The following is a 55474-nucleotide window of genomic DNA, read 5'->3' on the forward strand; positions in this document are numbered from 1 at the left end:
TGTGGGAGAGTAGGACGCCGCCGAACAAATTTTAGAGAAAGCCCTGGTGGGAACCTTGAGTTCCCGCCAGGGCTTTTTCGCGTTTCCAGGCTGTTTGGGTGTTTGGCTGTTTTCGCTTATGCCAAGCGGTCCAGGCTCTGCCTCTCCACCGCCCCCAGCAGCCTTTCCCCTCTCACCCACCGCCCTGCCTCCTCCACCGCATACATCCCCAGCCGCTTCCCCTCACTTCCCTGAGCGCCGGCGATATGCGGTGTCACCAGGACATTCGGCAGGGACAACAACGCGTGTTCCTTTCCCAGCGGCTCGGGGTCCGTCACATCGAGCCAGGCGCTCAACCGCCCCGACCTGCACTCCCGTTCCAGCCCCTCGGTGTCGACGATCGAGCCTCGTGCCGTATTGATGACCGTGCCACCGTCCCGGATGAGGGCCAGGTGCTCCGCGTCCAGCAGGCGGCGAGTCTCCGGTGTCTCGGGTGCGTGGATGGTCACGATGTCGGCGGCCCGGCAGAGGTCGGCCAGGCGGTCGACCCGCTCTGTGCCCAGCTGTGCGGCTTCCTCGTCCGTCACGTACGGGTCGTAGAGCAGAACCCGGTAGCCGGCCGCGGAAGCCCGTAGGCCGGCGATCACCCGTCGCCCGATGTGTGAAGCACCGAGGACGCCGACGGTCCGGCCGTCGGCGCCCTGTCGTTCGCGGAAGGCCGGCCAGCGGCCGCCGTCGGCGTATGCGGCAGCCGCCGGCAAGGCTCCCTTCGCCGCGAGCCCGATGGCCGCCAGGGTGAAGTCGGCGACCGGGCCCGCATTGGCCTCTGCCGCCGAGGAGACGACGATCCGCCGTTCCCACACCGCCTCGGTCACCAGCTGCTTCACTGAGCCCGCCGCGTGCATGACGGCCCTCAACTGCGGTGCAGCCTCAAGGACGGTCTTCGTCAGTGGCGGGCACCCCCATCCCGTGACGAGGACGTCCACGTCGCCCAGGCCCGCCGGGCCCGCGAGGAGCCCGAGCCCGTCGCGCACCGGGATCGGTCGGACCTCACGACCAGTCAACTCGCCCAGCCGCTCGCACAGATCAGGCGGCATGACGAGCGGTAGTTCGTCCACTCCCATGACCACCGCGACCCCGGCCGTCCCACACGCCCGTTCATCCGTCATGCGCACCCCTCTGCCCGTCCGGCAGAGAGCGAAAACACATTGCTCGTGCCGTCCGTCCGGGGTGACGATCAAGGGATGGAGCACATCATCAGGCCTGTACAGGCGGGCGATTGGGAGAAGTCCAAGGAGCTGCGGTTGACGGCGCTCTTGGACCCCGTGGCGCCGATCGCTTTTCTCGACACCTACGACAAGGCCGTCGAGCAGCCCGACAGTTATTGGCAGGAGCGGGCGCGGGCGAGCTCCGAGGCGTGTCGCGTCATCACGTTCGTGGCAGAGGCGCCCGACGGCACCTGGGACGGCACGGTCACCGTCCTCGTCGAGGACCCGGAGGCGGAGGAAGGCGCAGTCTTCGGCGGCGCTCCGTCCGTGCCGCAGACGCACATCGTCGGGGTCTTCGTCCGGCCCGAGCGGCGCGGGGCAGGCCTCATCCAGGCGCTCTTCGACGCCGCCGTCGAGTGGTCCTGGGCCCTGTCCCGGCCGCGCGCCGAGCGCATACGTCTCTTCGTCCACGAGGACAACGCCCGTGCCATGGCGGTCTACCGCAAGGCCGGCTTCGAGCTCACCGGCACGACCATCCCCATGCAGGGCGACCCCGAGGCCAAGGAGTACGAGCTCGCGCTCGTTCGTCCCGCCGCTTGATGAAGCCCTGCACCTGATGAAGCCCTGCACCGGCCTCCGATCTCGCCTCCGCACCCGCATCCGGGTCCGTAGCCCCTGGGCCGTCGACGCCCTGGTCGCGGCCGTGGTGCAGGCCGCCGTGACCATCCCGTTCGTCGTACCCCGCTCGGCGGACGTGCCGCCCGCCACCTGGGTGTTCTACGGGATGACCACGCTGTCGGTGCTGCCGCTCCTGTGGCGCAGCCGGGCGCCCCTGACGTGCCTGGTGGCGATCACCGTGGCCGGGTTCGCCTATCTGCCCATGGACGGGCCCGGGCAGCCGATGCCGTACAGCCCGCTGGTGGCCATCTTCACCGTCGCCGCGCAGGCGGGGGTGCGGCAGCGGCGGGTGACGGTGGGGGTCGGGCTGCCGGTCGTGGCGGTCGCGGTCGCCCTGCGGACCAATACGGCCCGCGAGTACCTCTTCGCCTTCTTCCTCTTCTCCATGGTGTACGCGCTCGGTGTGCTGGCGCGCACCCGGCAGGCGTACACCGAGGCCGTCGAGGCGCGGGCCGCGGAGCTGGAGCGGGCGCGGGTCGTGGAGGCCGAGCGGGCGGCCGAGCGGGAACGGGCGCGGATCGCGAGGGAGATGCACGACATCCTGTCGCACGCCGTCAGCCTGATGGTGGTTCAGGCGGAGGCCGGGCCCCTGGTCGTACGGTCCGATCCCGACCGGGCGGAGGCGGCGTTCGATGCGATCGCCGGGGCGGGGCGGGACGCGATGGTGCAGCTGCGGCGCATGCTCGGCGTGCTCAAGGAGGAGCCGGAGGAGCCGGAGGAGTCGGAGGGGCTGACAGGGGCTGGAGTGCAAGGCTCGGAGAGCCCGGGCGATTCCGATACGGCGGCAGCCCGTACGCGTGCCCGTACCCGTACCCCGCAGCCCACGCTCGACGGCCTCGGCGCCCTGGTCGGGGAGGTCCGGCGGACGGGCCTGTCCGTGGTCCTGCTGACGGAGGGCGAGCCGCGGCCGCTCGCCGCCGATGCGCAGGTCACCGTCTACCGCGTGGTGCAGGAGGCGCTGACGAACGTCCTCAAGCACTCCGACGCGCGTTCGGTGTCCGTACGCCTCGCCTGGGGGCAAGGAGAACGGGGGGAGCAGGAGGAACAGGGGGCGGAGGGCAGCCGGTTGTCCGTCACCGTGACGGACGACGGTACGGGCGTCCGCAAGCCCGGTGGCGCAGGCAGCGGAAGAGGCCTGATCGGCATTCGTGAGCGGGCTGCCGCGCACGGCGGGACGGCGTCGGCCGGGCCCGGCCCGGACGGCCGCGGCTACCGCGTTTGCCTGGAGCTGCCCGTCGTGGTCTCCTCGCCTCCGGAGGTGGGGCCGGAGTGACGATCCGCGTGGTGGTGGCCGACGACCAGGAGCTGGTGCGCAGCGGGTTCGCGATGATCCTGTCCGCGCAGCCGGACATCGAGGTCGTGGCGGAGGCCGGGGACGGCGCCGAGGCCGTGGCGGCCGTGCGGCGGCACGCACCCGATGTCGTCCTCCTCGACATCCGCATGCCGCGCATGGACGGCATCGAGGCGGCCCGCACGATCTGTGCGGAGACCGGCTGCCGGGCCGTCATGCTCACCACCTTCGACCAGGACGACTACGTCTACGAGGCGTTGCACGCGGGGGCCAGCGGGTTCCTGCTGAAGGACGTGCGGCGCGACGACCTCGTGCATGCCGTGCGGGTCGTGGTCGCGGGTGACTCCTTGCTCGCGCCGTCGGTGGCGCGCCGCCTGGTCGCGGACTTCACGAGCCGTGGGCAGGCGGACGCGTCGGCGGGGACGGGGACGTCCGGGCCGGAGCTGGGGGCGCTGACCGCGCGCGAGCGCGAGACGCTGGTCCTCCTCGGGCGCGGGCTGTCGAACGCGGAGATCGCGGCCGAGCTGGTGGTCAGCGAGCACACGGTCAAGACCCACGTCAGCAACGTGCTGTCGAAGCTGGGGCTGCGGGACCGGATCCAGGCCGTCATCTGCGCGTACGAGACCGGGCTGATCGCTCCGGGCGGCTGACCTCGTCCGGCCTCGTCCGACGCCATCCCTCTGACGAGGGAGGCGTGCGGCAGCCGATACCCCTCGCGTCGGCGATTCGCCCGTTCGTACGGATCGCAAGGATGGATCCCGTCGCGCACATCCGGCATCTCCAGGGGGAATCACCATGCGCCGTAACAGAATTGCCGTCCTCGCCGCCACCGCGGTGGCGCTGAGTGTGACGGTCGCGCCCGCCGTGGCCTCGGCCTCCGCTTCGGCTTCCGTTTCCGCCTCCGCTTCTTCCCTCCCCTCTGCCCCCGCTTCCGCCGCCTCCGCCAAGGCCGCCGCCCTGCAGCAGGCGATAGCCGGTCTGCCGGCCGCCGACGCCACCGCCGCGCAGGTCCGCTACAAGGGCGACGACCTGCGCTGGAGCGGCGCGACGGGCCAGGTCGACCTGCGTACGCACAAGGCGGTCAAGGGCGACGAGCGCTTCCGCGCGGGCAGCATCACCAAGACGTTCACGGCGGCCGTCGCGCTGCAGCTCGTCCACGAGAAGAAGCTGGATCTCGACGGCACGGTGCAGCAGTACCTGCCCGGCCTGCTGCCCGCCCACTACCCGGACGTCAAGGTCCGGCAGCTGCTGGACTACACGAGCGGCCTGCCGGGCGGGGACACCCGGGAGGCCCCGAAGAGCCCCGGCTGGGACAAGAGCCGCTACACCACCTGGTACCACCGCGCGCTCGTCCAGGCGGGCTTCGGCAAGCCCATGGAGTTCACCCCCGGCACTCGGCAGCACTACTCCAACATCGGTTACAACGTGCTGGGGCTGCTGATCGAGAAGGTCACGGGGCGGACGTACGAGCAGGAGCTGCGGGACCGGGTGATCAACCGCGTGGGCCTCAAGGACACGTACAGCCCCGGGGCGGACACCCGTATCAAGGGCCGCCACACGCACGGCTACGAGGCGCTCAAGGACGCCGGCGGCGGCACCCGGCTCGTCGACACGACCGAGTGGGACCAGTCCGAGACGTGGGCCTCCGGCGACCTCATCACGACGACGGCCGACCTGGAGCGCTTCACCTCCGCCCTCTTCGCCGGGCGCGTCGTGCCGCAGCAGGAGCTGAAGCTCATGTTCACCGTGCCGAAGGTGCCCACGTACGAGAGTGCGAAGCCGGCGGTGTACTCCAGCGGTCTCACGCGCATCCAGCTCGTCAAGGACGGCCCGGTCTACTGGGGCAAGTCCGGGAGCCGGTACGGGTACCTCAGCGGTTTCGGGGCCACGCAGGACGGGGCGCGGTCGCTGGTCTACTCGGTGAACTCCACCGATGCGAAGGGGGACGCCGCGACGGCTCCCGACTCGCGCATCGGCCGGATCATCATGGCGGGCCTCGGCCGATAGCCCGCGGCTTGCCTCACGGTCTGGCCCGCGCCCTGGCCCACTCCGCTCACTCCCACGTCGCGGACGCCGGGTCGACGCCGTGGGCCGCGGCGTTCGCGAAGATCACGTCGCGCAGCCAGACGGTCAGGCCCGGCGCGACCGCGTCGTAGTGCTCGGCGTAGCCGGGCTCGTCGACGTACATCCGCCCGATGCAGGCGTGCATCGCGTGCGTGCAGTCGAAGTACGTCGAGAGCAGCGCGCGGTGCCGTTCCGCGAGGGCGTTCGCCTCGCCGGAGCCGGGTGCGGTGCCGGCGCGCTGCGCGGCGGCGAAGTCGGCGTTCAGGGCGTGGGTCGCGGCGGCGGCGTCCTTCCAGTCCTGCGGGGTCATGTCGGCGGCTCGCTCGGCGTACTGCGCCCACTGCGCGCTGCCGCCCCAGCGGTCCTCGGCCTCCTCGACCCAGGAGGGCTGCCAGTCGTCGCCGAAGATCTCGACCTGCTCCTGCGGCGTCAGCCGCATCCCGGTGTCCGACGCCGCCATCATGCGGTCGACTGCGCCGACCATCTTCTGCAGGCGGGTGATGCGCTCCACGAGTTCCGTGCGCTGCCGGCGGAGGTGGTCGCGCGCACTGGTGCCCGGGTCGTCGAGGATCCGGCCGATCTCGGCGAGCGGGAAGCCGAGTTCCTTGTAGACGAGGACGCGGTGGATCCGGGCGACGTCGTCGCCCGAGTACACCCGGTACCCGGCCCACGTGCGCCCGCTCGGTCGCACGAGGCCGATCGTGTCCCAGTGGTGCAGCGACTTCACGCTGACCCCGACGAGTGCGGCCGTCCGGCCGACGGTGAGGCCGTCGGGGCCGATCGGCTCGGCGCCCTCCGGGGCGAGGGCCGGGCCCGGGTCCTGCGCGCGGGGATCACTCTTCACCGGCTCAGTATCCGTGCACCCCCGGCTCACCGATCAGCCGGCCTTGTACGACCACCGAGGCGATCCGGCGGACGGCCGTGATGTCGCGCAGCGGGTCCGCGTCCAGGACGACGAGGTCTGCCGCCCGGCCCGGCCCGACCGTGCCGATCGCGTCCGCGAGGCCCAGCGCCCGCGCGGGCCCGGCCGTGGCCGCCCGGAGCGCCTCCGCGGCGCCCAGGCCCGCCCCGGCCAGCTGCTCCATCTCCTCGTGCAGGCCGTCCGCGTGCGTACCGGCGGCGAGGACCGGCACGCCGTGGCGGTGCAGCTCCGCGACCAGGTGCAGGCGGTGGGCGCGGATCCCCTGGAGATACGGGGTGTCGGCGTCTGTGGTGTCGGCGTCCGTGGTGTCGGCGTCCGTGCTGTCCGGGGCCTCCAGGAACCGGTGCGCCGCGAGGGACGGGGCGATCCAGGTGCCGTTGGCCGCCAGGCGGTCGAAGAGCCGGTCCGCGCGATCGGGGTAGTAGGACCGGACGGCCGTCCACTCCAGGCGCCGGATCTGCCGGAGCCAGTGGCGGTACCGGTCAGGGCCTGCGTCGGTGCGCGGGTCCTTGATGCGTGCGAGTCCGTGCCGGATTTCCCCGTCCCGCGTGGAAGCGGCGAGCAAGAGCGCGTGCAGGTGCTCGACGATCCGCTGCCCGGCATCGGAGGCCTCGGCGGGTGACACGGCGTCCGGGCAGTGACCCCCGTACGGGATGTGCCGCCTGCGGGCCTCGTCGGCCAGGGCGAGATACGCCGCCCGCGACAACCGTGGGTGAACCCCTACGAACGCCGCGCCCCCGGCCACGGCCCTGCGCACGGCCCGGCGGGCCGCCGTCTCGTCGCGCGCCTCGACCGACGACCCCGGCCACAGGGCGGGCGAGCCGTCGACGGGCGGGCTGCCGGGACCGGCGACGGTCGTCACCCCTTTCAGCACCCCTTTCCGCACTCCTTTCAGCGCGGACAGCCGTGCCGTGGTCCCCCCTGACGGCTCGTCGGCCCCGCTGCCGGACACCTGCAGCGCGATCAGGCCCGGGATGACGTACTTGCCGCGGAGGTCCACCACGCGGGCGTCCGCGGGCGCCGGGACCTCCGCGGTCCGGCCGACCGTCTCGATGCGGCCGTCGCGGACGAGGACCGTCATGCCGGGGCTGGGCGGCTGCGCGCCAGGGGCGGCGATCAGCGTCGCGTGGGTGAGGGCGAGGGGCTGCGCCGGGCCGCCGTGCGGTGTGGCCGCGAATGCCCGCTCCGTACCACCGAGGGCGAGCGCCCCGCCGAGCGCCGCCGCGCCACCGAGCGCAGCCGCGCCGCCCAGGAACCGACGCCTGCCGGGGGCCCACGCTCCTGTGCCCTCCGATGCCTCCGCTTCCCCCGGCTCCTCCGGCATCCGTCCGTCTCCCTGGCTAGCCGACGAGGGTGCGGTGCGGCCACCGCGCGCGGGCCTGTTCCTCGGAGCGCATGAGCGCGAACGTCGGCAGACCCTGGGCCGCGCCCTCCGCGACGAGATCCGGGAGGGCGGGCACGGGCGCGACGGCGGCCACGTCATCCAGCACCAGGGTCAGTGGTGGGTCGAGCCGACCGGCAGATGACCGTCCGGCCATGCCCCGGCCGTGCTCGACCACGCTTGCGACGAGTGCGGTCAGCAGGGGCATCGCACCCGGGCGGGTGCGGGGATCCTCAATCGCCTCACCCACCACGTACAGGGTTCCCCCCTCGGCTACAAATGATTCCCAAGCCAGGGAATCGGCTCGATTTGGATTGCATGCATCGCGGACGTGGACGGACGACAGTGCGCCGAGCGCACGCGCGGTCAGCTCATGTGCGACTTCGCGCCGCTCGGGGTGTCCGGTGAGCGCCGACTCCAGCTCGCCGGCCGCGCCGCCCGCCGCCTTGACGTGCGTGCGCAGGATCCGCACGGGCTCGTGCGCCGCCGTGCCCTGCGCCCAGCGGAGCACCTGGCGGAAGGGCCGGCCGTCCACGGCGGCGGCGTGCAGCCAGCAGCGCAGCAGCGTCTCCGCGGTGTCCGCGGTGGCCGAGTCGAGGGCGCTGAGGGGGCGTACGGGCGCGAGCAGGGCGGCTGCGCGGGCGGCGGCGGTCTCCCGGGCCGTACAGCCCGCTACGGGGGACCAGCGGAGGCGGTCCGGGGTGTCGAGGAGGTGACTCGGGTCGAAGACGTGCACCGGGCCGAGCTTGGCGCGGGCGTCCTTCGTACCGGACCACAGCGCCGGGTCGCTCGTGGTGACCAGGACGGGCCCCGCGGCCTCCAGCACGGCCCGGGCGGCGGTGTCACCGCGGTCGGCGCCGTAGAAGACGCCGGGAGCGGAGGAGGTGAGGGGGCCGGCCGGAGTCGCGCTGACCGGGTCCGCGGGCCGGGGCGAGCGCGGTGCGGGAACGGGCGCGGGAACGGACGCGGGGACGGTGGCGGGAGCCGGGGCCGGGACGGGAGCCGGGGCCGGGACGGGAGCCGGGGTGGCCGCTTCGGCCGATGCCGAACCGGCCGCCGCCTGCCCGGGCGCTGAACCCGGTGCTTGGCCGGGCGCCTGACCAGGCGTCGGGCCCGGCGCCGTACCCGGCTCCGGAGCAGAAGCCGAACGGGGCCTCTCCACCAAGGCCAGCGCCTCCGCCCGCCGCCGCGCCCGTACCGCTCTCCACCGCGCCACCGTCCCCACGACGAAGACGCCGACGACGACAAGGACCAGGAGCTCGCCGACCAGGAGGCCCCAGAAGAGGCCGTAGCCGGACAGGCTGTCCGCCGGGGTGTCCGGCCAGGCGGCCGGGAGGTCGCGCGGCCGGGTCACCAGGTGCCGCAGGGCCAGGGGCGTACGGGTGAGGGTGACCGCCTCCGGCCAGGCGCCGTGGGCGAAGAGCGCGGCCAGGCCCGTCGTCGCCCACACCAGCAGCGTCATGCCCAGCAGCAGCACGATGACCGCCATCAGCAGCCCGTCCGGGATGCCGCGCTCCGGCTGCCGGTTGCTCATCCGCCGTTCCCCCTCCCCGTTTCCGCCCTTGCCTCAGGCCCTCAAGCCCTCAGGCCTTTCAGGCCACCGTCGATTCCGATTCCGATTCCGACTCCGGTGACGAACCCGCTTCCAGGGCCGCGGCCGCCCGCTCCGCCGCCGCGGCCTCCGCCGCGAGCTCGCGCGCGAAGTCGCCGTCCTCGGTCATGGCCCGGTCGGTGTAGACGAGCGGGCGTTCGATGTCGGTGATGAGGTGTTTGACGACCTGGACGTTGCCGTTGACGTCCCAGACGGCGATGCCCGGGGTGAGCGTGGGGATGATCTCCACGGCCCAGCGGGGCAGGCCGAGCACCCGGCCCGTGGCGCGGGCCTCGTCCGCCTTCTGGGCGTAGATGGTGCGTGTGGAGGCCATCTTCAGGATCGCCGCGGCCTCGCGGGCCGCCGCGCCGTCGACGACGTCGGACAAGTGGTGGACCACCGCCACGAACGACAGGCCGAGCCGCCGGCCGAACTTCAGCAGCCGCTGGAAGAGCTGGGCCACGAACGGCGAGTTGATGATGTGCCAGGCCTCCTCGACCAGGAAGATCCGTTTCTTCCGGTCGGGCCTGATCCAGGTGTGCTCCAGCCAGACGCCCACGATCGCCATGAGGATGGGCATGGCGATGGAGTTGCGGTCGATGTGGGAGAGGTCGAAGACGATCAGCGGGGCGTCGAGGTCGATGCCGGCCGTCGTCGGCCCGTCGAACATGCCGCGCAGGTCACCGTCCACCAGCCGGTCCAGCACCAGGGCGACGTCGAGGCCCCAGGCGCGGACGTCGTCTATGTCGACGTTCATCGTCTCCGCGGACTCGGCCTCAGGGTGGCGCAGCTGCTCCACGATGTCGGTCAGCACCGGCTGCCGGTCGAGGATCGTCTCGTTCACGTAGGCGTGGGCGACCTTGAGGGCGAAGCCGGCGCGCTCGTCGAGGCCCCGGCCCATCGCGACCTCGATGATCGTGCGCAGCAGGGCGAGCTGCCCGGTCGTGGTGATCGAAGGGTCGAGCGGGTTGAGCCGGATGCCGCCTTCGCGGGCCGCCATCGGGTCCAGCCGGACGGGCGTTATGCCCAGCTCCTGGGCGATCAGGTTCCACTCGCCGACGCCGTCCTCGCCCTGGGCGTCCAGGACGACGACCTGCCGGTCGCGGAAGCGCAGCTGGCGCAGGACGTAGGTCTTCTCCAGCGCCGACTTGCCGTTGCCGGACTCGCCGAGGACGAGCCAGTGCGGCGCCGGCAGCTGCTGGCCGTAGAGCTGGAAGGGGTCGTAGATATAGCCCTTGCCGGAGTAGACCTCGCGCCCGATGACCACGCCGGAGTCGCCGAGGCCGGGGGCGGCGGTCGGCAGGTAGACGGCCTGCGCCTGGCCGGTGGAGGTCCGTACGGGCAGCCGCGTGGTCTCCACCTTCCCGAAGAGGAAGCTGGTGAACGCGTCGGTCAGGGAGGCGAGCGGGTCGAGCACGGCACTGCCCCTATCGTCGGATGCCGGTCGCGAACGGCAGGGTGTTGACGAAGGCCCGGTGGTGCTCGCGGTCGCACCACTCCAGCTTCAGGTAGCTCTTGCCGGCCGAGGCTCTTATGGTCCGCTTGTCGCGCGCGAGCGCTTCCGGCGAGCGCGAGGACACCGTGATGTACCCGACGAGGTTGACGCCGGCCGCGCCGCTGGCGAGATCCTCGCCGCGCTGGTCGACACGGGAGTGGTGGGCGACGTCGCGCGGGTCGACGACGCGGTTCATCTTGGCGGCGCGGGAGGCGTCCGCGTCGTCGTTGGTCTTCTCCGTCAACATGCGCTCGATGGCGACGTCGGTGGGCTCCAGGTCCATGCAGACGGCGACCGTGCGGATGACGTCCGGGGTGTGGACGAGCAGGGGCGCCAGGAAGTTGACCCCCACGGGCGTCATGGGCCACTCCTTCACCCAAGCGGTGGAGTGACACCAGGGTGCGCGTGTTGACGACTCGCGGGTCTTCGCCTGGAGGTAGGTCGGCTCCATGGCGTCCAGCTCGGCGGGCCAGGCGTTGCGCTGGGTCATGGCCTGGATGTGGTCGATGGGGTGGTCCGGGTCGTACATGGAGTGCACGAGGGACGACAGCCGGCTCTGGCCGAGGGGCTGGCGCACCCGGATGTCGGCCTCGGCGAGCCGGGCGCAGATGTCCGTCAGCTCGCGCGCCATGACCACCGCGAGGCCGCCGTCGCGGTCCAGGCGCCGCTTGCCGCCGTCGTGGCGGGAGGCGCGCGCGATGGCGTTGGCCTCGGCGGCCAGCTCGCGGGTGTAGTGCATGCAGGCGACGAGGTAGGCGCGGTGCTGCTCGGAGGAGGTCGACACCATCGACTGCAGCTGGTCGTAGGAGTCCTTGAGCCACTTCGGGGAGCTCGTGTCGCCGCGCCGCTCGACGTCCTTGGCGTGGGCGTCGGGGTCGGCGGGGAGGGTGCGGGCGAGCATCTGGATACGGGTGACGTAGCCGTCCCCGTTGGCGACGTGCTTCAGCAGCGTGCCGAACCGGTCGACCAGCGCCTCCTGGTCCTCGGAGTCGCGCAGGCCCACGCCGGGGCCCTCGATCTCGATCGCCGCGGTGACCGTGCGCCGGTCGGCGTGCAGCAGCACCGCGATCTCGTCGGGGCCGAAGGGCGCCGCGAGCCAGTTGATCCGCCCGATGCCCGGGGGCGGGCCGACCTCGATCTCACGGCCGTCCAGGCGGGTGCCCGCCTCGGCGGCGACGGACCGGTAGGTGGTGCCGCGGCGCAGGGTGCGCTTGAACGAGCGGTTGATCTCAAACCATTTGTAGAACGTACGGCCCTTGTACGGGACGTACACGGCGGCCAGCGCCAGCATCGGGAACCCGGTGAGCGTGACGATCCGCAGTGGCAGCACGGGCACCAGAAGGCCGCACATCATGCCGAGGAACGCCCCGGCGATGATCAGCGCGATCTCCCCGGTCTCCCGGTTCTTGCCGACGACCGCGTTGGGACGCGCGCGGCCGATCAGATACGTACGGCGGGCCGCGACCGGCTGGGACTGGGCCTGGATCGTCAACTCCGCTCACCTCCTGGCGTATTGCTGCGGTTCTGTGCACGCGGCGCACGGGCGGCGGAATTGCCGCTTCCGTTGCCCCTGTTGTCGCCGGTACGGGCGGGGGGCCGGGTGCTGTGGGCGGCGACACCGCCCGCCACGGAGTCGGCCGGCCGGGCCTGGTGGCCGTTGCCGCCGCCGGGGCCGCCGCCCGAGCCGCGGGTGCTGTGGGTCGTGATGCCCTGCTTGACCAGGGCGGCGGGAGAGGAGATCACGGCGGCGGCCCGCCGGGACGCCGCGTCGTTGCTCGCACTGCGCGTGCTCGCGATCTCATCGCCGAAGCCGGGCACGAAGCGGTAGATCATCGCACTGGCGAAGATGGCGAGGATGATGATCGCGAGCCCGGAGACGACGGCCGAGAAGGAGTTCGGGCCCTTGCCGGACGACAGGGCTCCGGCAAGGCCCAGCACCACGACGATGATCGGCTTGACCAGGATCACCGCGATCATGATGCCCGCCCAGCGGCGGACGTGGCCCCACATGTTCTTGTCGACCAGCCCCGCGTAGACGGCGGTGCCGAGGAGCGCGCCCACGTAGAGCAGGGCGGCGCGGATCACCAGCTCCAGCCAGAGGACGCCTGCGGCGAGCACCGAGACCAGGGACACCACGATCAGCATGATCGGGCCGCCGCCGATGCCCTCGCCCTTCTTCAGGGCGTCGGCGAAGGTGCCGAAGAAAGCGTCGTTGTTCGCGTTCGTGCCGGTGGCGATGACTTCCGTGACGGCATCGGTGGCGGACACGAGCGTGTAGAGGATCAGCGGGGTGAACGCCGAGGCCAGCACGGTGAGCCAGAGGAAGCCGACGGCTTCCGTGAACGCCTCGGTGAAGGGCACGCCGCGCACGGCACGCTTGGCGACGGCCAGCAGCCACAGCACGAGCGTGAGCACGGTGGAGGCGGCGAAGACCACGGCGTACTGGCGCAGGAAGGTGGCGTTGGTGAAGTCCACGTTGCCGGTGGCCTCGACGGCGCCGGACAGCTTCCGGATGATCCAGGAGGCGGCGTCGGCGCAGCCTTTCGCCAGGGAGGCGAGGGGGTCGAGGGCGGTTTGGGGGTCGGGGGCCGAGGGGGACGATCCCTTGCTGTCCTTGCCCTGGCAGATGCTCTTGGCCTGCCCGACGATGAGGTCGCAGGGGTCCTTGCCGCTCTGGCTGGGGCTCGATGAGGGCGCCGGCGAGGTCGACGGCGGGGCTGACGGCGGAGGCGTGGGGTCCGCAGCGGCTCGCGAAGCCAGCGCGGTCATGGTCACCTGGACGGACACCACTGCCGCCGTCAGGGAGAGGCCACGGCGACGGCTACCTGGCATAAGTGAACCCTCCGTACCCCTTGACCGCATTGGTGATCTCGTCGGCGCTCGAAGCGCGGATGTCGCCGCTGACCGGCGCGGGTCCCTGCTTCTGATCGGACGAGACGAGCTTCCAGTCGTCGTTCGTCCAGCGGAGCTTCTGGATGATCGTGAACCAGGTCTGGGCGACCGGCTTGGTCGATCCCTCCCCGGCGAGGCCCACCAGGCCCGTGCACCAGACCTCGACGGTGGCCTCGGATTCGCTGAACGCGGTGGTCTTCGTGCCGACGGGAACGGTGCGGGAGACGAACGTCTGGCCCTTCGGGGCGGATCCGTCCGGGTTGAGGCCGAGGTTCTTGAAGAAGTCGGCGGTGTAGGCCTTGTCCAGCTTGCCCTGGAGATCACGCGCGGCTTCGGGGGTATGGATCGCATCCACGATCGCGTGGCGCGACTCCTCCTTGAACATCCCGTCCCCCCCGAGCGCCACCGCGAAGTTCGCCGCCGCCGACTGCGCCCCCTGCTCCGTGCGGGCAAAACCGGATGCAATGCCTCCGGTCTTGCCCCCCACCGGCTTCACCCCCGAAGGGGCCGTCGCCCCCGAGCTGACCTTGTCCCCGCTCTTCTCCGCGTCGTCCGAGTCGGACCCGCCGCCTCTGTTGGCGAAGGCGATGGCCGCGATGAGCAGGACCACGACGCCCACGACCGTGATCATGTTCCGGCTGGAGAACCCCGCGCGCCCGCCGCGCGCCCCGCGCCCCCGGCGGGCCCCGTACGGATCACCCTCGCCCTCCGGCAGCCGGGTGCGGGTCAGGCCGTGGTCCTCGTCGTCGTAGCCGTCCTCGCCGAGACTCATAGCGCGCACGTCCCCTCATACGTCGTCGCCGCTGTGGCACCCGCATATGACGGTAGCGGCGGGAGGGGAATCCCGGGGGAGGGGGACGAAGGGGTGTGAGGGGGCATCAGGTGGCAGCCTCGGGTGCGGGGGAATCGGGGACGAGAGGGTCTGCGCGGGGGCGATGCGCGAGGGGGCAGGTGGCAGGGGTCGGGCCCCGGCCGGGGCGGGGGTACCGGGGCGCGTGACGCCCGTGCGCCCCCCGTGCTCAGACGGCCATGCCGTAGACGATGGTGAAGAGGGTGCCGAGCGAGCCGATGATGAAGACGCCGGTGAGTCCGGCGACGATCAGACCCTTGCCCTGCTCCGCGCTGAAGGTGTCGCGCAGTGCGGTCGCGCCGATCCGCTGCTTCGCCGCGCCCCAGATCGCGATGGCGAGGCACAACAGGATCGCCACGGCCATGATGACCTCGATCATCACGCGAGCCTCGTTGCCCAGGCTACCGAACGGCCCCCAGTTGGGGGCGATTCCGCCAATAATGGTGTTGATGTCGCCCTTGCCGGCCGCCAAAAACATGTGTAACTCACCGCCCCTTATGGGTTGTTGCCATCACCCTCACCGCTGGGCAAAGGTCAGGACCTATCTTCGCCGAAGATCCCGCCCCAGCATGTCGACTTGGCGGCATTTCTTGGCGGAACTCGTACGCATGCTCCCCGTAGGCCCCTGACCTGCGACGCAAGGCGATGTCAGTGGGTGCTCCTAAGGTGACTCTGTGTATCACGGGTGTCGGCGGCGGGCAATCATCGCCGGATCGGGGGGCCATGGGGATGTTCGGACGACTGTGTGTTCGGTCGGTACGCTGTCCCGAGCGCCGCCCGGGTCCTGCCGACCGCACCCCGGGGCCGTCGGGCCGGCTCGCGCGCTACGGGGGCATCGAGATCAAGGGTGGTACGGGTGCTGGTTGCCGATCGGTACCGGCTGGAGGAGCTGCTCGGCCGCGGTGGCATGGGCGAAGTCTGGCAGGCGCAGGACGAGGTGCTGGGCCGTCAGGTCGCCGTGAAGCTGCTGCTGGGCGACGACGGCGACGAATCCGCCGCCTCCCGCTTCCGGCTGGAGGCGCAGACGGCCGCGCGCCTGAATCACCCTCAGGTGGTGGCGGTCTACGACTTCGGGTCCTGGGACGGGCGCTTCTATCTGGTGATGGAGCTGGTCAGGGGTCCCAGCCTGGCCCAGGAGCTGTCCGCGCACGGCCCGCTCGCCCCGCGCCGCGTGGCCCGTATCGCCGCGCAGTCCGCGGCGGGCCTGGCCGCGGCGCACCGTCAGGGCGTCGTCCACCGGGACATCAAGCCCGGCAATCTGATGCTCGACGCCGACGACACCCTGAAGATCGGCGATTTCGGCATCGCCCGCTTCGTGGACGAGACCTCCGCCGCGTTGACGCGCGTCGGCCAGATCGTCGGCACGAGCACCTATCTCGCCCCGGAGCGGGCCCTGGGCCGCGTCGCCGGTCCCGCCTCCGACGTCTACGCCCTGGGCTGTGTGATCTACCAGCTGCTGGCCGGCCAGCCGCCCTTCTGGGCGGACAGCCCCACCGCCCTGCTCTATCTCCACGTGGACCAGCCGCCCGTGCCGCCCCGTCAGCACCGGGCGGACCTGCCGGCCGCCTTCGAGGCGTATCTGCTGCGGATGCTCGCCAAGAAGCCGGAGGACCGGCCGTCGGCGCAGGAAGTGGCCGACTGGTTCGCCGGGCCCTCCTGGGAGGAGCCGCCCCGGCCCGTACGGACGCCGATGCCGGCCCCTGCGTCGGCCCCCGCGTCGGCTCTTGCGGCGGGCCCTGTGCCCGCCGCCGCACCCGCGGCCGCGCCCGCCCCGGTGAGCGCGCCGCCCCCGCCCTCGGTGCGGCCTGCCGTGCCGCGTGCGGCAGCCGTGCCCGGCGTTCCGCGCCACGGCGTCCCGGCACCGGCCCCTGTCCCGGCCCCTGCCCACGCCCCGGCGCCGGGCCACCGCCGGAGTGCCGGTGGCGGCAGGAGCCCCCAGGGCATGGGCGTACGGGCTTCCCAGGGCGCACAGGCCTCCCGGGGCATACGCAGCCCCAAGGTGCTGCTCAGCGCCGTGGCAGGGGTCGTGGCGTTCCTGGTGGCGGCCGTGATCGGCGCAACGGTGTTCGGAGGCTCGGGCAGCGAGACGGGCTCGCAGCGGCCCGAGGCGCAGCCGTCGGAGTCCGCGGAGCGCGCGCCGGGCGGGGGGCCCGGGGCGCCGAAGGCCGTGCCCGCCGAGGCGGCTCCGCCGTCCCCCTCGGGCTCCCGCAAGCCGAAGAAGGACCGCAAGAAGTCCAAGGACGGTTCCAAGGACGGCTCCAAGGACAGCTCCAAGGACGGCAAGGACTCCGGCGAAGACGACGACTGAGAACAGCCCGGCCCCCCGGCCCCGCCCCCCCGGGCCTCACTCCCCGGCGACGTCCTCCACGAAGTGGTCGAACTCCCCGGCCCTGACCCCCAGGACGAAGGCGTCCCACTTGGCTGCGGTGGTGGTCACCACGTTGTCGGGCTCGGTGTTCGTCCGCAGGTGGACGTTGCCGTCGTCACCGAAGGCGATCTCCAGGTACTCGGTCTCCTCGCCCTCGGTCACCGGAATCCAGTTGAGCTCCGCCATGGACCCTCCTCGTCGCTCCCGTGTCGCCCCCGTGCCACTCCCGTCACGGCCTCACGGTAGCGCGTCCCCCGTGACCGGACCGGAACTGCAAGGTCGTTGACGGATCGATAGAAATTGCGGATACGCGTCGGGCCGTTGGGGGAGGATTGCGGGGTGCGGAAGCTCTGGGTGGGCATGGGTGTGGGCATCGCGATGTGCCTGTGTTTCATCGGGCTGCTCGTGATCGGCGTGTACACCGCGGCGTCCAATCTGCTCGGGGGCGGCGGCGGAGGCTCCGTAGGCCTGGCCAAGGGCGCCGTGCCGGATCAGTACCAGACCCTCGTGCAGAAGTGGGGCAACCTCTGCCCCGCGCTCAACCCGGCGATCCTCGCGGCGCAGATCTATTCGGAGAGCGCCTGGAACCCCAAGGCCGTGAGCCCGGCGGATGCCCGCGGGATAGCGCAGTTCATCCCCGGCACGTGGGACGCCCACGCCATCGACGCCAACGGCGACGGCAAGAAGGACATCTGGGATCCGCAGGACGCCATCCCGTCGGCCGCCGTCTACGACTGCGAGCTCTCGAAGTACGTCAAGGACGTCCCCGGCGACCTCTCGGACAACATGCTCGCGTCGTACAACGCCGGTTCGTACGCGGTGATCCAGCACCGGGGCATCCCGCCCTACCGCGAGACGCAGGGGTACGTCCGTTCCATCCGCACGCTGGAGAAGAGCTTCGCCCGGCCCGTCGGCAGGGTCGCGCCCTCGCAGCAGGCCGCCGGAGCGATCTACTACGCCCAGGAGAAGCTCGGCACGCCGTATCTGTGGGGCGGCGACGGAACCGCCGAGGACAAGGGGCGGTTCGACTGCTCGGGCCTGACCAAGGCCGCGTACGAATCGGTGGGCATCACCCTGCCCCGCGTCGCCAACGACCAGTGGAACGCGGGCCCGCACCCCAAGCGCGACGAGCTGCTCCCGGGCGACCTGGTGTTCTTCGCCAACGATCTGAAGGACCCGCGCTCCATCCACCACGTGGGCCTGTACGTGGGCGGCGGCTACATGATCAACGCCCCTTACACCGGGGCCGTGATCCGCTTTGACAAGATCGACATGCCGGACTACATCGGGGCGACGCGAGTCACCCAGGATGGCGCGAAAGCATTGCCCGCGGCCAACGCCGCATGAACGCTCCAGGACGAACTGCGACGATGGGTCACCCTTCCATAACGTCCTGGTGATCATTGGGAGAAGAGTGGAACGCCCGGCCGGAGTGGGGCGTTCCATTGAAGTGGGAAAGCAGCGCCACTGGGCGGGGGCTACAGCGACGCACGGACCACGGGGGTCGGCAGCTGGACGTAGCGACAGGCGACAGATAAGGGGCCACGGCACATGGCTGGACTCGCGATGGGGCACCCCATGCCGGAGGCCAGGGGCGGGTCGAACCCCGACACCAGCACGCTGTACGACATCAACGGCCTCGCCAAGGGCGCCCCCGGCTGGCTCGACCGCACGATGGAGTTCATCGGCGAGTACGGGATCATCCTCGGCCTCGCCGTCCTCATGCTCTTCGCGTGGTGGAGCCTGCGCCGCCGGCAGGACGCGCCGGCCGCCGTCGCCGCGCTGCTGTGGGCGCCGCTCGCCGCCGGCATCGCCCTCCTGGTCAACATCCCGATCCGCGGCTTCGTCAAGCGGCCCCGGCCCTTCCTGGACCACACGGGCCTGGAAGTGCTGGTCAAGGGCAAGACCGACTACTCCTTCGTCAGCGACCACGCGACGCTGACGATGGCGATCGGCGTGGCCCTCTTCGTCGCCAACCGCAAGTACGGCCTCATCGGAATCGGCCTCGCCTTCCTGGAAGGCTTCTGCCGCGTCTACATGGGCGTGCACTACCCGACGGACGTGATCGGCGGCCTCGCCCTGGGCACGGCCGTCGCGCTGCTCCTGGCCCCGCTCGCGATGATGCTGCTGACCCCGCTGGCCCGGGCGGTCGCGGGCACGCGCGCCGCGTGGCTCGTGCGGTCGGACCGCCCGCTCGCGGCGCCCCTCGCGGCGGCGGAGGCCCCGGCCGCCGGGACGGCCGAGGCGGAGCGCGGCCTGCCCCGGCACCGGGACAACGACCTGGCGGCGTAGCGCCGACGGTGCGGCGGAGCCGGGGGCTCCCCCTCCGCCGCCGCGGGTCTCACAGCGCCTGCGGGCAGTCGAACAGCCGGCCCGGGTCGTACTGGCGCTTGAGCTTGGTCAGGCGGCCCTCCGCGCCGCCGTAGTACGCCTTGCGCCAGTCCTTCAGGCCCGCGTCCGCGTAGTTCTGGTACGCGGCCCCCGAGGCGTGGCGGCGCATCGCCGCGTGCGTGCCGTCCAGCCATGACGTCTGTGCGCTGCCGGAGCCGCCCGCGGCCCAGTGCGCCAGGTACTGGGCGAGGAAGCGCGAGCGGCGGTGGACGAAGGCCGTGGCCAGGGGCTGGACGCGGTTGACCGCGCCGCCCAGCGCCGTCAGCTGGACCGAGACGCCGCCGCTGCCGCCCCCTCGGCCGAAACGTTCCACCTGGCCGGTCAGGGCCTGCAGGCCCGCCGCGTTCAGCGAGCGGTCGTAGAAGTCGGAGCGGGCGGCGTACGTCTCGCGCTGCAGGGTGCCGGCCGTCTCGCGGCCGGGCGTGCTGCCCGGCAGGTGGCACTGCGCCTGGGACTTGTCGGAGCAGCCCGCGTAGGCGCGCACCATGTCGAGGTGGGCGCGGCGCCGCAGCCGTACGCCGTTGGACGTGCCCCCGACCTTGCTCACCAGCAGGTCCAGGGCGTTCTCCAGGTCGCCGTAGGTGCCGAGAGAGTACGCGGAGACGGAGATGCGCGGGGTGCCGCCCGCGGCGGCCGACAGGTCGCAGGAGGACCAGATCTCGTCGGGCCGGCTCGGCCCCCACTCCTGCCAGGCGCGGATCACGTCGGCGGCCCGCGACCAGGGCCAGGAGACGTAGCCGGTGACGCCGTCGGCGGCCTTGCGGGTGCGGAAGCGGAGCTCGGTGACCACGCCGAAGTTGCCGTTGCCGGCGCCGCGCAGGGCCCAGAAGAGGTCGGTGTTGCGCTCGGCGTCGCAATCGAGGATCTCGCCGTCGGCGGTGACGAGGGTGGCCCCGGTGAGGCTGTCGCAGGTCAGGCCGTAGGCGCGGGAGGTGACGCCGTGTCCGCCGCCGAGGGCGAGGCCGGATATGCCGACCGTCGGGCAGGAGCCGGAGGGGAGGGTGACGCCGTTCCCGGCGAGCCCGGTCTGGACGTCGATGAGCTTGGCGCCCGCGCCGATCACGGCGGACCGGGAGTCCGGGGTGCGGACGGTCTTCAGCCGGGAGACGTCCACGACGAGCCGGTCGGTGCCGCTGGACCAGCCGGCGTAGCTGTGACCGCCGTTGCGTATGGATATGAGGGTGCTGTAGCGGCGGGCGAAGGCGAGGCACTCGCGGACGTCCTGGGCGTTCGCCACGTAGGCGATCCCGGCCGGGCGCAGATTGTCGAAGCGGGTGTTGTAGAGCTGCCGGGCCGCGGCGTAGTCGGCGTCCCCGGGGCGGACGAGGCCGCCCGAGAGGCCCTTGCCGAGGGCGGCCCAGTCGGCCGCGGCAGGGTTCGGGCGCGGCGCGGTGGGGACGGCCCGGGCCGAGGTGACCATACGGCCGGGGCGCTCCTGGCCGCTGCTGTCGGTGCAGGAGGCCGCCCAGGTGCCGGCCGCGGCCAGCCCGGCGCCCGCGGCGAGCAACCGCCGCCTCCCCAGGAACCCGCGCGCGCCGCCCTGTACGCCCGTGTTCATCCCGTTTTCGTCAACGGCCATGTCCGCCCCCGTCACCCGATGTGCTGCCGGTTTCCCCCGTCGTCCAGACAGATGTCACGGGGGTGGCGGTGGTTCCGCATACCCGGGCGGGGCGGGGTCAGACGTTGCGGAGGCCGAGGCCTGGTCGGCCTGTCCGGGCTCGGCCCGCCTAGGCTCTGCCGGCCTCGGTCTCGTGGCCCGTGGCGTCGTCGCGGGCCAGGGAGCGCGCGCGGCGGGCGGGGCCGCGCCAGCCGCACGTACAGCGGGCCGAGCAGAAGGATCCCTGCTCGCTGGTGCTCGTGAGGTGGGCCGCGGAGGGCTCCACGGATACGGGGTCGGACACGTGACCACGCTACCGGGCCGTGACGGCGGCGCCCACGCCGTCGTTGGCAGTAACGGGTTCCACAGCGGGTCGGTGGCAGGGGGCTGGCAAGGCATGGTGACGCGAAGAGAGAGACGCGGGAGACAGAGGCGCGGCGAAGACGCACGCGGCGGGCAGGGGCGCAGCCGGGCCGCGGCCGTCGGCCGCGCGGTCGCGAGCGGCCTCGCCTTCGGCCTCCTGATGTCCGGCTGTACGCTCCACGGCCCGGCCGCCCGCGAGGCCCCCGAGCTGCGCGACAGCATGAAGAGCCTGAGCGGCCAGGCCCGGCAGGCGGGCGACGACGCCGACCCCGGGCAGGCGCGCGCCGCGGTGCGCGGCGCCGCGCGGACGCTGGCCCGGGCGGGCAGGGCGCTGGTGCGCACCTCCATGGAGACGGTCAGCGGCGGCACGCGGCTGACGATCCACGGCTCGGGCGGTTACGACTTCGCGCGGCCCGCCGGGCGGCTGACGGTCCTGGTGCCCGAGGACGCGGCGGGCGCGGCCGAGCACCGTCCGATCACGGAGGTCTTCTCCCCGGGGGAGCTCTTCATGAAGAACCGCGGCGCGGGCGTGCCGTCCGACAAGTGGGTGCGGCTCGCCACGGCCTCGCTCGCCGACGGGAATCTGCTCACGAGCGGCGCCACCGATCCGCTCGCCGCGGCCGAACTGCTGGGCGGCGCCCGCGAGGTGACGTACATGCGGGACGAGCGGGTCGGCGGGGTCCGGGTGCGGCACTACTGGGGCACCATCGACCTGGGTCAGGCGGCGCGCTCCGCTCCGGTGCGCGACCGCGGGCCGCTCGCCACGGCGGCCAAAGGTTTCTCCAGCGGCACGGTGGCCTTCGACGCCTATCTGGACGAGCAGGGCAGGCCGCGCCGGCTGCGGCACCGCTTCAGCGTCGAGGGCACGGGCCCGTCGGCGCCGCCGGCCCCGATGACGGTCGTCTCGACGGTCGAGCTGTACGACTTCGGCGCGGATGTGGCCGTCGACCTACCCGAGGCCGCCGATATCTATGCGGGGAAGGTCGGATCGCCGCGGAAATGACGCGGCAGGGCGTAGTTGGCCATGGAAATGGTCCTTCTGTGCCATGCGCGCCATGTGTACCGATCACTACGCTGGTAAGCCGAGGAAACGAAGAGACAACGAAGAGACCCAGACCCGAGCGAAAGACCCGAGGAGGTGAATCACGTGGTTTCGCGACGCGGTTCGTCGGGCGGGCCGGATCCCGTGGCCCTCATCGAGATCGATCTCTACGGTGATCTGATGATCGCCGCGTCCAGTGCGGACGAGGATCGGCTGAGCGCCGATCGTATTGACGAGGTTCTGCGTGTCGTCCCCGCGGGCGGTAAGCGCGAGGACTGACCGGCGGTTCCGGTCCCGCCGGGCTCCGGCGGGGCACCGGATCCGCTCAGGTCCGCAGGCTCTCAGGTCCGCAGGTTCCAGGGTCCGCAGGTTCCAGGGTCCGCAGGTTGTACGGCCCTCAGGTCCTCAGCAGGCGCGCGATCGCCGCGCTGGCCTCCGCCACCTTGGCGTCGATCTCGTCCCCGCCCTTGACCGCGGCCTGGGCGACGCAGTGCCGCAGGTGCTCCTGCAGCAGCTGCAGGGCGAAGGACTGCAGCGCCTTCGTGCCGGCCGACACCTGGGTGAGTATGTCGATGCAGTAGACGTCTTCCTCGACCATGCGCTGGAGGCCGCGGATCTGGCCCTCGATCCGGCGCAGGCGCTTGAGGTGCTGGTCCTTCTGGTGGCTGTAGCCGTGCGGGCCGGGATGCTTGCCTGCCGCGGCGGGTGCCTCGGCGTGGCAGGCGGCGGCTGCCGTGCCGGCTGCCGGGCCGGTCGCGGATGCGTCGTCGCCGCCGGTCGGCGGGGCTTCCGTGGTCGTCATGGCGTCCGTTCCTCCTGCCGTCCGGCGGGCCGAGGCCCGGGGGATTCGCCCCTGCTGCTGCGTATACCCCACTTGTATACCCCCAGCGGGTATATGGTACAGAATTTTGCCCGCTGCGGCGGTACCTGGCTTCGTGAGCACTCTGCCCGATGGGCGACACTGAGGGAATGCCAGTTAGCTGTGGCTGGATGATGCGCCTAGCATCAACGAGACCGAATCCGTTGCACCCCGAGGATCCCACGTGCGCTTTCGTCTGACCCCCAGGGAGACGAGCTTCTACGACATGTTCGCCGCCTCCGCGGACAACATCGTCACGGGCTCCAAGCTCCTGATGGAACTGCTCGGAGCGGACACGTCCGCCCGTGCCGAGATCGCCGAGCGGATGCGCGCAGCGGAGCACGCGGGTGACGATGCGACGCACGCGATCTTCCACCAGCTGAACTCGTCGTTCATCACGCCGTTCGACCGCGAGGACATCTACGCCCTCGCCGGCTCGCTCGACGACATCATGGACTTCATGGAGGAGGCCGTCGACCTGGTCGTTCTGTACCAGGTCGAGGAGCTTCCGAAGGGCGTCGAGCAGCAGATCGAGGTCCTCGCGCGGGCCGCCGAGCTCACCGCCGAGGCCATGCCGAACCTGCGCACCATGACCAATCTCACGGAGTACTGGATCGAGGTGAACCGTCTGGAGAACCAGGCGGACCAGATCCACCGCAAGCTCCTGGCCCAGCTCTTCAACGGCAAGTACGACGCCATCGAGGTGCTGAAGCTGAAGCAGATCGTGGATGTGCTGGAAGAGGCGGCGGACGCGTTCGAGCACGTCGCCAATACGGTCGAGACCATCGCGGTCAAGGAGTCCTGACCCCCGGTGGACACCTTTGCTCTCGTCGTGACCATCGGGGTCGCGCTCGGCTTCACCTATACCAACGGCTTTCACGACTCCGCGAACGCCATCGCGACCTCGGTCTCCACGCGGGCGCTGACCCCGCGCGCGGCCCTCGCGATGGCGGCCGTGATGAACCTCGCCGGTGCCTTCCTCGGCAGCGGGGTGGCCAAGACGGTCAGCGAGGGCCTGATCGAGTCGCCCGTGGGCGACAAGGGGATGGGCATCCTCTTCGCGGCCCTGATCGGCGCCATCGCCTGGAACCTGATCACCTGGTACTTCGGCCTGCCCTCGTCCTCCTCGCACGCCCTCTTCGGCGGCATGGTGGGCGCGGCGCTCGCCGGCGGCACGGGCGTCATCTGGTCGGGCGTCGTCGAGAAGATCGTCATCCCGATGTTCCTCTCGCCGTTCGTCGGCCTGATCCTCGGCTATCTGGTGATGGTCGCGATCATGTGGATGTTCCGTAAGGCCAACCCGCACAAGGCCAAGCGCGGCTTCCGGATCGCGCAGACGGTCTCGGCCGCCGGCATGGCGCTCGGCCACGGTCTGCAGGACGCCCAGAAGACCATGGGCATCGTGATGATGGCGCTGGTCATCGGCGATGTGCAGGCCAAGGGCGACGCCATCCCGGTCTGGGTCAAGCTCTCCTGCGCGATCATGCTCTCGCTCGGCACCTACGCGGGCGGCTGGCGGATCATGCGGACGCTCGGCCGGAAGATCATCGAGCTGGACCCGCCGCAGGGCTTCGCGGCCGAGACCACCGGTGCGTCGGTCATGTTCACGACGGCGTTCATGTTCCACGCGCCGATCTCCACCACGCATGTGATCACCTCGGCGATCATGGGCGTCGGTGCGACCAAGCGGGTGAACGCGGTCCGCTGGGGCGTCGCGAAGAACATCATCCTGGGCTGGTTCATCACGATGCCGGCCGCGGCGCTCGTCGCTGCGCTCAGCTATTGGGTGGTCAACCTGGCGTTCGGCTGATCCCGGACAGCCTGCGAAGTAGGGCCCGCCCCCTGGTACGAACAGGGGGCGGGCCCTTCGCCTTGCGGCGGCACCGCCATGCAGCGCCGTAAGGCGGTCTTGCGGCGGCGCCGACCGGTTACGGGGCGCCGCGCCGTTGTCGGGTGCGGCCGCGGGCCGCTCCGGGCCAGGTCCGGGACTGCTTCGCTTGACGTCCCGGACCGGGCCCTGCGCGTCCCACGGCCTCCCGTGGTTCTTATCCGAACCGGCCCGAGATGTAGTCCTCCGTCGCCTGGACCGACGGGTTGGAGAAGATGCGCGCCGTCTCGTCGATCTCGACCAGCTTGCCCGGCTGGCCCACGCCCGCCAGGTTGAAGAACGCCGTGCGGTCGGAGACGCGGGCCGCCTGCTGCATGTTGTGCGTGACGATCACGATCGTGAAGCGCTCCTTCAGCTCCCCGATCAGATCCTCGATCGCCAGCGTCGAGATCGGGTCGAGCGCCGAGCAGGGCTCGTCCATCAGCAGGACCTGCGGCTCGACCGCGATCGCCCGGGCTATGCACAGCCGCTGCTGCTGGCCGCCGGAGAGGCCCGCTCCCGGCTTGTTCAGCCGGTCCTTGACCTCCTTCCAGAGGTTCGCGCCCTTGAGGGACTTCTCGACCACGCCGTCCAGCTCGGACTTGCGGATGCGCCCGCCGTTGAGCCGGATGCCCGCGGCCACGTTCTCGTAGATGGACATGGTCGGGAAGGGGTTCGGCCGCTGGAAGACCATGCCGACCGTGCGGCGCACGGAGACCGGGTCGACGCCGGCGCCGTAGAGGTTCTCGTCGTCCAGCATCACCTTGCCCTCGACGCGGCCGCCGGGGGTGACCTCGTGCATGCGGTTCAGCGTGCGCAGGAAGGTGGACTTGCCGCAGCCGGAGGGGCCGATGAAGGCCGTCACGGAGCGGGGCTCGACGGTCATCGAGATGTCGTCGATGGCCTTGTGGGCGCCGTAGTACGCGGAGAGGCCGCTGACGTCGATTCGCTTGGCCATGGGGATCACTACTTCTTTCGGGAGAACCGCGTCAGCGGCCGGTCTTGGGGGCCTTCCAGCGGGCGATGCCGCGGGCCACCAGGTTGAGGATCATGACGAAGGCGATGAGGACGAGCGCCGCCGCCCAGGCGCGGTCGTAGCTGGCGTCGTTGCCGGCCGCCCACTGCTCGTAGATGTAGTACGGCAGGGAGGACTGGGCGCCTTCGAAGGGGTTGTTGTTGATCACCTGGGAGCCGAAGACCAGGAGGACGATCGGGGCGGACTCGCCGGCGATACGGGCGATGGCCAGCGTGACGCCGGTGGCGATGCCGCCGATCGCCGTGGGCAGCACGACCTTGAGGATCGTGCGCCACTTGGGCACGCCCAGCGCCAGCGAGGCCTCGCGCAGCTCGTTGGGGACGAGCTTGAGCATCTCCTCGGTCGAGCGGACCACGACCGGCATCATCAGGATCGCCAGGGCCATCGACCCGGCGAAGCCGGAGTAGCCGAAGTCGAGCATGAGGATCCAGAAGCTCAGGATGAACAGGCCCGCGACGATCGACGGGATGCCCGTCATGACGTCCACGAAGAACGTGACGGCCTTGGCCAGCCGGCCCCGGCCGTACTCGACCAGGTAGATCGCCGTCAGCAGGCCGACGGGGGCCGCGATGGCGGTGGCGATGCCGACCTGCTCCAGGGTGCCGATGATCGCGTGGTAGACGCCGCCACCGGGCTGGATGGTGAGGACACCGGCCATGGAGTGGGAGAGGAAGTTGCCGTCGAGGACCTTCGCGCCGCGGGCGACGGTCTCCCAGACCAGGGAGACCAGCGGCACGACGGCGAGCAGGAAGCAGACCCAGACGAGGCTGGTGGCGAGGCGGTCCTTGGCCTGCCGGCGGCCCTCGACGCGGGCCGCGAGCGCGTACATCACGACGACGAAGAGGCCGCCGGCTATCAGGCCCCACTGGATCCGGCTGCTCAGCGCGGCGCCCAGGCCGATGCCGCAGCCCGCGGCGATCGTGCCGGCGGCGACGGCGGCCGGGGTCCAGCGCGGCAGGCGCGGCTGGTGCAGGGAGACGGGGCGCGGCTGCGGCGCGCTGTCGGCGACCAGGGGCTTGTCGATGGTCACGTCGCTCATTCCGAGTACTCCTTGCGACGCGCGATGATCAGCCGGGCCGCGCCGTTGACCAGCAGGGTCAGGACGAAGAGGACGAGGCCGGAGGCGATCAGGGCGTCCTTGCCGATGTCACCGGACTCCTTGAAGCTGCTCGCGATGTTCTGCGCGAACGTTCCGCCGCCCGGGTCCAGCAGGCTCTTGCCGATGAGGAAGCTGGGGGAGAGGACGGTCGCGACGGCCATCGTCTCGCCGAGGGCGCGGCCGAGGCCCAGCATCGAGGCGCTGATGACTCCGGAGCGGCCGAAGGGGAGGACGGACATCCGGATGACTTCCCAGCGGGTGGCGCCGAGCGCGAGCGCGGCCTCCTCGTGCATCTTCGGGGCCTGCAGGAAGACCTCGCGGCTGACGCTGGTGACGATCGGCAGGATCATGATCGCCAGCAGGATGCCGATGGTGAACAGGGAGCGGGCTGCGCCGTCGTGGTACGCGAAGATGCCCGTCCAGCCGAGGTAGTCGTTCATCCAGCTGTAGAGGCCGCCCAGGTGCGGCACCAGGAAGAGGGCGCCCCACAGGCCGTAGACGATGGACGGCACGGCGGCGAGCAGGTCGATGACGTACGCGAGCGGGGCGGCGAGCCGGCGCGGGGCGTAGTGCGAGATGAAGAGCGCGACGCCGATGGCGACCGGCACCGCGATGACCATCGCGATCAGCGAGCTGACGACCGTGCCGAAGGCCAGGACGGCGATGCCGAAGACCGGCGGCGTGCCGTTGGCGCCCCACTCGAAGGTGGTGAAGAAGTTGCCTTCGTTGTGGGAGAGGGCGTTGGTGGCCCGGACGGCGAGGAAGGCCGCGATGGCGGCCATGATCACCAGAAGCAGGAGGCCGGAGCCGCGGGAGAGGGCGAGGAAGATGCGGTCGCCCGGGCGGGAGACCGTCTTCGTGCCCGTCTTCGCCGGTGGGCTGCTGTCGGCGGTGGAGCTGGTTATGTCCATGGGGATTTCTCCGGTCTGCGGAGTCGCCTCCCGGCGGGGGATGCGGCTCCTGGCGGCGGTGCACCGGATGGTGTGACGGGGGTCCGTCGCCGGACCCCCGTCACACACGGGTTCAGGAGAGGCTTGCGACGGTCTCGCGGACCTTCGTGGCGATCTCGGCGGGGAGCGGGGCGTAGCCCATGTCCTTGAGGACCGACTGGCCGTCCGCGCTCGCGACGTAGGTCAGGAAGGACTTGACCGCCGGGAGGGTCTCCGCCTTGTTGCCCTGGTCGCCGACGATCTCGTACGTCACCAGGGTGATCGGGTAGGCGCCCTCGGCCTTGGTGGTGTAGTTGAGCTTGAGGGCGAGGTCCTTGCCGGAGCCTGCGATCTTCGCCTCGGCGATGGCCTTGGAGGCGTTGTCGGAGGTGGCCTCGACCGGGGCGGAGGCGCCGGTGTTGAGCTTCACCGTCTTGATCGAGTTGGCCGTGGCGTAGGACAGCTCGAAGTAGGAGATCGCGCCGTCGGTCTGCTTGACCTGCGAGGAGACACCGGCGGAGCCGTCGGCCGCCTGGCCGCCCTTGGCCTTCCAGGCCTTGGCGGGCTCGTACGGCCAGGACTTGTCGGCGGCGGCCTTGAGGTACTTGGTGAAGTTGTCCGTGGTGCCCGACTCGTCGGAGCGGTGGAACGCCTGGATCTTGAGGTCCGGGAGCTTGGCGTCGGGGTTGAGCTTCTTGATCGCCTCGTCGTTCCACTTCTCGATCTTCGAGTCGAAGATCTTGGCGAGGGTGTCGGCGTCCAGGACGAGGTTGTCCACGCCGGGGACCTTGTAGCCGACCGCGATCGGGCCGCCGAGCATGGGCAGGTTGATGCCCTGACCGCCCTTGACGACCTGCTTGGACTTGGCGACCTCCTCCGGCTTGAGCGCCGAGTCGGAGCCCGCGAAGGCCGTCTTGCCCTGCAGGAACTCCTGGATGCCCGCGCCCGAACCGGTGGGCTTGTAGTTGATCTGGATGTCCTTGCAGGCCGCCGTGAAGTTCTTGACCCACAGGTCCATGGCGTTCTTCTGCGCGGACGAGCCCGAGGCCAGGAGCTGGCCCTTGCCGTCGCACTTGATGTTGCCGGCGGCCTTGGTGGAGCCGCCACCGGTGGAACCACCACCGCTGTTGTCGTCGGAGCCGCACGCCGTGAGGGCCAGGGCGCCGGAGACGGCGATGGCGCCGAGAGCGACGGCGCGGAGCCGGTTCTTGCGCTGAAGCTTCACTTTCGGGTGTTCCTTCCGGGAGCCGCCGCTGGGGCGGCGTGCGAGAGGTGACCGGCGCGGACGTTTCTGCCCGCACCCTCTATCGGTGAAATTAGGCAGATCAGGTGAAGCGGTCGATGGGGCAGAGTGAACGGAGGGTGAACCTCACCCATCAGGGTGGTGGCGCCCGAAGGGATCTTGAAACGGGCCGGAGAGGGGTCCGGCGGTGGGTCGGCGGAGGCCCGGGGGAGACCCGGGCGGAGCGCGGAGCGAGGGATTCCGGCCGCCGCCGCGGACGATGTGGCTGGTCCGGTGCCCGTCTCCCGTCGATCTTCCGTCGATCTTCCGTGAGTGTGACGCAGATCTCTGTCGGTTTGCGGAAGGTCATGGCAGCATCCCTTCCTCGCGTGACGGTATGTCAGACGTGGGGGCGGTAGCCGCGGAGGTGGCCAGTGGGGCAGGACGGCTGGAGTGCGGGCACGGAGAACACTGGGAGCATGGCGGGCGGCAGGGGTGAGGGCTGCGGAGGCAGGCGCATGATCTCGGTGACCGCATTGATATGCGTACTGGCGGTGGCCGGGGTGGTGGCCACCATGCCCGGCACGGCCTATGCGGAACCGAAGCCGCCGCGCACTCTGGAGGACGTCCACAAGGAGGTCGAGGGCCTTTACCGCCAGGCGGAGGCCGCCACGGACGCCTACAACGCGGCCGACGAGGCCCAGCGCCTCCAGGAGAAGTCGATCACCGAGATCGCGAAGTCCGCGGCCGAGGCTCAGGAGCGGATGAACCGCCTCAAGAACCAGGCCGGCTCCCTGGCCCGGGCCCAGTACCGCGACGGCACCCTGCCGCCCCAGGTCCGGCTCCTCCTCTCCGGCTCCCCCGAGAGCTTCTTCGACGGCGTGGCCCTCACCCACAAGGGGCAGGCCGCCACGCGCGGGCTGATCACCGAGGTCGCCGCGGTCCAGAAGACCCTCGACGGCTACGCCAAGGCCGCCGGCGAGCGCTGGAAGACCCTCGACGGCGAGCGCCGCAAGAAGGAGGGCGCGAAGAAGCAGATCGAGGCGAAGCTCGCGGCCGCCAAGGAGGTGGAGTCGAAGCTGGAGGAGAAGGAGAAGGAGCGGCTGAAGCTGCTGGAGGAGGAGCGGGCCCGGCAGGCCCAGCAGAAGTGGCTCGCCTCGGACGCGGTCAAGGGCGCCGCCCTCAAGGGCTCGGGCGCGGCGACGGCCGAGGGCAAGCGCGCGGTCGACTTCGCCACGGCACAGATCGGCAAGAACTACGTCTGGGGTGCCGAGGGGCCGGACACGTACGACTGCTCCGGGCTGACCCTCAAGGCGTGGGCGGCCGCCGGCCGCGCCATCCCGCGCACCTCGCAGGACCAGTGGCGGCAGCTGCCGAAGGTGGACCTCAAGGACATGCGGCCCGGCGACCTGATCATCTACTTCGGCGACGCGAGCCACGTGGGGATGTACGTGGGGGACGGCGCGATCGTGCACGCACCGCGGCCGGGCCGGCAGGTGACGATCGCGGGGGCGGGGTCGATGCCGGTGCTGGGGGTCGTACGGCCCGGATAGCGCGCCCGGGGTGGTGCGGCCCGGGCGGCCCGGGCGGGGCGGCTCCGGGCGTACGGGGCGGGCCCGCGCGCGTGTGACGCGCGTCGCACCGGGTGACCCCCGCCGGGGTGATGTTTGTCATCGCGCGTTTCTCCCCGCACGCGCCAAATGCCGCCCTGGCTGGGGCATATGACAGCGGCGAGTGGCTCCGCTCCATTCCGTTCGACCATGCCCTGCCGCTATGGTCGCGTTCGGCACCCGCCCGTCGGCGGGTCGCCGTGCCTCAGGGGGGTGGGGGCACCCCCGGCGGTCGCCGGGGGAGGAAGGAAACCGTGACCATGTCCGTACCCGCGCCGAGGGCCGCGGAGCCCGCTGCCGCACCGGCGGCCGACGCCGGGCTGACCCTCCTGGTGATCGAAGGCGACCCCGCCGGGCCGCTGTCGATGCCGGACATCACCGAGATGTCGGGCGTCACGGGCAAGCCGGTCCGTATCCGTACCGCCCGCAACCTCACCGAGGCCGAGCGGCTCCTCACCGACGACGTCCACTGCATCCTCCTCGACCTCGCGGACGCCGGCGTCGGTGCCGGCGCCGGTGCCGGATCCGGCGAGGCCGCGGGCACCGCCGGCGGCCCCGGCAGCGGGCCCGGCCGCCCCGACGAGCTGGACACCCTGCGCCGGGTGCTGCAGCTCGCCCCGCACCACGCCGTGCTCGCCCTGACCGCCGAGGCCGACACCGACCGGGCCGCCGAGGCCGTACGCGTCGGCGCCCAGGACTACCTCTCCCGCGACGAGCTCGACGGGCCCGTCCTCAGCCGGGCCATCCGCTACGCCGTCGAGCGCAAGCGCGCCGACCTCGCCCAGCGGCAGCTCACCGAGTCCCGGCTGCGCGCCCAGGAGAACGCCCGCCTGGAGCGCGGCCTGCTGCCCACCCCGCTGCTCGCCGGCTCCGGCCTGCGCTTCGCCGCCCGCTACCGGCCCGGCCGCAGCCGCGCCCTGCTCGGCGGCGACTTCTACGACATGGTCCGCACGCCCGACGGCACCGTCCACGCGATGATCGGCGACGTCAGCGGCCACGGCCCCGACGAGGCCGCCCTCGGCGTCGAACTGCGCATCGCCTGGCGGGCGCTGACCTTCGCCGGGCTCTGCGGCGACGAACTCCTCGCCACCCTCCAGCAGGTCCTGGAGCACGAGCGCGCGGACGACGAGACCTTCGCGACGCTGTGCGCCGTCGACATATCGGCGGACGGGCGCCGCGCGGGCCTCAGCCTCGCCGGCCACCCCGCCCCGCTGCTCGTACGCCCCGGCGCGGCGCCGCACCTGCTGCCCCAGGAGGACGGCGGCCCGGCGCTCGGCCTGCTCCGGCGCGCCCGCTGGCCGCGCCGCCAGGTCGAACTCGGCGGCCTGTGGAGCCTGCTGATGTACACCGACGGCCTGATCGAGGGCCGGATCGGGGCCGGGGCGCGGCGCCTGGGCCAGGAGGGCATGGTCGAACTGATCGGCCGCCGCCTCGCGGAGGGGCTGCGCGGCGAGGAGCTCCTGGACGCGGCGGTCGCCGAGGTGCAGGACCTCAACGGCGGCGAGCTGACCGACGACCTCGCGGTGCTGCTGCTCGACCGGGGCGCCCGGGCTCCTGCGGAGGACGACCGGCCCCACTGGCCGGCGGGGCGGACGGCCGGACCGCCCGTACGGACGTAGCCGCCGTGCAGATGTAACCGCTGTACGGACGCATCCGCGTACGGACGTGAGCGCTGCGCGTCAGCGGCGGCCGTTGTACGGCCCGTAGGGGCCGTCGGAGCTGGAGCCGCCGCCGCGGCGGCGCGGGCCGCGGCCGCCCGAGACCTGCTTGAGCGCCGGCCGGACGTCCACGATGTAGACGATCGTGGCGACCAGGCCGAGGACCGGCAGGAAGCTCATGATCCCCATGAACAGGTTCACGGCGACGGCGACGCCGAGGATGATCAGCCAGAACGGCTTGGACTGCTTGTCCGCGGCGCGGTAGGCGTCCTCGCGGTGGACGGCGGCGTTGACGAACGCGAACAGGCTGAAGACGAGCAGGCCGATCGACACCCAGTACATGGCCTCGCCGAAGGCTTGCAGAAGCACGTCGCTCACCTTGCCCGTCTCGTTCGGTCCGTCCTGTCCGCCACCGTACCCGGAGAACGGCCCGGGCACGCGAAATGTGCCCGGGCCGTACGAGAGCTGCGCCCGCCTACTCGCCGGTCTTCTTCGCGGCGGCCGTCTTCTTGGCCGGGGCCTTGCGGGCGGCGGCGGGCTTGTCGCCTGCGTCCGAGGCCTCGGCGGGCTTGTCGCCGGCCGTCTTGTCCTCGGCGCCCTTGTCCTCGGCGGTCTTCCCGGCCGCCGGCTCGGCGGCCTTCGCCTCCGTCTCCGGCTCGATGGCCACGGCGATGTCCTGGAACTCGTCGGCGGCGTCGCCGCGCCACTGCTTCACGGCCGTACGGCCGCGCTCGGCCAGCTTCTCGAACTGCTCACCGGCCGCCGCCGCGTACCCGACGGCCTGCCCGACGCCCTTGAGCGCCAGGTCCTGCGCGGTCTGCCCCAGGTTCTTCACATCGCTGTCGAGCGACCCGACGATCTCGGTGAACTTCGCGGTCAGGGTGGCCTGGGCCTCCTTGGCCTGCCGCGTCACCCGCTCCTGCACGGCCTTCGGGTCGGTCTTCTTCAGCTGCTCAAGGCGCTCGGGGGCGTCGGTGATCAGCTGCCCGATCTTCTCGGCGGTGAGGTCCGCGGCACCGGCGGCGGCGTAGGCCGTGTCGGTCGCGGCGTTGCGGATGTCCTGCGTGGTGATGGCCATGGCGATGGTCTCCCGGATCAGCTGGAAGGTTTGCTGGCGTCGTCCGTCGCGAGCCCGTTCTCCTTGCGGAAGGACTCGTAGATCTGGAGCAGCACCTGCTTCTGCTGCTCGTTGATCGAGGGGTCGGCGAGGATCACACTGCGGACCTCCGCCTCGTCCCGGTCCCGCTCGTCGAGGATCCCGGCCTGTACGTACAAGGTCTCGGCGGAGATCCGCAGCGCCTTGGCGAGCTGCTGCAGGATCTCGGCGCTCGGCTTGCGCAGGCCGCGCTCGATCTGGCTGAGATACGGGTTGGACACTCCGGCGGCATCGGCGAGCTGCCGCAAGGTGAGCTGCGCATTGCGCCGCTGCTCGCGCAGATACTCGCCGAGATTGCCGACGTTGAGTGATGCCATGCGTCCCAGGCTGCCGCACGCTGCTAACTTTTGCAAGCAGGTGCTTGCAAAAGTTTGAGCGCGGGCAGCGTCACGGTGGCGCGGTCCCTTGCGGGCCGCCCGCAGCGGTCCGGACCGTCGGAGGTCCGGGCCGTCAGCGGTCCAGGGGTGTCAGCGGTCCAGGGGTGTGAGGTCGAGGCGGCGCAGGCGGTCGGGGTCGGAGAGGACCTCGATGGTGGTGATCCTGCCGTCCGTGACGGTGAAGGCCATGACGGACACCGGGTTGCCGTTCACGACGACCACGACGCCGGCGGCTCCGTTGATCAGGGCGGGCCGCGCGAACGGGGAGAGGCCGCTGAACCGCGCCGCCTGGGAGGCCACGGCCCGGGCGCCGGTGAGGGCCACGGTCTGGCGGGCGCGCGCGGCGCCGCCGTCGGCGCGCAGGACGACATCGGGGTCGAGCACGGCGACGAGCGCCTCGAAGTCGCCTTCGTGGGCGGCGGCGAAGAAGGCGTCGACGGCTTCGCGCTGGCGCGCGAGGTCGGGCTCGGGAGGCGTGGTCTGGCTCTGCACGCGGCGCCGGGCGCGGCTGGCGAGCTGCCGCGTCGCGGCCGTGGTGCGTTCGATCAGCGGGGCGATCTCGTCGAAGGGCACGGCGAACATGTCGTGCAGCACGAACGCCACGCGCTCGGCCGGCGCCAGGGAGGCGAGCACGACCAGCATCGCCAGCCCGACCGAGTCGGCCAGCAGCGCCTTCTGCTCGGGGTCGGTGCCGGACTCGTGGCTGATGACGGGGTCGGGTACGTGGATCTCCAGCGGGTCCTCACGGCGTGCCTCGCGCGAGCGCAGCATGTTCAGGCACACGCGGCTCACCACCGTGGTCAGCCAGCCGCCGGGGTTCTCGACGCCGGAGGTGTCGGTGCGGCTGTAGCGCAGCCAGGCCTCCTGGACGGCGTCGTCGGCCTCGCTCACGGAGCCGAGCATCCGGTAGGCCACGGCCCGCAGACGGCTCCGGTGCTCTTCGAAACGTTCCGTCAGCAGATCGCTGTCGTCCACGTGTCACATTCCTTCGTCGCGGCGGGTCATAGCAGCAGAAGGCCACGAAACAGCGATGCGACCGGAAGATCAACTCCCGGCCCGGACGAACTTGGAGAAGCCATGACTGCGACGCCCACCATCCTGGTCACCGGCGGCACGGGCACCCTCGGGAGCCACGTCGTCCCCCTCCTGCGGCAGGCCGGCCACACGGTGCGCGTGCTCACCCGCAACGCCCGCCCCGCCGGGGACGGCGTCGAGTACGTGACCGGCGACCTGCTCAAGGACGAGGGGACCGACGCCGCGGTGGCCGGCGTCGGGACCGTCCTGCACCTCGCGGGCGGCCCCAAGGGCGACGACGAGGCCACCCGGAACCTGGTGCGCGCCGCACAGCGCGCCGGAGTGCGGCACCTGGTCTACATCTCGGTCATCGGTGCGGACCGGATCCCGCTCGGCTACTTCCGCGCCAAGCTGGACGCGGAGCGGGCCGTCGCCGAATCGGGCCTGCCGTGGACGACGCTGCGCGCCGCCCAGTTCCACGACCTGGCCCTGAAGGTGGCCCGGTCGATGGCGAAGCTGCCCGTCGTACCGGCCCCGGGCGGGCTCCTGTGGCAGCCCGTCGACGCGCGCGAGGTCGCGGCCCGGCTCGTGGAGCTGGCGCTCGGCGAGCCGGCCGGGCAGGTGCCGGACCTGACCGGGCCGAAGCTGTACGGGCTGGCCGAGCTGGCCCAGGGGTACCTGAAGGCGCAGGGCAAGAGCCGGATGAAGCTGCCGGTCCGGATGCCGGGAAAGGTCGGCCGGGCCTACCGGGCCGGGGAGAACCTCACGCTCGAAGGGGCCGCCGTCGGCGAGCGGACCTGGGAGGACTTCCTGGCGGAGCAGGTGGGCGCGCAGCGGGCGGCCTAGGGCGACGACGGCCGCTGCGCCGGCGTCCTCGCGGTCACGCCGCCGGGGCCACGGTCACGCCGCCGGGGCCGCGGTCACGCCGCCGGGGCCGCGGTCACGCCGCCGGGGCCGCGGTCACGCCGCCGGGGCCTCCTGCGCCGCGAGCCCGGCGAGGCGCTCCTTGCCCCACGCGCCCAGGGGCGCCAGGGCGTTGTTCAGGGCCCGGCCCCGCTCCGTGAGGGAGTACTCGACCTTCGGCGGCACCTGGTCGTAGACCTCGCGGTGGACGATGCCGTCGGCCTCCAGCTCGCGGAGCTGCTGCGCCAGCACCTTTTCGCTGATGCCCGGCAGCAGCCGCTTCGTCTCGCCGAAGCGGCGCGCGCCCTCGTTCAGCGCCCAGAGGATCAGGACCTTCCACTTGCCGTCGATGACGTCCATGGCGGCGTCGATCCCGCATTGGTACGGAAGTTGCTTCACCATTCCAGCCTAAGTGGTGGGACCACGGATCCGATCGTCAAATCAACCCCGTCCGGGGGTATCTGACGAGTGCTCCACCGGAGGAGGGTGATGAGGCGTTGCCCGCTCGGCACGATGTGCCTGCCACCGGCCCCAACGGGGGTAGGGCCGGGGGCAGGAGTTCGTGTGCGCCGTGCGACCGGGATCCGGTCAGGCGCCGTACGGGCGGGCGGCGCGCGCTTCCCGCAGCGACAGGGCCCACCAGGTCAGCTGGTCGAGCATGACCTTCGCCGCGCCGGAGGCCTGCTCGCCGGCCTCCGCGTCCAGGTGCCGGCCGTCCTCGTCGAACTTCCCCCAGGGGTTGTGGAAGCTGATCTGCTCGCGGATGGGAACGGCGTGCAGCTCGGTGAAGACGGGGCGCAGGTGCTCGACCGCGCGCAGGCCGCCGGAGAGGCCGCCGTAGGAGACGAAGCCGACGGGCTTGGCCTGCCACTGGGTGTAGTGGCAGTCGATGAGGTTCTTCAGGATCGCCGGGTAGCTGTGGTTGTACTCGGGGGTCAGGACGACGAACGCGTCGGCCTGCTCCAGACGCGGCGTCACCTCGGCGAACGCGGCGGCCTCCTCGGCGGTGGGCTCCTTGCTGAGCCGCGTCGGCAGGGGGTGGAGGGCGAGGTCGATGACGTCGACCTCGATGTCACCGTGCCGGGCGGCCTGCTCGGTGAACCACTTGGCGACGGTGGGGCCGAAGCGCCCGTCGCGGGTGGATCCGACGATGACGGCGAGTCGGTAGCTGCTCTCGGACACGATGGGCCCTTCTGGGAGGCGTGGGCGGTGGGTGGCGGCCCGTGAGCCGTTGACCAGAAGTCTGGAATCTCAAGTTCGGTTGAGGTCAAGGGGAGTTGACGGACTGGGGTGGTTTGCCGGGGAAAGTGCCGGTATTGAATGTCACTTTTCCGCTCGCGGAAGACTGTCTTCCGGTGACTGGCCGGCCTTTCCCCGGGGGTGAACCCCTCAGAACACGTCGGCGCACCACGGCCGCCGCCCCGTCCGCAGCAGCGCGTCCGCGCGGTCCAGGGCGCCGGGGCGCTCCTCGTCCACCCTGCCCAGCGCCGCGAGCCGTACGGCCGACTCGTCGCCGAGCGCGAGGCTCCCCAACTCGGCGACGGACAGCGTGAGATCGGCCGCCCGGGTCGTGGGCGCGCAGGAGGCGCCGCCGGGTTCCGCCTCCAGCAGGAAGCGCCCGCCGGCGAGTCCGGACGGATCCGTGACGTCGAGGACGAGTGAGCCGGCGACGGGGTACGTGCGCGCCCGCAGCAACTCCGGTACGTCCAGCGGCCGCACCCACAGGAAGTCGGCGTGCGTGACCACGCGGGCGGCCCGCGGGTCCGGCAGCAGCAGCGGCAGGATGTCGTCCGGCGCGCGGTATCCGGTGCGGACGCGGGTGATCCAGTCCGCCGACATCAGGAACAGCCACAGGGCGCGCTCGGCGGCGGGGGTGGCCGCGACGAGGTCCAGGACGGTCGCCGTCTGCTGCGGCAGCTTGGCCTCCCACCGGTCGTCGGACGCGAAGGCGAGGAGCCCGTCGACGACGCCCTCCGCCGACCGGTGGAGCAGGAAGAACGGCTCGGTCCACGGGCCGTCGTCCACCGGGAGCGCGCCGGTGTTCCGCCGCCACCACACGTCCGTACGGTCGACGAGTCCGTGCCGGGCGGCCCGTACCCGCTCGTACAGCGCGGGCCCGTGCTCCCGGACCTCGGCGGCGTCCACGTAGTCGACCCGCCCGCCGTCCCCGGGGCCCGAGTGGCGCGGGTCCAGGCCCGTGCGGGCCACGTCCACCTCCCACTCCGTGACCCAGGCGGCGGGGCCGAAGCCGAAGCGGCCGTAGATCGGGTACTCGGCGGCGATCAGCGTCGCGGCGGCGTCGCCGCGCTCCCTGGCCTCCCGCAGGTCGCGCTCCGTCATGCGGCTGAGCAGGCCGCGGCGGCGGTGCGTGGCCGAGACGCTCACGTTGCTGACGGCGTTCGCGGTCACCGATGCGCCGCCGGGGACGCTGAGCCGCTGCGTGAAGCTGCGGTAGGTGGCCACGCAGCGGCCGCCGTCGAACGCGCCCTGGGCGCGTTCGAGGTCCATGAGCTCGCGGCGGTAGGCGAGCTCGGTCTTGCTGACGGAGGGCGGGAGGAGGTAGCCGGTGCGGCGGGCCCGGGACCAGTTCGGGAGGTCGGCGTCGGTGATCGTACGGATGTCGAGGCTCATGGCCGCGACGCTAGGGGCCTGCCTGCGAGGGCCGCACGTGGATTTTCCGGGCCCTGCGCGGGGGCGTCAGGCGAGGAGGTCGTCCACTTGTGCTTCCCCCTCGCGGTACCTGCGGGCGATCTCGGCACTGCAGTCGTCCGCCGTCCGCTGCAGCCGCTGGCGCCGCACCGACACCTGCCGCTCGTACGACGCCAGGCGGCCCATGGCCTCGTGCAGCTCGCCGTCCGTGCGGGCGGTGAGGTCCGACAGCTCCACCTCCGACAGCATGTCCTCGGCCAGCCGCCGGTACTCCTCGCTGTGCGGCGTGCCCACCGTCACGTGGCGGGCGGACGAGCGGTGGTCCGAGGGGCCGTCCGCGAGGATCTCCGACAGCCGGTCCACGACCAGGCGGGCCATGACCGGGGAGCCCGGCGAGGAGCGGCGGGCCAGCTCGGCCCGGAGGATGTCGACGCGGCCCTGGACCAGCCGCCGCACGTAGCTGAGGTCCGCCTCGTCCCGGCGGGCGTTCCCGCGCAGGGCGCGCAGCTCCGCCAGGCTCAGCTCACCGAGGCTGCGGCCGGGGACGTCCGCCTGCCGGCCGGAGCGCTGGCTCGGGGGCCTGGGCTGCAGGCTGTCCGCTGCCTTGAGCATGGAGCCGTCCTCAATGGGTGTGGTCATGCGTCTTCCGTTCCCCTCGGGCGGTGTGCGACCGCATCACGTTTGCCCGCACAAGGCACCGCCTGCACGCATCGTGCCACTGTGTGAGGTCCGGGCGCAGGGTCTCCGCACCCGAACGGACCTGGATGGACGCAGGGCATCATGGTCCGTATGCGTGCAGTGGTGCAGAGGGTGGACGGAGCGCGGGTCGTCGTGGACGGCGAGACCGTCGGGGAGATCATCGGACAGGGGCTGTGCGTCCTTGTCGGAGTGACGCACGACGACACCCCGCAGAAGGCGGAGCAGCTCGCCCGCAAGCTGTGGTCCGTACGGATTCTCGATGACGAGAAGTCGTGTTCGGACGTGGGGGCGCCGCTGCTCGTGATCTCCCAGTTCACTCTCTACGGTGACGCCCGGAAGGGGCGGCGCCCCACGTGGAACGCGGCTGCCCCCGGCGCGGTGGCGGAGCCGCTGGTCGATGCGGTCGTCGCGCACCTTCGTGCGCTGGGGGCGCAGGTGGAGACGGGCCGCTTCGGCGCGGACATGAAGGTGTCCCTGACCAACAACGGCCCGTTCACGGTCATCGTGGAGGTGTGACGGCCGCTTCGGCACCGCCGGATTCCCCGGTGAGGGGTGATCGCCGCCGCGGCGGAGGTTTTCGCCCCAGTCCCGCCCCTTTCCCGAAACTGGGGGAGACCCCCAGCCCCCCTGGGGGCCGGGGCGGAGCCCCGGTTACGGGAAGGGGCGGGTCAGGGGAAAGGATCCCCGCCGCAACGGCGGCAAGCCACCGCGGCGCAGCCCGGCGGTGCCGGACCGGGCTCAGGCCGCAAGCCGGGGCCGTCCGGGGCTCAGGCCGTCATCCGGCGAACCCCGCCGGAGGCGTTACGGCTCGACCACGACCTCCTGTGACGCCGCCGTCTTCTCGCCCACGAGCAGCGGCGCGTCCACCGCGACGTTCCGCTTGACCAGGGCCAGGGCGATCGGGCCCAGCTCGTGGTGGCGGGCCGACGTCGTCACGAAGCCCAGCTGGCGGCCCTCCGGGCCGTCCGAGGCCAGGCGGACGGGGGCGCCGTGCGGCGGCAGGGACACCTCGCTGCCGTCGAGGTGCAGGAAGACCAGGCGCCGCGGCGGCTTCCCCAGGTTGTGGACGCGCGCCACCGTCTCCTGGCCGCGGTAGCAGCCCTTCTGCAGGTGGACGGCGACGCCGATCAGGCCCAGCTCGTGCGGGATGGTGCGGTGGTCGGTCTCCAGACCGAGCCGCGGGCGGTGCGCCTCCACGCGGAGCGCCTCGTAGGCGAGGACGCCGGCGGCCGGCCCGTGCGCGGCCGCGAAGGTCTCCAGCGTCGCGCGCGGCAGGAAGAGATCCCGGCCGTGCGCCGTCTCGCGCGCCTGCACTCCCTCGGGTGCTTCCGCGATCGAACCCGCCGGCAGGTACACCACGGCGTAGTCGTCCGTACGGTCGGCGACCTCGACCCGGTAGAAGAACTTCATGCTCTCCAGGTACGCGATGAGCGCGTCCTGGGTGCCGGGCTCGACGTGGGCCCAGGTGGTCTCGCCGTCGTCCACGAGGGAGAGGGCGTGCTCGATGTGCCCGTGGGCGGAGAGCACCAGCGCCTCGGTGGCCTGGCCGGGCGGGAGCGCGCTGACGTGCTGGGTGAGCAGGAGGTGCAGCCAGCTCAGCCGGTCGGGCCCGGTGACGGTGATGACCCCGCGGTGCGAGAGGTCGACGAATCCGGACCCTCCGGCGAGCGCGCGCTGTTCGCGGAAGAGGTCGCCGTAGTGCGCGGCGACACCCTCGTCCGGGGCCTCGGCGGCGACGGCACCGGGCAGCGACAGCAGCGGGCTGGCTTTCGATTCACGCGGCATGCGGCCAAGCCTACGGCGCGGCCGGCGGCTCCTTCGAGGCGCGCCCGGCGGAGCACTCCGCGCACCGGCCGAAGATCGCGAAGTGCTTCATGTCCGTCTCGAAGCCGAAGTCCTCGCGCAGCTTCGCCGTGAAGTCGCCGGCGACCGCGAGGTCGGCCTCGATGACCTCCGTGCAGTCCCGGCAGACGAGGTGTATGTGGTGGTGCCGGTCGGCGAGGTGGTACGTGGGGGCGCCGTGCCCGAGGTGGGCGTGGCTGACCAGGCCCAGCTCCTCCAGCAGCTCCAGCGTCCGGTAGACGGTGGAGATGTTGACGCCGCCCGCGGTGCGCCGGACCTCGGTGAGGATGTCGTCCGGGGTCGCGTGCTCCAGCCGGTCGACCGCCTCCAGGACGAGCTGGCGCTGCGGCGTCAGCCGGTACCCGCGCCTACGGAGGTTGCTCTGCCAGTCGGTGTCCACCACCCCACCAGTCTAGGCAGCGTCACCGCTCCCGTACCGTCCTAGAGACTGAGCGGTGGTGGGTCCTGTTGCCAGGTCCCATGCTCAGCCGTGTGCCCCGAACGGTGCTGGGCGCACTGGTCACCCGTTTTCGCTCCGTTTCCAGCGCGCACGGATCGTGTCCGTGGTCCGGGAATACGGGGGCGGGGTCCCTCACGCCCCGGAGCCACCGGTGAGGCCTGGACGGTCCGATGCCCCGCACGATCGCTCCGGTCGTGCGGGGGTGGTGCCGTCCGTCGCCGGATCGAGTGCCCCAGGGCGCGCCTGCCGATCGCCACCGCTGCCGCATGGTGGCGAGTGGTCTTCCTGTTCTTGCTGGTGAGGGGGTGCTGCCAGTGCTGGGCGCCCCACTTGGAGGTGTAGGCGGGGTCGACGGCGACCACGGCCACACCGAGTTCGGCGGCCATGGATACCAGCCGGGCTCGCAGCCTGGCCACCGGCATGCCGGAGATCAGCTTGCGGAACCGCTTGTGCCGACCGTGCTTCTCGCGGGTCTTCGCGGCCTGGAAGTTGAGATCTTCGACTGCGACCGCGAGGCTGTGCCGGGCCGCGAAGTGAAGCAGCCGGATCAGGGCGTGCCGTAGTTGTGCGTCCCGGTGCTGTGCGGTGCCGGACAGGTCGTAGCCGAACGTCTTCGGCTCGCCGACCGGGTTACTGGATGCGGTACGCGACGGCCCGGTCTGCTTCCACGCGGTCGGTCCACTCGCCTGACCGGTGTGGGAACTGCACCCGTGCGGTAAGGACGTACCGGCCGTGCTTGGCGTTCGCCGGCCCGGCGAGAGGGGTGGGCAGCTTGATGCTGACCTGGCCCTCGGGTGTGATGCGGATCGTCTCGTTGCCGTAGCGCTTCCCCGACTCGCCATCCGCCTGAAGGAACCAGCGCTGGGCTTCCCAGCGCTCACGCCACTCGGTCCCGGTCAGTCCTGCGTCGGAGAGGTTGTGCCGGTTGCGGGCCAGTTGCTTTCCGCCGCGGACCACGTGTACGACACCGGCCTGGTGATCGGCCCGTGCCTGCTCCAGACGATCCTCAAGGATGCTCAGACGGCGCCTCTTCGCATGCCACTCCTGCCTGCTGCGGTATCCGCCCGGCGCCCGCTTGGATCCCTTGTCCCCGACCGGCAGCGACAGCCGGTGCCGGACCATACCGACGTCGGTTTCGAGAGATCGGATGTGCGCAAGCTGACACCTTCGGGCCAACGCCCACTGATCATGCGACGCCTTGGTGATTGTCCCCGCCCACCTGGCCGACGACTGCGGCGTAAGCGCCCGCTTCCGCACCGCCCACGCATCACTGTCGTGTTCCAGCCCATCACGGCAGCGCGCCTTGAGATCCTTCGACGCCAGCGAACCGAGGTGCGCTCCCACCCGCGTGAGGACTTTCTCATCCTCGGACGTGAGACCCTTGAGACGGTCCCGTACCGCCACACCGGACGGCCCGAGCGCGATGAACGGCGCCTTGATGGGGCGCAGTCCGCAGTCAGTCATGACCGGCTGCTTCCAGCGCCTTGCGGGCCCGGTTCTTCGCCGACCGGCGACCGTACAGGCGGGCGCAGAACGACGCCGGCACCTCTGCCATATCCCGCACCAAGTCGTCCTCGGCTTCACCGTCGTCGAGCACGACGAGGCGACGGCCGGAGGCGGACAACGCGGCTTCGACGAGTTCGACGTTCATCCGCCCAAGCCTGTCCTTGCGCTCGACCACCACGGCCGTCACAGCCGGGTCGGCCAGCAGTCGACGGGCCTTCGAGCGCGCCCCGTTCATGCCGGACGCGATCTCGGACTCGACCCGGACGACCTTGCCGCCCGCGGTTACGCTCACTTATCCGACTTCGATGGCCATCAGGTAATGACCCCCTTGAGATAGCGGGCGAGTGCCGCGATCGCCGCCGGGTTGCGGGGGCTCTCGACGAGGTCGACGTAGTCGAGGACGAAAATGCGGTCGTTCTTGACGGCGGAGACGTTCGCGAGCGGCGGGTAGGACTTCAGGAACTCCTTCTTCTGCCCGGCCGTCACGTCGCCGTAGTTGTTGATGACGATGACGTCGGGATTCCGCTCGACGACGGTCTCCCAGCCGACCGTCGGCCAGGTGTCCTTGAGGTCCTTCATCACATGGTCGCCGCCCGCCTTGGTGATGATGTCGTGCGGGCCGGCGAAGGAACCGGAGGTGGTGGCCTTGTCGCGGCCGTCGTCGTAGAGGAAGACCGTGGGCCGCTTGCCGTCCTGCGGCACACCCGCCTGCGCGTCGGCGACCTTCTTCTTGAAGTCCGCGACGAGCTTCGCCGCCCGGTCCTCCACCCCGAAGATCTTCCCGAGCGTGGTGAGGTCCGTGTAGAGGGCCTCCAGGGGCGGCATCACGCCGCGCGCCTTGCCCGCGCCGCCGTTGCGGCAGGACTCGGTGAGGACGTACGAGCCGACGCCGAGCTTCTTCAGGGCGTCGGGAGTGAAGCCGTTGCCCTCGCCGAAGCCGTAGTTCCAGCCGGCGAAGACCAGGTCGGCTTTCGCGTCCAGCACGAGCTCCTTGGTGATCTCCTTCTTGGACAGCCACTTCACCTTCTCGTAGCCGTCCTTCCACGGCACCGACTCGCGGTCGGCGCGGTAGTCGGGGGCCACGTACCCGGCCATGTGGTCCTCCAGGCCGAGCGCGAACATGATCTCGGCGATGTTGACGTCGTTGGTGACCACGCGCTGCGGCGCCTTGTCGTACGTCGTCTTCACGCCGCAGTTCTCGATGGTCACGGGGTAGCGGCCGGAGGCCTTCTTCCCCGAGTCGTTCGAGTCGCCCGTGTCGCCGCCCTCGGTGACCTTCGCGCCGCAGCCGGTGGCCAGGGCGAGGGTGGTGAGGAGGGCGAGGGCGGTACGGGCGGTGCGCATGGCCATGCGGGGGGTCCTTACGAGGTCGGCAGGCGGTCGAAGAGCAGGCGCGTCGCGCCGGTCTCGGGGTGCGCCACGCGGTGCGCCCGGACGCCGAAGACGTCGGCGAGCAGGTCGGCGGTCAGCACCTCGTCCGGCGGCCCGGAGGCGACGATGCGGCCGCCCCGGATGACGTAGAGGACGTCGCAGTGCGCGGCGGCGAGGTCGAGGTCGTGCAGGGCGGCCAGGACGGTCGGGCCCGCGTCGCGCACGAGCGCCAGCACCTCCAGCTGCTGGGCGATGTCCAGGTGGTTGGTGGGCTCGTCCAGGACCAGCACCTTCGGCTCCTGGGCCAGCGCGCGGGCGATCAGCACGCGCTGCTTCTCGCCGCCGGACAGCGTCGGGAAGCTCCGGCCGGCCAGATGGCCCGCGCCCACGCGCTCCAGCGCCGCCGCGCAGACCTCGGTGTCGCGGGCGGTGACCCGCCCGGCGGAGCTCTGGTGCGGCAGGCGGCCCATCGCGACGACCTCGCCCGCGGTGAAGTCGAACTCGCTCGCCGACTCCTGCGGCAGCGCCGCCAGCCTGCGCGCCCCTTCGCGGGCGCCGAGGGCGTGGAAGTCGTCGCCGTCGAGGCGGACGGTGCCCGTGGCGGGCCGCAGCGCCCGGTAGGCGCAGCGCAGCAGGGTCGACTTGCCGCTGCCGTTGGGGCCCACGAGCCCCACGAACTGCCCGCTCCCGGCGCGCAGCGCGACGTCCGACACCAGCCGGGCGCCCGCGACCTCGACCGACAGGTCCTCGATGTCGACCTGCATCAGGCGCCTCCGAAGGTGTAGCGGCGGCGCCGCATCAGCAGGACGAAGCAGGGCACGCCGATGAGGGCCGTGAGGACGCCGACGGGCAGCTCCACGGGCGCCAGCAGCAGGCGGGAGGCGATGTCGACCCACACCAGCAGTACGGCGCCCAGCAGCGGGGCGACGGCGAGGACGCGGCGGTGGTCGGCGCCGACGAGCATGCGGGTGACGTGCGGGACCATCAGGCCGACGAAGCCGATCGCGCCGCTGACGGCCACCACGGCGCCGGTGACGGCCGCCGCCAGGACGAACAGCCCGCGGCGCAGCCGCTCGGGGTCCACGCCCAGGGCGGCCGCCGTCTCGTCGCCCATGGCCAGGGCGTTGAGGCTGCGCGCGGTCCACAGCAGGCAGCCGATCCCGGCCAGCACGACGGCCGCGGCGATCGGCAGGGACGACCAGGTGGCGCCGCCCAGGCTGCCGAGGATCCACATCATGGCCGAGCGGGCGGCCTCGCCGCGGTCCACGCTGAAGATCATCAGGGTGGTGACGGCGGAGAACCCGTAGTACATCGCCGAGCCGGTCAGGACCAGCCGCAGCGGCGTGAGGCCCTGCGGGGTGCGGGCCGCCAGGTAGACCAGCACCATCGCGGCGAGCGCCGAGACGAACGCCGCCCCGGACAGCGCCCAGACGCCCAGCGCGCCCAGCGCGCCGAAGAGCAGCACGGCGTTGGCGCCGATCGCGGCGCCCGAGGAGATGCCCAGCACGAAGGGGTCGGCGAGGGCGTTGCGGACCATGGCCTGCACGGCCACGCCGACGGCGGACAGGCCCGCGCCGACGACCGCGGCCAGCAGGGCGCGCGGGAAGCGCAGCTCCCAGACGATGGTGTACGCGGAGACCTCGCCGGGGGCGATGCTCCCGCCGGTGAGCCCCGCCCGCAGGAAGCGCAGCGTCTCGCCCCAGGTGACGCCCGCGGCGCCGAGGCCGGTGCCGCAGAGGACGGAGACGAGGAGCGCGGCCGTCAGACCGGCCAGCAGGGGCGGCAGCGGCAGCCGCCGGGGCGGAGCCGCGGGCCCTGGCGGTGCGCCGGGTGCGGGGCCGGGCGCGGGGCCGGGCTCTTGCGAGCCCTTCGGGCAGGCGGCCGGGAGATCTGTCGACACGGAGTACGTACGCCTTCGCCTCGGGCCGCGTCCGTACGTACGGAGGAGCGGCCCGAGGCGAAGGCGGTCGTGTGTGCGCCCGGGTGGTCCCCTCGCAGTCCACGGCGAGTTGTGCGGGGTCATGCACGCCGTGGGTGATCGGGCTTACGGAAAAGGCCCCTGAGGGCCTTCCGCCTACCGTTGCGGGTCAGCGCCGGAATTCGACCGGACTTCCCCCACGGGGCGCTGTGAAGTTGTGGATCCGTCCGGGCCCTGAGGCGGCTCAGCCGGTGTAGGGCGTGCCGTCCGGGTTGTAGAAGGCGACGCCGTCGGGAGCGTCCTCGGGCAGGCTCGCGGCCCACTCCTGGAGGCTCTTCTGGTCGGCGATCTTCTTCAGGTGCGCCGACATGTAGGGACGCAGGGGCACCTCGGGGGTGGCCTTCTCGCCGACCCACATCAGGTCGCCCTTGACGTAGCCGTACAGGCGCTTGCCGCCGCTGTACGGGCCGGACGCCTCGGTCCGGGCGACGGCGTCCGTCGCCAGGTCGATCTGCGGCTTCTGGTCGGCCAGCTCGCCGTACCAGACCTCGGCGACGCCCTGGTCGCGGACCATGACGATCTCGACCTTGCGGTCCTTGTCGATCCGCCAGAAGCCCGTCTCGGACTCCAGCGGGCGCACCATCTTGCCCTCGGCGTCGAGCACCCAGCTGTGCGAGGAGTACTCCAGGAAGTCACGGCCGTCGTGGCTGAAGACGACCTCCTGCCCGAAGTTGCACTTCTCGGCACCCGGGAAGTCGGCGACGCCCGCACCCTCCCACTTACCGAGGAGGAAGGCGAGGGGGACGAGGTCCGGGTGGAGGTCGGACGGAATCTCGATCATGGGCTCAGACGATCTGTGCGAGGACGGACAAACTGGGCGGGTCAGCGCTGGCCCTGGTACAGCTTCTTCCAGGTCAGACCGGCGAACGCGAGAACGCCGACGGCGACCAGGACGAGCAGGGTGGTGAAGACTGCCTCAAGCACGAGCGCGCTCCTCGTCGGGAGTGAGGGTGGATGGACCGGTCACGAGTCTAGTCGGCCCCGGTTCCCGCGGCGCTGTGAGGTGGATCGTGCCCGCGCCCGGCCCTGCGGCCGCAGGGCTAGAGTGCCTGGCATGGCCAAAAAGCTGGTGATCAAGGTGACGGCGGGCGCGGACGCGCCCGAGCGGTGCTCGCAGGCGTTCACGGTGGCGGCCGTCGCCGTCGCGAGCGGCGTCGAGGTCTCGCTGTGGCTGACCGGCGAGTCGTCGTGGTTCGCCCTGCCGGGGCGCGCGGCGGAGTTCGAGCTGCCGCACGCGGCGCCGCTGCCGGACCTCATCGAGGGCATCCGGGTCGGCGGCGGCATGATCACGGTGTGCACGCAGTGCGCCGCGCGCCGCGACATCGAGGAGAAGGACCTGATCGAGGGCGCGCGCATCGCCGGTGCGCAGGTGTTCGTCCAGGAGGCGATGGCGGACGGCGTGCAGGCGCTCGTGTACTGAGGCCTTCCGCTACGGGGCGGGCTAGTACTTCTTCTTGCCGTCGAGCTCGTCCCACCACTCGTCCGACTTCGGGTCGCCGGAGGGATCGTCCCACCAGCGGTCGTCGGGCCCGCGGCGGTTGGCGACGATGGCGGCGACGGGCGGGATGACCATGGCGAAGAGGCACATGCCCACCGCGGCGGGCACGGACCACAGGCGCACCACGGCCCACGCCAGGACGAACATCCCGATGCAGACGCCCATCATGGCGAAGTACAGATGACGCCGCCGTGCGTACACGACTCCACCGTACGGCGACGGCGCGAAGGGCCGCACCCCCCAAGGCGTCCAACCCCGGGATGCGGCCCTCCGGCCGTCGGGAACCGTTCTCAGACGGCGATGGCGACCTCGGTCAGACCGCCCTGCTGCGCCACGACCTTGCGGTCGGCCGTCGCACCGGGCACCAGCGCGCGCAGCGTCCACGTGCCCTCCGCCGCATAGAAGCGGAACTGCCCGGTCGCGGACGTGGGCACCTCGGCGGTGAACTCGCCGGTCGCGTCCAGCAGGCGCACGTAGCCGGTGACGGGCTCGCCGTCGCGGGTCACCGAGCCCTGGATCGTGGTCTCACCGGGCTTGGCGGTCCCGGCGTCGGGGCCGCCGGCCTTTGCTCCACACATAAGCGTTTCCTTCTCTTGCCTGTTGCAGGGGGAGACGGGGCAGTGGTCAGTTGGCGCCGAGCTCGATCGGCACGCCGACGAGGGAGCCGTACTCGGTCCAGGAGCCGTCGTAGTTCCTGACGTTCTGCTGGCCGAGCAGCTCGTGCAGCACGAACCAGGTGTGCGCGGAGCGCTCACCGATCCGGCAGTAGGCGATGGTGTCCTTCGACAGGTCCACGCCCTCGCCCTCGTAGAGCGCCGTCAGCTCCTCGTCGGACTTGAAGGTGCCGTCGTCGTTGGCCGACTTCGACCACGGGATGTTGCGCGCGGTCGGCACGTGGCCGGGGCGCTGCGACTGCTCCTGCGGGAGGTGCGCCGGGGCGAGCAGCTTGCCGCTGAACTCGTCGGGGGAGCGGACGTCGACCAGGTTGAGCGAGCCGATGGCCGCCACGACGTCGTCGCGGAAGGCGCGGATGGAGGCGTCCTGGGGCTTCGCCTCGTACGCGGTACGGGGGCGCTGCGGGACCTCGGCGACCAGGTCGCGGGAGTCCAGCTCCCACTTCTTGCGGCCGCCGTCGAGGAGCTTCACGTCCTGGTGGCCGTAGAGCTTGAAGTACCAGTAGGCGTACGCGGCGAACCAGTTGTTGTTGCCGCCGTAGAGGACGACGGTGTCGTCGTTCGCGATGCCCTTCGAGGAGAGCAGCTCCTCGAAGCCGGCCTGGTCCACGAAGTCGCGGCGGACGGGGTCCTGCAGGTCGCTCTTCCAGTCGATCCGGACGGCGGTCTTGATGTGGTTCTTGTCGTACGCGGACGTGTCCTCGTCGACCTCCACGATGACGGTCTTCGGGTCGCCTGCGTCGATGCGGGCCTGTACCCAGTCGGCGTCCACCAGGACGTCACTGCGGCTCATGCTGTTCTCCTCCGGGGCAGTTGCGGATTGCGCAAGCGCTTGCTGGCGCGCGGCGATGGGGAGCGCGCGGCGCTGCGCAGCGGGTGGGATGGGAGACGAGACGGGGAAAGCTTCCCGGATGACAAGGAGGGTTCCCGTCAGACATGACGACAGAGCATGGCGGCGACGCGGCACAGGTCGACTGCCCGCCGCTTCGTGAGATCCGCCTGTCGCTTCATGCCCCCGATCGTAGGGACGGGGAGTTGGCGTGTCACCGGTGTGTTGGATAGTGAGACGGGATCTTCCGGATATTGGGATGAGAAGGCCCTGGAGGGGCGGTCGTGCACCGCCTCTGGGCGTCCGCGCCGCAGGAAGTCTGCCCTCCGGACGAGTGCGTCTCGCAGCGTGGACGGAGTCGGACGGATCCGGGCCGAGGGAGACCGGGCAGCGGGCCGGTCAGCCGGCCAGGTTGACGTCCGAGCCGGTCAGCGTGATGTCCACACCGTCCTGCGTCGCCACGACCTTGTCCAGCTTGATGCCCTTCGGCAGGCCGCTGATGCGCCGGTCGAAGTCCGTCTTCTGCCGGATCGCGCGCTCCAGGCCGGGGAAGGCCTTGGCCTCCTCGGGCATCTGGTCCGCATGCACCCGGACGGTGTCGCCGTTCACGACCGTGACCGTGGAGATGACGCTGCGCTCGATGGGCAGCCCCGCGAGCTGCACCTTGCCGGTGACCTTGACCTGGCTCTTGCCGGCGGTGCCCTGGCCGCCGAAGCCGACCTTCACCGTGGGGTCGTTGGTGGCCTTGCTGAGGTCCTCGTACGACAGGTGCGCCGTGCCCGTCGCCCGGCTCGCGACGGCGGAGGTGAAGCTGCTGTCGATCTTGACGTCCTGCAGCTTGGCGTCGAAGCCCGACACCCGGATCGACTGCCCGCCCGAGCTCGCGGTCGCGCCGTCGAGCTTGACCTCGACCTCCTCCAGGGTGGAGTCGGCGATCTGTGTGAGGAACGGGAAGCCCTTGATGGAGACCTCGGGCGTGCCGGTCAGCCCCTGACTGCTGCGGATCTTCTCCGCCGCCTGCTCCTCGGCGAAGTACACCGCGAGGCGGTCGGCGCCCACGAAGAGGGCCCCCAATATCACCGCGATGATCAGGGTTATGCGTATCGCGCGCATTCGGTCTCTCCAGCTCCCCCGGGTCTCGGTCAGGCCTCTGCACTGCCCTGCAATGCCATGGAGCCTAATTCCTTCCGAGCGATCCCCGTGAGGCGCACGTGCCCCGGGTTCCTCAGGCCCCTCAGGCCCCTCAGGCCCCCGGGGGCCCGAGCCGGACGCCGTGCGCCGGCCCGGGCCCCCTTCGCCTCGCGGCCACGGAGTCACGGTTACGGACTCACGGCACGGTCGTCCAGCGCTGACGGGCGTCCTCGCTGCACGTCTCGATCGTCACGTAGCCCGTCTCCCGCGCCGGTGCCACCAGGCACGTGTGCGCGGCCTCGTTGCGGAAGCGGAGGCTGCCGTCGGCGTAGGTCTCCACCTGCCAGCGGTGGCCCGTGCCGTCGATCTTGCTGCCGCGGTCGGTGCAGCCGTGCAGCACGGAACGGTCGCCGGGACGGGGCCGCTCCTCGTTCAGGAGGTCGATGCACCTTCCGCTGCCGCTTCCCTTGAGCCGGACGAGGTTGTCGCCGCTGCCGGCGTAGCGGACGTCCCATCGCTGGCTGATGACCCCGATGTTGCGCCGACGGGTGGTCAGCGGCGTGCCGTCGCGGCCGGGCCCGCTGAAGTTGTCCAGGAAGAGGCCGTTGTACGCGCGCAGCTGGACCCGCTTTTCCTCGTCCTCCCACGCGCGCTCGTCCACTGCGCGGGAGTTGTCCCACCACTGCTGGGTGGCGCTGTCACCGCACGCGAGGGCCGAGACCTCCCCGTTCTTCCCGCCGGTCAGGCACAGCTCCGGGTGACGGGAGTTGCGCCAGCGCAGCGGGCCGCCGGGCGTGCCCGTCTCCTCGGGGCGCCACTGGGCCCCGGGCGCCTCGCACGGCAGCATGACGACGGACAGCGGGAGGAACGGGTTGATGCCGGGGCACAGTCCGCCGGCGGCGAGTGCGGCGCGGGCGCCGGACGCGCCTGTGGGGCTGTTGCCGCGGGCGAAGCTGTACCAGTGTCCCTGCACGGTGTTCATACGGAACCGCTGACGGAGGTTGTACCGCTGCCGGCCGGTGGTCACCCGGTTCCCGGCGGTGTCCGGAGCCTCCAGGACCTGCCCGGTCGCGGCGTTCTCCAGGGCGGTGGAGAAGTTGTGCACCTGCCCGTCGGGTGCGGCCGGTACGGGGGTGGGAGCCGGTTCGAACTGGACGGGGTAGTGGTCCGAGCCGCGTCCCGCGGGGATGCCCGCGTTGAAGCGGGGCGTGCCGTGCGTGATGGCGTAGTCGAGTTCGCCGCCCCGCTGGTGGGTGGAGCGGCCGGTCCGGGCCAGTTGCTCGTCGGGCCGCAGGTGGAGGGTCTGCTCCCGGGCCTGACGGTCGGTGCGGTTGCGGATGTCGAGGTTGAAGTCGCCGACCATGACCCAGTTCTCGCCGGCCCGGGTGGCGGCGCGGATCCGCCTGAGCAGGGGGGCGACGTCGCTGCCGCGCGCGTGGACGTTGTAGTAGACGGTGTTGCCGAACCGTACGCCGAGGGCGCGGCGGTAGCGGTATTCGCTGCGGGGCTCGTCCCGGTTGTACAGCGGGTTCTCGATGACGCGGACCTCGTCCGCGCGGGCGTGGGTGACCACTGCCAGGTTGACCCGGCCGCCTACCCAGCGGTCCCGCCCCGTGGTGCTGTCGCGCCGCGGATCGGTCTGGAGGAAGTACACGTGGCGGCGGTGGTGGCGGTACTCCCACTGGGTGTGGTTCACGGAGCCCGGCAGGCCCGCCGGGAACGGGCCGGGGATGGGGATCGACTCACCGGTGCCGCGGGACTGGTGCGGTTCGGCGGGGGGTCCGCTGCCGACCTCCTGGAGTGCGACGACCTCGTGATGCATCGTCAGCGGGCCGACCTCGCCGCCCCAGCGCAGCCCGTGGTCGGAGCCCTGCATGTTGTAGGTGGCGAACGGGCGGTTGCCGCCGGGCGCCGAACGCGCCGACCGGTCGGCCGCCTGCGCAGTGGAGCCGCCCGGTCCGGGGGCGGCGCCGACCAGCAGCCCGGCCGCCAGCAGGGCGGAGGTGAGGGCCGCCGTCAGCCGCGATCCGCGAGGGCCGCGCGATCCGCGGGGTCCGGGGCGGGTCTTGGCGTGCGGCGGTGGTAACGGTAAACGCATCGTGTCTCCTTACGGAGCGATCAGGTACGAATCGATCGGGTACGAACAACCGCAGGAACGATCCGTTCACCTTTTGACGGTTCGCGTCAAGAGCCCCTCATGAACCACACGCCCACCACGGGCGGGAGTTCCGGCCACCTGCTTCGTGCGTCCTGTTTCCTGCTTGCAGAAAGCACGAAGGCGGCCTGTTCGATGAACAGACCGCCTTCCCTGTGCAGGTGCCGGATCAGCCCAGGACGCGTCCGAGTACGTAGACCGCCGGAGCCGCGACGGCCAGCGGCAGGGCGACGCCCGCCGTCATGTGGACGAACCGCGACGGGTAGTCGTAGCTCGCCACGCGCAGGCCGATCAGGGCGCAGGCGCCCGCGGCGAGGCCCAGCAGGGCGGCGGAGGTGCCCAGGTCCGTCAGGCCGCCCGTGGCGAGACCTGCGCCCGCGGCCGCGAGCAGCGCCACGACGGGCGCGGCGAGCGACGGCAGCGGCAGCGCCCGGGCCAGGACGGCCGCGGCCACGGCCGCCGCACCGACCACGACGGCGTCCGAGGAGGCCGCCAGGTGCCCGGCCGCGAGGACCGTGACGGCCGACGAGGCGGCGGCCGCCGTCAGCCCGTACAGCCGCTCGTCCGGCGAGGCGTGGCTGCGCAGCTGCAGGACGATGACCAGCAGGATCCACACGCCGAGCGTGCCGATGACGACGGTCGGCGCCTGCAGCGAGTCCGTGGCCAGCATCCCGATGTCGGCGGCCACGCCGCCCAGGAACGCCAGCGCGATGCCCTGCCGGGCGGGCCACATGCCGTTCAGCCGGAACCAGCCCGCCGCCGTCACGGCCTGCAGCAGCACCAGCGGCACCGCCAGCGCGAACTGGCCGAGCGGCGCGGTGAGCGCCAGCAGCGCGGCGAGCGCCGTCGTGATCAGGGCGGGCTTGAGGCCCGGCGAGAGGATCTGCGCGCGGCCCTCGGCCTTCGCCTTCTCCGCGGCCGTCATCGGACGGTCGGCTGCCTCGCCCGGCACGGGCTCGCGCACCGGCTCCGGCACCCGGCCCGGCTCGTGCGGAACGGGCACGGCCCCGGAGGCCGGGCCGGAGACGACGCCCGCGGGGCGCTCCTCGGGAAGCGCGTGACGGCCGGCGGCGTACGGCTCGGCGGGCTGCTGGGGGAGCGGGCCGCCGGGCCACGACGCGTCGTAGGCGTGGTCCTCGGCGGGCGGCACCGGCTGCTGCCACGTGCCCGTGTCCCACGTCGGCGTCTGCCAGGTCTGCGTGACCGGCTCCTCCTGCTGCGCGGAGTAGCCCTGGCCGCCGTTGGTCGGCCACTGGTACTGCTGCGGTTGCTGCTGATGCTGCTGCTGATGCGGGTGCTGCGGGTGCTGCGGGTGCTGCGGCTGCTGTACCTGCTGGGCGTACGGGTCGTAGGAGTCGTACGTCTCGCCGTACGCCCCCTGCCCCTGCTGGTGCCGTGCCTGCTGCTGCGCCTGCTGCTGTGCGTGCTGCTGGTCGTACGAGCCGTAGGCCCCGCCCTGGTCGTAGGACTGTGCGTCATAGCGCCGGGTGCGGGCGTCGTACGGGTCGTGCGGGTCGTACGGGTCCTGCGGATCGTACGTATGGTGCGGCTGATTGCTCATGCTGCCGGGGTCACCCTCCTGCGAAGGGCGGGAGCACCTCGACGGTGCCGCCCTCGGCCAGTTGGACCGATGCGTGGTCGCGGGTGCCGACCGGGGCGCCGTCCACCAGGAACGAACAGCGCACCAGCACCCGGGCGAACTCGGGGGATCCCGCGTGCCGCCGGCGGGCCGCATCCAGCGCCTCCGCGAGCGTCCGCGCCGCGTACGGCTCCTCGGCCGTACCGGTGGCGGCCTTCGCCGCGGCCCAGTACCGCATGGTGCCCACCGGTCCCGGCTGCGCCGGCAGGGCCGGTTTCACCGGGTGTGCCGGTTCTGTCGTCGCCACGGCGACCCCTTTCCTTCTTCTGCCGCCTCCCATGATGACGGGTGCGGGGCGAGGGGCCGCCCGCCGCCGTAAATACGGAGGCCGCACGGCGAGGCGCTCGCTTACCCTGCCCAGTGTGCTGGTCCGACTATCACGGGCGTATCTGAAGCCCTACTCCTCCTCGATCGCGCTGATCGTGCTCCTGCAGCTCGTCCAGACGCTTGCCACGCTCTACCTACCCTCGCTCAACGCCGACATCGTCGACAACGGTGTCGTCAAGGGCGACACCGGCTACATCCTCGCCCTCGGCGGCGGGATGCTCGCGGTCACCCTCGTCCAGATCGTCTGCGCGATCGGCGCGGTCTACTACGGGGCCCGTACCGCCATGGCGGTCGGGCGCGACCTGCGCGCGGCCGTCTTCGACCGCGTGCAGTCCTTCTCCGCGCGCGAGATGGGGCACTTCGGTGCGCCCTCCCTGATCACCCGTACCACCAACGACGTCCAGCAGATCCAGCTGCTGGTCCTGATGGCGTTCACGCTGATGGTCTCCGCGCCCATCATGTGCGTGGGCGGCATCCTGATGGCACTCGAACAGGACGTGCCGCTGTCCGCCCTGCTGCTCGTGATCGTCCCCGTCCTCGGCGTGATCGTCTCGCTGATCATCTGGCGGATGCGACCGATTTTCCGCGGGGTGCAGGACAAGATCGACACCGTCAACCGGGTCCTGCGCGAGCAGATCACCGGCATCCGCGTCATCCGGGCCTTCGTGCGGGACAAGCACGAGCGGGAACGTTTCGACGGCGCGAACGCCGCGCTGATGGACGTCTCCCTCAAGGCCGGCCGGCTGATGTCGCTGATGTTCCCGTCCGTGATGCTGGTCGTGAACCTCTCCTCCATCGCCGTCCTGTGGTTCGGCGGCCACCGCATCGAGAGCGGCGAGATGGAGATCGGCGCGCTGACGGCGTTCCTCAGCTA

General features: G+C 71.7%; 55 protein-coding genes and 2 pseudogenes (1 of these 57 cut by a window edge). 17 read left to right on the forward strand and 40 right to left on the reverse strand.

Annotation, left to right across the window (positions count from 1 at the left end):
• Positions 1–116: 116 nt before the first annotated feature.
• A complete protein-coding gene (locus IE241_RS14970; protein ID WP_229899282.1) occupies positions 117–1220 on the reverse strand; it encodes a hydroxyacid dehydrogenase in 1104 nt (367 codons plus the stop codon).
• A gap of 3 nt (positions 1221–1223) precedes the next feature.
• Between IE241_RS14970 and IE241_RS14975 the strand changes: the two genes are divergently transcribed.
• From IE241_RS14975 to IE241_RS14990, 4 genes are all read left to right on the forward strand, one after another.
• Positions 1224–1787: a GNAT family N-acetyltransferase gene (locus IE241_RS14975; RefSeq protein WP_190022231.1), complete on the forward strand. Its 564-nt coding sequence runs from the start codon at positions 1224–1226 to the stop codon at positions 1785–1787.
• Positions 1788–1803: 16 nt separating this feature from the next.
• Positions 1804–3138: a sensor histidine kinase gene (locus tag IE241_RS14980; protein ID WP_190022232.1), complete on the forward strand. Its 1335-nt coding sequence runs from the start codon at positions 1804–1806 to the stop codon at positions 3136–3138.
• Complete coding sequence (locus IE241_RS14985; protein ID WP_190022233.1) at positions 3135–3806, forward strand: response regulator; 672 nt, start codon at positions 3135–3137, stop codon at positions 3804–3806. The genes IE241_RS14980 and IE241_RS14985 overlap by 4 nt, the downstream gene beginning before the upstream one ends.
• A gap of 145 nt (positions 3807–3951) precedes the next feature.
• Complete coding sequence (locus tag IE241_RS14990; protein WP_190022234.1) at positions 3952–5163, forward strand: serine hydrolase domain-containing protein; 1212 nt, start codon at positions 3952–3954, stop codon at positions 5161–5163.
• A gap of 46 nt (positions 5164–5209) precedes the next feature.
• Here IE241_RS14990 and IE241_RS14995 read toward each other — a convergent pair whose 3' ends face one another.
• The 8 genes from IE241_RS14995 to IE241_RS15030 all read right to left on the reverse strand — a co-directional run bounded on the left by IE241_RS14995 (position 5210) and on the right by IE241_RS15030 (position 14829).
• A complete protein-coding gene (locus IE241_RS14995; RefSeq protein ID WP_308433707.1) occupies positions 5210–6001 on the reverse strand; it encodes a MerR family transcriptional regulator in 792 nt (263 codons plus the stop codon).
• A gap of 67 nt (positions 6002–6068) precedes the next feature.
• Positions 6069–7466, reverse strand: coding sequence for an amidohydrolase family protein (locus IE241_RS15000; RefSeq protein ID WP_190022236.1), 1398 nt, complete (start codon positions 7464–7466; stop codon positions 6069–6071).
• A gap of 16 nt (positions 7467–7482) precedes the next feature.
• Entirely contained in the window at positions 7483–9057 is a 1575-nt protein-coding gene (locus tag IE241_RS15005; RefSeq protein WP_190022237.1) for a type VI secretion protein, read from the reverse strand.
• Between the two features lie 58 nt (positions 9058–9115).
• On the reverse strand, positions 9116–10531 hold the full coding sequence (locus tag IE241_RS15010; protein WP_190022238.1) for an ATP-binding protein: 1416 nt from the start codon (positions 10529–10531) through the stop codon (positions 9116–9118).
• Positions 10532–10541: 10 nt separating this feature from the next.
• Positions 10542–12095, reverse strand: coding sequence for an SCO6880 family protein (locus IE241_RS15015; RefSeq protein ID WP_190022562.1), 1554 nt, complete (start codon positions 12093–12095; stop codon positions 10542–10544).
• 2 nt (positions 12096–12097) lie between these two features.
• A complete protein-coding gene (locus IE241_RS15020) occupies positions 12098–13441 on the reverse strand; it encodes a hypothetical protein (RefSeq protein ID WP_190022239.1) in 1344 nt (447 codons plus the stop codon).
• Positions 13431–14273: a DUF8175 domain-containg protein gene (locus tag IE241_RS15025; protein ID WP_190022563.1), complete on the reverse strand. Its 843-nt coding sequence runs from the start codon at positions 14271–14273 to the stop codon at positions 13431–13433. The genes IE241_RS15020 and IE241_RS15025 overlap by 11 nt, the downstream gene beginning before the upstream one ends.
• A gap of 247 nt (positions 14274–14520) precedes the next feature.
• Positions 14521–14829: a DUF8827 family protein gene (locus IE241_RS15030; RefSeq protein ID WP_030367101.1), complete on the reverse strand. Its 309-nt coding sequence runs from the start codon at positions 14827–14829 to the stop codon at positions 14521–14523.
• Between the two features lie 378 nt (positions 14830–15207).
• Here IE241_RS15030 and IE241_RS15035 point away from each other — a divergent pair, with 378 nt between their 5' ends.
• Positions 15208–16659, forward strand: coding sequence for a serine/threonine-protein kinase (locus tag IE241_RS15035; protein ID WP_190022240.1), 1452 nt, complete (start codon positions 15208–15210; stop codon positions 16657–16659).
• Between the two features lie 36 nt (positions 16660–16695).
• On the opposite strand, the gene IE241_RS15040 is transcribed toward IE241_RS15035, so the two are convergent.
• Positions 16696–16905, reverse strand: coding sequence for a DUF397 domain-containing protein (locus IE241_RS15040; RefSeq protein ID WP_190022241.1), 210 nt, complete (start codon positions 16903–16905; stop codon positions 16696–16698).
• 174 nt (positions 16906–17079) lie between these two features.
• Between IE241_RS15040 and IE241_RS15045 the strand changes: the two genes are divergently transcribed.
• Positions 17080–18066, forward strand: a complete 987-nt coding sequence (locus IE241_RS15045) for a C40 family peptidase (protein WP_373300693.1) — start codon at positions 17080–17082, stop codon at positions 18064–18066.
• A gap of 204 nt (positions 18067–18270) precedes the next feature.
• Complete coding sequence (locus tag IE241_RS15050) at positions 18271–19011, forward strand: phosphatase PAP2 family protein (RefSeq protein ID WP_190022243.1); 741 nt, start codon at positions 18271–18273, stop codon at positions 19009–19011.
• A gap of 49 nt (positions 19012–19060) precedes the next feature.
• Here the strand turns inward: IE241_RS15050 and IE241_RS15055 are convergent, their stop codons facing one another.
• Positions 19061–20689, reverse strand: coding sequence for an FAD-binding oxidoreductase (locus IE241_RS15055; protein ID WP_229899284.1), 1629 nt, complete (start codon positions 20687–20689; stop codon positions 19061–19063).
• A 148-nt stretch (positions 20690–20837) separates the two neighbouring features.
• The gene (locus IE241_RS15060; RefSeq protein WP_190022604.1) at positions 20838–21011 is read right to left on the reverse strand and encodes a hypothetical protein; all 174 of its coding nucleotides are present in this window, start codon (positions 21009–21011) and stop codon (positions 20838–20840) included.
• Positions 21012–21104: 93 nt separating this feature from the next.
• On the opposite strand from IE241_RS15060, the gene IE241_RS15065 reads away from it, so the two are divergent.
• Both IE241_RS15065 and IE241_RS15070 read left to right on the forward strand, forming a co-directional pair.
• The gene (locus IE241_RS15065) at positions 21105–22073 is read left to right on the forward strand and encodes an SCO4651 family lipoprotein (protein ID WP_190022244.1); all 969 of its coding nucleotides are present in this window, start codon (positions 21105–21107) and stop codon (positions 22071–22073) included.
• 144 nt (positions 22074–22217) lie between these two features.
• Complete coding sequence (locus tag IE241_RS15070) at positions 22218–22391, forward strand: hypothetical protein (protein ID WP_168092826.1); 174 nt, start codon at positions 22218–22220, stop codon at positions 22389–22391.
• Positions 22392–22509: 118 nt separating this feature from the next.
• Here IE241_RS15070 and IE241_RS15075 read toward each other — a convergent pair whose 3' ends face one another.
• Positions 22510–22914, reverse strand: coding sequence for a metal-sensitive transcriptional regulator (locus IE241_RS15075; RefSeq protein ID WP_190022245.1), 405 nt, complete (start codon positions 22912–22914; stop codon positions 22510–22512).
• Positions 22915–23155: 241 nt separating this feature from the next.
• Here IE241_RS15075 and IE241_RS15080 point away from each other — a divergent pair, with 241 nt between their 5' ends.
• Together IE241_RS15080 and IE241_RS15085 are read left to right on the forward strand one after the other, a co-directional pair.
• Positions 23156–23776, forward strand: a complete 621-nt coding sequence (locus IE241_RS15080; RefSeq protein ID WP_190022246.1) for a DUF47 domain-containing protein — start codon at positions 23156–23158, stop codon at positions 23774–23776.
• A 6-nt stretch (positions 23777–23782) separates the two neighbouring features.
• Entirely contained in the window at positions 23783–24781 is a 999-nt protein-coding gene (locus IE241_RS15085) for an inorganic phosphate transporter (protein WP_190022247.1), read from the forward strand.
• 235 nt (positions 24782–25016) lie between these two features.
• Here the strand turns inward: IE241_RS15085 and pstB are convergent, their stop codons facing one another.
• The 4 genes from pstB to pstS form a co-directional block, all read right to left on the reverse strand.
• Complete coding sequence (gene pstB, locus IE241_RS15090) at positions 25017–25796, reverse strand: phosphate ABC transporter ATP-binding protein PstB (RefSeq protein WP_190022248.1); 780 nt, start codon at positions 25794–25796, stop codon at positions 25017–25019.
• Between the two features lie 31 nt (positions 25797–25827).
• On the reverse strand, positions 25828–26913 hold the full coding sequence (gene pstA, locus IE241_RS15095) for a phosphate ABC transporter permease PstA (protein WP_190022249.1): 1086 nt from the start codon (positions 26911–26913) through the stop codon (positions 25828–25830).
• Positions 26910–27884, reverse strand: a complete 975-nt coding sequence (gene pstC / locus IE241_RS15100; protein WP_190022250.1) for a phosphate ABC transporter permease subunit PstC — start codon at positions 27882–27884, stop codon at positions 26910–26912. Before pstC ends, pstA begins: the two co-directional genes overlap by 4 nt.
• 112 nt (positions 27885–27996) lie before the next feature.
• Positions 27997–29127, reverse strand: a complete 1131-nt coding sequence (pstS, locus tag IE241_RS15105; protein ID WP_190022251.1) for a phosphate ABC transporter substrate-binding protein PstS — start codon at positions 29125–29127, stop codon at positions 27997–27999.
• Positions 29128–29642: 515 nt separating this feature from the next.
• On the opposite strand from pstS, the gene IE241_RS15110 reads away from it, so the two are divergent.
• Together IE241_RS15110 and IE241_RS15115 are read left to right on the forward strand one after the other, a co-directional pair.
• On the forward strand, positions 29643–30677 hold the full coding sequence (locus IE241_RS15110) for a C40 family peptidase (RefSeq protein ID WP_229899286.1): 1035 nt from the start codon (positions 29643–29645) through the stop codon (positions 30675–30677).
• Between the two features lie 317 nt (positions 30678–30994).
• Positions 30995–32353 carry a PP2C family protein-serine/threonine phosphatase gene (locus tag IE241_RS15115; RefSeq protein WP_190022565.1) on the forward strand — a complete coding sequence of 453 codons (1359 nt, stop codon included), beginning with the start codon at positions 30995–30997 and terminating at the stop codon, positions 32351–32353.
• A 60-nt stretch (positions 32354–32413) separates the two neighbouring features.
• Here the strand turns inward: IE241_RS15115 and IE241_RS15120 are convergent, their stop codons facing one another.
• The 4 genes from IE241_RS15120 to sigJ form a co-directional block, all read right to left on the reverse strand.
• Complete coding sequence (locus IE241_RS15120) at positions 32414–32761, reverse strand: DUF2516 family protein (protein ID WP_190022253.1); 348 nt, start codon at positions 32759–32761, stop codon at positions 32414–32416.
• Between the two features lie 106 nt (positions 32762–32867).
• Positions 32868–33470 carry a hypothetical protein gene (locus IE241_RS15125; protein ID WP_190022254.1) on the reverse strand — a complete coding sequence of 201 codons (603 nt, stop codon included), beginning with the start codon at positions 33468–33470 and terminating at the stop codon, positions 32868–32870.
• Positions 33471–33487: 17 nt separating this feature from the next.
• On the reverse strand, positions 33488–33865 hold the full coding sequence (locus IE241_RS15130; protein WP_058045683.1) for a helix-turn-helix domain-containing protein: 378 nt from the start codon (positions 33863–33865) through the stop codon (positions 33488–33490).
• Between the two features lie 150 nt (positions 33866–34015).
• Positions 34016–34900 carry an RNA polymerase sigma factor SigJ gene (gene sigJ / locus IE241_RS15135; protein ID WP_190022255.1) on the reverse strand — a complete coding sequence of 295 codons (885 nt, stop codon included), beginning with the start codon at positions 34898–34900 and terminating at the stop codon, positions 34016–34018.
• 102 nt (positions 34901–35002) lie between these two features.
• Here sigJ and IE241_RS15140 point away from each other — a divergent pair, with 102 nt between their 5' ends.
• Positions 35003–35785, forward strand: coding sequence for an SDR family oxidoreductase (locus tag IE241_RS15140; protein ID WP_190022256.1), 783 nt, complete (start codon positions 35003–35005; stop codon positions 35783–35785).
• Between the two features lie 114 nt (positions 35786–35899).
• Here the strand turns inward: IE241_RS15140 and IE241_RS15145 are convergent, their stop codons facing one another.
• From IE241_RS15145 to IE241_RS15160, 4 genes are all read right to left on the reverse strand, one after another.
• On the reverse strand, positions 35900–36202 hold the full coding sequence (locus IE241_RS15145) for a winged helix-turn-helix transcriptional regulator (RefSeq protein ID WP_373300694.1): 303 nt from the start codon (positions 36200–36202) through the stop codon (positions 35900–35902).
• Between the two features lie 228 nt (positions 36203–36430).
• Positions 36431–37024: an NADPH-dependent FMN reductase gene (locus tag IE241_RS15150; RefSeq protein ID WP_190022258.1), complete on the reverse strand. Its 594-nt coding sequence runs from the start codon at positions 37022–37024 to the stop codon at positions 36431–36433.
• Between the two features lie 207 nt (positions 37025–37231).
• Positions 37232–38473 carry a GNAT family N-acetyltransferase gene (locus IE241_RS15155; RefSeq protein ID WP_190022259.1) on the reverse strand — a complete coding sequence of 414 codons (1242 nt, stop codon included), beginning with the start codon at positions 38471–38473 and terminating at the stop codon, positions 37232–37234.
• Positions 38474–38539: 66 nt separating this feature from the next.
• On the reverse strand, positions 38540–39130 hold the full coding sequence (locus IE241_RS15160) for an RsiG family protein (protein ID WP_229899288.1): 591 nt from the start codon (positions 39128–39130) through the stop codon (positions 38540–38542).
• Between the two features lie 150 nt (positions 39131–39280).
• Here IE241_RS15160 and dtd point away from each other — a divergent pair, with 150 nt between their 5' ends.
• Positions 39281–39706 (forward strand): D-aminoacyl-tRNA deacylase, encoded by a 426-nt coding sequence (dtd, locus tag IE241_RS15165; RefSeq protein WP_190022260.1) that lies wholly within the window; start codon positions 39281–39283, stop codon positions 39704–39706.
• Between the two features lie 285 nt (positions 39707–39991).
• Here dtd and ygfZ read toward each other — a convergent pair whose 3' ends face one another.
• From ygfZ to IE241_RS15205, 8 genes and pseudogenes are all read right to left on the reverse strand, one after another.
• Positions 39992–40975, reverse strand: a complete 984-nt coding sequence (ygfZ, locus tag IE241_RS15170) for a CAF17-like 4Fe-4S cluster assembly/insertion protein YgfZ (protein ID WP_190022261.1) — start codon at positions 40973–40975, stop codon at positions 39992–39994.
• Between the two features lie 10 nt (positions 40976–40985).
• Positions 40986–41435, reverse strand: a complete 450-nt coding sequence (locus tag IE241_RS15175) for a Fur family transcriptional regulator (protein WP_190022262.1) — start codon at positions 41433–41435, stop codon at positions 40986–40988.
• A 19-nt stretch (positions 41436–41454) separates the two neighbouring features.
• Positions 41455–42956: pseudogene (locus IE241_RS15180) on the reverse strand (transposase family protein).
• Positions 42949–43266, reverse strand: a pseudogene (locus IE241_RS15185) (recombinase family protein); the annotation flags it as partial. The pseudogenes IE241_RS15180 and IE241_RS15185, both read right to left, overlap by 8 nt.
• A gap of 44 nt (positions 43267–43310) precedes the next feature.
• Positions 43311–44342, reverse strand: coding sequence for an ABC transporter substrate-binding protein (locus IE241_RS15190; RefSeq protein ID WP_190022567.1), 1032 nt, complete (start codon positions 44340–44342; stop codon positions 43311–43313).
• 17 nt (positions 44343–44359) lie between these two features.
• Positions 44360–45133: an ABC transporter ATP-binding protein gene (locus IE241_RS15195; protein ID WP_190022263.1), complete on the reverse strand. Its 774-nt coding sequence runs from the start codon at positions 45131–45133 to the stop codon at positions 44360–44362.
• Positions 45133–46161 (reverse strand): FecCD family ABC transporter permease, encoded by a 1029-nt coding sequence (locus tag IE241_RS15200; protein WP_190022568.1) that lies wholly within the window; start codon positions 46159–46161, stop codon positions 45133–45135. The genes IE241_RS15195 and IE241_RS15200 overlap by 1 nt, the downstream gene beginning before the upstream one ends.
• A 370-nt stretch (positions 46162–46531) precedes the next feature.
• The gene (locus IE241_RS15205) at positions 46532–47128 is read right to left on the reverse strand and encodes a heme-binding beta-barrel domain-containing protein (RefSeq protein ID WP_190022264.1); all 597 of its coding nucleotides are present in this window, start codon (positions 47126–47128) and stop codon (positions 46532–46534) included.
• A 273-nt stretch (positions 47129–47401) separates the two neighbouring features.
• Here IE241_RS15205 and IE241_RS15210 point away from each other — a divergent pair, with 273 nt between their 5' ends.
• Positions 47402–47767 (forward strand): DsrE family protein, encoded by a 366-nt coding sequence (locus IE241_RS15210; RefSeq protein ID WP_190022265.1) that lies wholly within the window; start codon positions 47402–47404, stop codon positions 47765–47767.
• 21 nt (positions 47768–47788) lie between these two features.
• Here IE241_RS15210 and IE241_RS15215 read toward each other — a convergent pair whose 3' ends face one another.
• The 7 genes from IE241_RS15215 to IE241_RS15245 form a co-directional block, all read right to left on the reverse strand.
• Positions 47789–48046 (reverse strand): DUF3099 domain-containing protein, encoded by a 258-nt coding sequence (locus IE241_RS15215; RefSeq protein WP_190022266.1) that lies wholly within the window; start codon positions 48044–48046, stop codon positions 47789–47791.
• Positions 48047–48135: 89 nt separating this feature from the next.
• Entirely contained in the window at positions 48136–48423 is a 288-nt protein-coding gene (locus IE241_RS15220) for a DUF1416 domain-containing protein (protein ID WP_190022267.1), read from the reverse strand.
• A 46-nt stretch (positions 48424–48469) separates the two neighbouring features.
• Positions 48470–49312, reverse strand: coding sequence for a sulfurtransferase (locus tag IE241_RS15225; RefSeq protein ID WP_058045697.1), 843 nt, complete (start codon positions 49310–49312; stop codon positions 48470–48472).
• Positions 49313–49747: 435 nt separating this feature from the next.
• The gene (locus IE241_RS15230) at positions 49748–50461 is read right to left on the reverse strand and encodes an LmeA family phospholipid-binding protein (RefSeq protein ID WP_190022268.1); all 714 of its coding nucleotides are present in this window, start codon (positions 50459–50461) and stop codon (positions 49748–49750) included.
• 214 nt (positions 50462–50675) lie between these two features.
• Positions 50676–52577, reverse strand: coding sequence for an endonuclease/exonuclease/phosphatase family protein (locus IE241_RS15235; RefSeq protein ID WP_190022269.1), 1902 nt, complete (start codon positions 52575–52577; stop codon positions 50676–50678).
• A gap of 226 nt (positions 52578–52803) precedes the next feature.
• Positions 52804–54195, reverse strand: a complete 1392-nt coding sequence (locus IE241_RS15240; RefSeq protein WP_190022270.1) for a hypothetical protein — start codon at positions 54193–54195, stop codon at positions 52804–52806.
• Between the two features lie 10 nt (positions 54196–54205).
• Positions 54206–54451 carry a MoaD/ThiS family protein gene (locus IE241_RS15245; RefSeq protein ID WP_058047069.1) on the reverse strand — a complete coding sequence of 82 codons (246 nt, stop codon included), beginning with the start codon at positions 54449–54451 and terminating at the stop codon, positions 54206–54208.
• Between the two features lie 184 nt (positions 54452–54635).
• Here IE241_RS15245 and IE241_RS15250 point away from each other — a divergent pair, with 184 nt between their 5' ends.
• Positions 54636–55474: the beginning of an ABC transporter ATP-binding protein gene (locus IE241_RS15250; protein WP_190022271.1), read on the forward strand. 898 nt of this gene lie beyond the right edge of the window; only the first 839 of its 1737 coding nucleotides appear in the window; it begins with the start codon at positions 54636–54638; its stop codon lies beyond the right edge, outside the window.

It is taken from the genome of Streptomyces hiroshimensis (assembly GCF_014650335.1).
Classification (GTDB): Bacteria; Actinomycetota; Actinomycetes; order Streptomycetales; family Streptomycetaceae; genus Streptomyces; species Streptomyces hiroshimensis.

Excerpts from the sequence above, each read along its gene's own strand:
- IE241_RS14975 (WP_190022231.1), top strand. The coding sequence starts at position 1,224 with ATGGAGCACATCATCAGGCCTGTACAGGCGGGCGATTGGGAGAAGTCC.
- IE241_RS14980 (WP_190022232.1), top strand. The coding sequence starts at position 1,804 with ATGAAGCCCTGCACCGGCCTCCGATCTCGCCTCCGCACCCGCATCCGG.
- IE241_RS14990 (WP_190022234.1), top strand. The coding sequence starts at position 3,952 with ATGCGCCGTAACAGAATTGCCGTCCTCGCCGCCACCGCGGTGGCGCTG.
- IE241_RS15000 (WP_190022236.1), bottom strand. The coding sequence starts at position 7,466 with ATGCCGGAGGAGCCGGGGGAAGCGGAGGCATCGGAGGGCACAGGAGCG.
- IE241_RS15005 (WP_190022237.1), bottom strand. The coding sequence starts at position 9,057 with ATGAGCAACCGGCAGCCGGAGCGCGGCATCCCGGACGGGCTGCTGATG.
- IE241_RS15020 (WP_190022239.1), bottom strand. The coding sequence starts at position 13,441 with ATGCCAGGTAGCCGTCGCCGTGGCCTCTCCCTGACGGCGGCAGTGGTG.
- IE241_RS15025 (WP_190022563.1), bottom strand. The coding sequence starts at position 14,273 with ATGAGTCTCGGCGAGGACGGCTACGACGACGAGGACCACGGCCTGACC.
- IE241_RS15030 (WP_030367101.1), bottom strand. The coding sequence starts at position 14,829 with ATGTTTTTGGCGGCCGGCAAGGGCGACATCAACACCATTATTGGCGGA.
- IE241_RS15040 (WP_190022241.1), bottom strand. The coding sequence starts at position 16,905 with ATGGCGGAGCTCAACTGGATTCCGGTGACCGAGGGCGAGGAGACCGAG.
- IE241_RS15045 (WP_373300693.1), top strand. The coding sequence starts at position 17,080 with ATGGGTGTGGGCATCGCGATGTGCCTGTGTTTCATCGGGCTGCTCGTG.
- IE241_RS15050 (WP_190022243.1), top strand. The coding sequence starts at position 18,271 with ATGGCTGGACTCGCGATGGGGCACCCCATGCCGGAGGCCAGGGGCGGG.
- IE241_RS15055 (WP_229899284.1), bottom strand. The coding sequence starts at position 20,689 with ATGGCCGTTGACGAAAACGGGATGAACACGGGCGTACAGGGCGGCGCG.
- IE241_RS15065 (WP_190022244.1), top strand. The coding sequence starts at position 21,105 with ATGGTGACGCGAAGAGAGAGACGCGGGAGACAGAGGCGCGGCGAAGAC.
- IE241_RS15075 (WP_190022245.1), bottom strand. The coding sequence starts at position 22,914 with ATGACGACCACGGAAGCCCCGCCGACCGGCGGCGACGACGCATCCGCG.
- pstB (WP_190022248.1), bottom strand. The coding sequence starts at position 25,796 with ATGGCCAAGCGAATCGACGTCAGCGGCCTCTCCGCGTACTACGGCGCC.
- pstA (WP_190022249.1), bottom strand. The coding sequence starts at position 26,913 with ATGAGCGACGTGACCATCGACAAGCCCCTGGTCGCCGACAGCGCGCCG.
- pstC (WP_190022250.1), bottom strand. The coding sequence starts at position 27,884 with ATGGACATAACCAGCTCCACCGCCGACAGCAGCCCACCGGCGAAGACG.
- IE241_RS15110 (WP_229899286.1), top strand. The coding sequence starts at position 29,643 with ATGATCTCGGTGACCGCATTGATATGCGTACTGGCGGTGGCCGGGGTG.
- IE241_RS15115 (WP_190022565.1), top strand. The coding sequence starts at position 30,995 with ATGTCCGTACCCGCGCCGAGGGCCGCGGAGCCCGCTGCCGCACCGGCG.
- IE241_RS15125 (WP_190022254.1), bottom strand. The coding sequence starts at position 33,470 with ATGGCCATCACCACGCAGGACATCCGCAACGCCGCGACCGACACGGCC.
- IE241_RS15130 (WP_058045683.1), bottom strand. The coding sequence starts at position 33,865 with ATGGCATCACTCAACGTCGGCAATCTCGGCGAGTATCTGCGCGAGCAG.
- IE241_RS15140 (WP_190022256.1), top strand. The coding sequence starts at position 35,003 with ATGACTGCGACGCCCACCATCCTGGTCACCGGCGGCACGGGCACCCTC.
- IE241_RS15145 (WP_373300694.1), bottom strand. The coding sequence starts at position 36,202 with ATGGACGTCATCGACGGCAAGTGGAAGGTCCTGATCCTCTGGGCGCTG.
- IE241_RS15155 (WP_190022259.1), bottom strand. The coding sequence starts at position 38,473 with ATGAGCCTCGACATCCGTACGATCACCGACGCCGACCTCCCGAACTGG.
- IE241_RS15160 (WP_229899288.1), bottom strand. The coding sequence starts at position 39,130 with ATGACCACACCCATTGAGGACGGCTCCATGCTCAAGGCAGCGGACAGC.
- dtd (WP_190022260.1), top strand. The coding sequence starts at position 39,281 with ATGCGTGCAGTGGTGCAGAGGGTGGACGGAGCGCGGGTCGTCGTGGAC.
- ygfZ (WP_190022261.1), bottom strand. The coding sequence starts at position 40,975 with ATGCCGCGTGAATCGAAAGCCAGCCCGCTGCTGTCGCTGCCCGGTGCC.
- IE241_RS15190 (WP_190022567.1), bottom strand. The coding sequence starts at position 44,342 with ATGCGCACCGCCCGTACCGCCCTCGCCCTCCTCACCACCCTCGCCCTG.
- IE241_RS15195 (WP_190022263.1), bottom strand. The coding sequence starts at position 45,133 with ATGCAGGTCGACATCGAGGACCTGTCGGTCGAGGTCGCGGGCGCCCGG.
- IE241_RS15205 (WP_190022264.1), bottom strand. The coding sequence starts at position 47,128 with ATGATCGAGATTCCGTCCGACCTCCACCCGGACCTCGTCCCCCTCGCC.
- IE241_RS15210 (WP_190022265.1), top strand. The coding sequence starts at position 47,402 with ATGGCCAAAAAGCTGGTGATCAAGGTGACGGCGGGCGCGGACGCGCCC.
- IE241_RS15220 (WP_190022267.1), bottom strand. The coding sequence starts at position 48,423 with ATGTGTGGAGCAAAGGCCGGCGGCCCCGACGCCGGGACCGCCAAGCCC.
- IE241_RS15225 (WP_058045697.1), bottom strand. The coding sequence starts at position 49,312 with ATGAGCCGCAGTGACGTCCTGGTGGACGCCGACTGGGTACAGGCCCGC.
- IE241_RS15230 (WP_190022268.1), bottom strand. The coding sequence starts at position 50,461 with ATGCGCGCGATACGCATAACCCTGATCATCGCGGTGATATTGGGGGCC.
- IE241_RS15235 (WP_190022269.1), bottom strand. The coding sequence starts at position 52,577 with ATGCGTTTACCGTTACCACCGCCGCACGCCAAGACCCGCCCCGGACCC.
- IE241_RS15240 (WP_190022270.1), bottom strand. The coding sequence starts at position 54,195 with ATGAGCAATCAGCCGCACCATACGTACGATCCGCAGGACCCGTACGAC.
- IE241_RS15245 (WP_058047069.1), bottom strand. The coding sequence starts at position 54,451 with ATGCGGTACTGGGCCGCGGCGAAGGCCGCCACCGGTACGGCCGAGGAG.